The sequence below is a fragment of the Alcanivorax sp. genome (assembly GCF_002733835.1).
Classification (GTDB): domain Bacteria; phylum Pseudomonadota; class Gammaproteobacteria; order Pseudomonadales; family Alcanivoracaceae; genus Alcanivorax.
Genome location: NZ_NVWY01000038.1, coordinates 1 through 47,814 on the forward strand (window position 1 = coordinate 1; position 47,814 = coordinate 47,814).

Consider the following 47,814-nt stretch of genomic DNA (forward strand, 5'->3'; position numbering starts at 1 on the left):
CGGACCTGCTGGAAGCGGCGGGTATTGCACTGGATCTGAACCCGGCGCAGATTGGTAAGTGTGTCGATACTGTGGGTGTGGGTTTCATGTTCGCCCCGAATCACCACAAGGCCATGAAATATGCGGTGGGGCCGCGTAAGGAACTGGGCATGCGTACCCTGTTCAATATTCTTGGCCCGATGACCAACCCGGCTGGCGTGCAGCGCCTGGTGATGGGCGTGTTTTCGGAAAAGCTCTGTCGTCCCCTGGCAGAAGTCATGGGCCGCTTGGGTGGCGAACACATCATGGTGGTGCACAGCAAGGATGGGCTGGATGAAATCAGCCTGGCCGCGCGCACCCATGTGGCGGAATTCAAGGACGGTGAAGTGCAGGAGTACGACCTGACACCAGAAGACCTGGGACTGGAATCCGATTCCCTGGTGGGCCTGGACGTGACGGACCCGGCGGCGTCGCTGGCGCTGATCAAGGACGCCTTCGGCAAGCGCACCACGGAAGCGGCCAACAAGGCAGCAGACATGATTGCCTTGAACGCCGGTGCCGCCATTTATGTCAGCGGTGTTACCCGGACTCACAAAGAAGGGGTACGCATGGCCGAAGACCTGATCCACAATGGAGAAGCCGCAGAGCGTATGCGTGAGCTGGCTCAGTTCAGCACAGCCCTCAAGGTTGGCGACGAATCAGCATAAGGAGCGAGGTTATGAGCACAGGCACTATTCTCGACAAGATTATCGCCCGCAAGCAGGAAGAGATTGCCGTCGGCAAGAACAATTACACCTTGGGCGATCTGCAATCCATGGCAGAGAACCAACGCAAGGCGCGGGGCTTTATCGCCAGCCTGTTCGACAGGGTGAAAGACCATCAACCGGCGGTGATTGCTGAAATCAAGAAAGCCTCCCCCAGCAAGGGTGTGATCCGCGATGATTTCGACCCGGTGTCGATTGCCCGTAGCTACGAAGCCAACGGCGCAGCCTGTCTGTCGGTGCTCACCGACAAGGATTTCTTTCAAGGCGATGAGCATTACCTGCGTGCTGCCCGCAACGCGGTGGACCTGCCGGTGCTGCGCAAGGATTTCATGATCGACCCGTGGCAGATTTTCGAGTCCCGGGCCATGGGGGCGGATGCGGTGCTGCTGATTGCTGCGGCGCTGTCCGATGCCCAGATGAATGAGCTGTATCATGCTGCCCAGCGTGCTGGCTGCGACGTGCTGGTGGAAGTCCATACCGAAGAAGAGCTGCACCGGGCGGTGGCCTTGAACGCCGAGCTGATCGGTATCAATAACCGTAACCTGCACACCTTCGAAACCAGCCTGGACACTACCCTGACGCTGGCACAACAAGTGCCCGGTGATCGCATGGTGGTAACTGAAAGTGGTATTCACAGCAGCGCTGACGTGAAATTGATGCGCAAGAGCGGCATCCACAGTTTCCTGGTCGGCGAGGCTTTCATGCGTGCTGAAGATCCTGGCGCTGAACTAAAGACGTTGTTCTTCTGAGTGCAAAGGTGGCGATATTTGTAGGTCGGCTTAGCCGCGAAGCGGCGTAAGCCGACAAACTGCGGTGGGTTTGAAAGGCTGCATGTCGGATTACGCCTTTCAGGCTCTCTGTGCCCTTGGGTAAATTCGACCTGCACGGTGACTGAAAACCAAGAGGCCGCGCCCAATCGCTTGGGCGCGGCCTCTTTCTTTAATGAATCAGTGATCTCGTCCGCGACGCTGTCAACTGTCCACTATCAACTGTCAATTTTTACCGCGTCCCGTAAACCACCATGGTCTTGCCTTTCACGGATACGAGGCCCTGTTCTTCCAGGTTCTTGAGTACCCGGCCCACCATTTCCCGGGAGCAGCCGACAATGCGGCCGATTTCCTGGCGGGTAACCTTGATCTGCATGCCATCCGGGTGCGTCATGGCATCGGGTTGCTTGCACAGGTCCAGCAGGGTGCCTGCGACACGACCGGTCACATCCAGGAATGCCAGGTCCCCCACCTTGCGGGTGGTGGCGCGCAGGCGGCCAGCGATCTGGGCGGATACCGTGAACAGGATGTCGGCGTCTTCGCGGGCCAGCTGCCGGAATTTGGCATAGCTCACCTCCGCGACTTCGCACTCGCTCTTGGCTTTTACCCAGGCGGAGCGAGAGGGGTCGTTTTCAAACAGCCCCATTTCACCGAAGAAATCCCCTTCATTGAGATAAGCCATGATCATCTCGCGACCATCGTCGTCTTCGATCATGACCGTCACAGAGCCTTTCAGGATGTAGTACAGCGCATCCGATTCATCGCCGGCATAGATGATCGTGCTTTTCGCCGGGTATTTGCGGCGGTGGCAATGGGCCAGGAAGTGGTCCAGATTTGGAATAATTTTGTTGCCGTCAGTCATGGGCGCTCAGTCTTGAAGCCAGAAAAATGTCTTAGCCAATAAGCGTATGGATATTGCCTGTTTTTATGAGTTATGCCAAGGGAACTGGCTCTCACTCTCGATTTTCACAGGGCAGGCGGTAGCTAAACCCGGATTAAGTAACGGGTTTTCGGCCAAATACGCCGATTTTCCGGGGGAGGGCGAAGACGATAAAATATTCCCGCGCGAGGCCCTCTGAAAGGGGTGGCGCAGGGGCCATGCTATGGTACTCTGCGCCCCCTTTCAGGGTGGGCGCAATCAGGCGTTCGGCTTGCGTTTGAGATGGGATGGCAGACTAGGAGAGCACCATGAAGGCAGTGGTTACGTGGCAGGGTGAAGCCTGCTATGAAGCGGAGACTGAAAGTGGCCACAAAGTGCTGATGGATGGCCCGCCAGACCATGGTGGCCAGAACCGTGGTCCGCGCCCCATGGAAACCCTGTTGCTGGGTGTGGGCGGCTGCTCTTCCTTTGATGTGATCCATATTCTTAAAAAGTCCCGCCAGGACGTGACCGATTGCCGCTGTGAACTGACTGCAGAGCGGGCCGATGAGGTACCGGCGGTGTTTAGCAAGATCCACCTGCACTTTATTGTCAGCGGAAACAGCCTCAAGGAAGCCCATGTAAAACGGGCGGTTGAGCTGTCGGCAGAGAAATATTGTTCTGCCAGTATTATGCTGACACGCGGTGGTGTCGAGATCACCCATAGTTATACCATTGAAGGCTGAGGTGCCCGGCGGGCGCCTCGGTAACGCAATATGCCGGCCTGGCCGGTGATTCGCGGCGTCCTTCGGGATGTTGCAAACAAGGTAGCCGCAAGGGTTGCGGTGGTGTGTTTGTCTTAACGTGGCGATGAAACGCCCATGGGGTACGGCTGTGGTGAAAGATCCCAATCCCAAGATTACGGTTCATGGTTTCAACAACCTGACCAAATCCTTGAGCTTCAATATTTTCGATATTGCTTACGCGAAGACCGAGCAGCATCGTCAGGAATATATCGAATATATTGACGAGCTGTATAACGCGGAGCGTCTCACCGAGATTCTCACCAACGTGACCAAGATCATTGGCGCCAATATTCTCAATGTGGCCCGCCAGGATTACGATCCTCAGGGTGCCAGCGTCACCATGCTGATTGCCGAGCACGAAACCCCGCCGGATGGGTCCGACTGGGATGAAGAGGCGCCGGGTCCGCTGCCGGAGACGGTGGTCGCTCACCTGGACAAGAGTCACGTGACGGTGCACACCTACCCGGAATCCCATCCGGATAACGGTATTTCCACGTTCCGCGTGGATGTGGATGTTTCCACCTGCGGCGTGATTTCCCCGCTGCGCGCGTTGAACTACCTGATCCACAGTTTCGATTCCGATATCGTTACCGTGGACTATCGGGTGCGTGGCATGACCCGGGACCTGGATGGCACCAAGCATTTTATTGATCACGATATCAATTCCATCCAGAACTTCCTGACGGAAGACACCCAGAACGCCTATCAGATGATCGACGTGAACGTGTATCAGGAAAACATCTTCCACACGAAGATGTTGCTGAAGGATTTCGATATCGATAACTATCTGTTTGGTGCCGGCAGCGACGAGTTTGAGCAGGAAGAGCTGGATCAGATCGAAGAGCGTTTGCGCACGGAGATGCTGGAGATTTTCTACAGTCGCAACCTCGGTTAAACCCGCAGCACGCTTCACGCTGCATGCGACACGCAAAACAAAAAGGCCGCACCTTGGGTGCGGCCTTTTTGTTGTTGGCTACGAAGCCGCTGTAGGAGCACCACTCGAGGTGCGAAACGAGCGACAGCGAGGCGACCCTTTCAGGACTCGACAGATTTTTCTATCTGGAATGCCTGATCGTCCTTCGGCCGATTTCACGCTACGCGTGGTTCGCACCTCAAGATGTGCTCCTACAGGTGAAATTCTTGAAGCGTTGGTTAGGGAGCCTCTGAATAACTCCTTGCATGCTCAGTCTTTCAGGCTGGTTCGCAGTCTATACCCCATTCGGGGCACAGAGGGCGCGCTTTTGAAGGTGTCCCCTAACTGGGATCGAGATATGTCCATCCATCAAAAAAGTGCAACAACGAGTGCGGGCCAGCCTGAAAGACCCGAAGGGCGCGGCCTGGAGCGCCCATCTGCTACGCCTTGTCTCTTGGAAAGGGAGCCACCCTGACCATCGAGACAAGACACAACAGCTGCACGCTCCAGACCACGCTGAGTACGCAAGGAGTTATTCAGAGGCTCCCTAGATACGATAGGTGGTAAAGGTCATCACCTTGCTCATCAGCGTCATGGCGTGGCGTACGGGAAGAGGCAGGTCGGCGCCGCCGGCGTCTTTGGCGGTGACGGCATGTTTGAGCTCGTCGGTCTTCATCTGCTCAAGAATGGCCCGGGTGCGCAGGTCACTTTCCGGTATCTGATAGAGATGGGATTCCAGGTGTTTGACCACCTGATTTTCCGTTTCCGTGACAAAGCCCAGGCTCCAGCGGTCGCCAATTAGCCCGGCGGTGGCACCCACCGCATAGCTCATGGCATAGAACAGCGGATTAAGCTTGCTGGGCACGCCGCCCAGTTCCTGAATGCGCTCCTCACACCAGGCCAGGTGGTCCTCCTCTTCCCGGGCGGACTCTTCCATGGCGTGGCGAATATGCGGCAGGCTGGCGGTGCTTGCCTGGCCCTGATACAGCGCCTGGGCACACACTTCACCGGTATGGTTAATACGCATCAGCCCCAGCACATGGCGGCGCTTGTCGCTGGGCAGGGTACCGGCTTCGGGGGCATCGGGTGCCGGGGAGGCATGGGCAGGAGTTCGCTCCGCCTGGATGGTGCCCGGGGTAAGGGTACGCAGGGCGTTGTCAGCGCGGGCGAGCAGCTTGTCCAGGGGGGATAGTCGGCGTTCGGTCATGGTCTACGCATCAGGCAGCATGCAACAGGCTTGCACGCATGAAAGTTTAGGGAGTTCTAGTGTAGCCTAAGAGCGCTTCAATGGAAGCTGCTCGGCTTCTCCAAATATACTAACAAGGAAACTGTCGCCCCGCGTGAAGCCTGTTGCGTGAAGCCTGTTGCGTGCGGCGTGTTGCGTAGACCATGAGTGATCTTAACGACCTGAAAATGCTGCTCGAATCCCGCTATCCCATTGTGGTGATTGAAACCTGGGAGGAGTTGCGGGCGCTGGACCTGATACGCCGCCTGGGGATGCGGGAAGGGCGACCGGTATTCGGCTGGAATGCGGTGGACGGCCTGCGCCGGCTGGAGCTTGAAGACAGCCCCAGCCAGAAGCACACCATTGAGCCGGATGCCATGCTGGGGCAGATTCGCGGTACCAATGAGCCGGGGATCTATGCGTTGTGCGACCTGCATCCTTATCTGGATGGGGAGCCGAAGCATGTGCGCTTGCTCAAGGAAATCGCCCTGCACCACGAGCGCCTGCATCACACTCTGGTGTTGATCAGCCATGAGTTAACCATCCCGGCAGAACTACGCCGTTATTGCACCCGTTTCAGTTTGTCCATGCCCGATGAAAAACAGCTGGAACATATCGTTCAGGATGAGGCGCGTCGTTTCAAGAAAGAGCGGGGCGAACGGGTGCGCGCGGACCGGGCATCGCTGGACCGGCTGGTGCGTAACCTGCGTGGTTTGAGTGTGGAAGATGCCCGCAAGCTGGCCCGTGGGGCGATTATCCACGATGGCGCCATCACCGAGGCGGACCTGCCGGAAGTGAACAAGGCCAAGTTTGCGTTGATGGAAATGGACGGCGTGCTGAGCTACGAATACGACACTGACAGCTTCGCTAATGTGGGCGGGTTGCAGGGGCTGAAAGACTGGCTGGGCAAGCGTGAAAGTGCCTTCCATGGCAATCAGGGTGAAGGTATCGACTCGCCCCGTGGGGTGATGCTGGTGGGCGTGCAGGGCGGCGGTAAAAGCCTGGCGGCCAAATCGGTGGCCGGGCTTTGGGGGCTGCCGTTGCTGCGCCTGGATATGGGCGCTATCTACAACAAATTCTTCGGGGAATCCGAGCGCAATGTGCGCGAGGCGTTGGCCATGGCGGAAACCATGTCGCCCTGTGTGCTGTGGATCGATGAAATCGAGAAAGGGATTGCGGTGGGTGATAACGATGGCGGCACCTCCCGCCGGGTGCTTGGCACCTTGTTGACCTGGATGGCGGAAAACCGCAGTCAGGTGTTTATGGTCGCCACCGCCAACGATATTGAACGGCTGCCCCCGGAGTTGATCCGCAAGGGGCGTCTGGACGAGATCTTCTTTGTGGATTTGCCGTCCAGTGAGGTCCGGGAAGTGATCTTCCGAATCCATCTGCAAAAGCGCGGACAAACCGTATCAGCGTTTGATCTGGCTCGCCTGGCGGAGCACAGCGATGGCTTTACCGGCGCTGAGATCGAGCAGGCGGTGGTGGCCGGGTTGTATAGCGCCGGGGCCGGGGATCAGCCACTGGATCAGGCCTTGCTGGAGGCCGAGCTGGAAGCGACCGTACCGCTGTCGGTGACCATGGCGGAATCGCTGGCGCGGCTACGACAATGGTGCCAGGGGCGGGCGGTCAGTGCCGGCGCGTAACTGCGGCTTGGCGGTTTGCCCCTGTGCTTGATCAGGCGTGCCTTCTTAGTCGGGCATTTCGTCGTTGCTTAACCATGAGTCCGCATCGGTGCTGTCGGGTTGGGTAAACCGAACCAGTGTCTCTCGTAATACATTCAATTCCACGGGTTTGGGCAGGTGGGCGTTCATGCCGGCTGCCAGGCTGCGGTCTTTGTGCTCACGCAGGATATGGGCCGTCAGGGCCACAATGGGCACCGCTGGCAGGCCCTGTTTTTGCTCCTGTGCCCGGATCATCCGGGTGGCTTCAAAGCCATCCATTTCCGGCATTTCGCAATCCATCAGGATCAGGTCGTAGCGCGTGCTGCTGGCCAGCTCCAGCGCTTCCTTGCCGTTGGAAGCGATATCCGCTTTCAGGCCCAGTTTGCCCAGCATACCGCGAATCACCTTCTGGCTCAGGTAATGATCTTCCGCCACCAGCAGTTTCAGGCCGGGGTCTGGCTGGTGTTGTGGTTGGCTGTGTTCTGACACCGACGGATGCCCCAGGCCTAATTCTTCTGCCAGCGCCTGGCGCAGCCGCGGTGCGGAGACCGGCTTGGACAGCACACGGTGAATGCCCACATTGCGGGCCTGGGTCGCCGTGGGGGCATTGTTGATGCCGGTGAGCATGACGAGCACGGTGGGATGCACGATGACCGGGTCTTCATGGATGCGGGCAGCCAGTTGCATGCCGTCCATGCCGGGCATGTGGTGATCCAGGACAACGATATCGTAAGGCTCGTTGATGTTGGCCTGGGTGCGCAGGGACGCAAGAGCCTCGCGTGGGTCCTGGCAGGCGGTGACGCGCATGCCCCACGAGAGGGCGTGGTGACGCAGTACCCGGGTCACGGTGCTGGAGTCGTCCACCACCAACAGGCTGCGTCCGGAGAGCGCGGTTGTATCCACGCTGGTGCTTGGCGGGGGGGCATCCTCGGCAGGCAGTGGCACCACGAACCAGTAATGTACATCCTTGTGATCCTGCAATGTCCCCATGCGTCCGCCCAGGGCTTCCACCAGTTGTTCGGCAATGGCCAGGCTCAGGTGGCTGCTTTCATTCTGTTTCTGGTTGTCTCGCAAACGCTTGAGGGTTTCCTCATTCATGGCGCTGCCGGTGAAACCAAAACGAACGCGGTCGGCCTGCCCGGTGGGTTCCATGGAAACGTCCACCACCATTTCGCCGGGGAGGCCATGGCGAATCAGGGCGCCCGTCAGGTTGGTAAGAATCTGACGCAGGCGGCCGGCATCGCCGACCACCCGGCCCGGCACATTGGTGTGCACATGGGTGATCAGTTCTATCTGCTTTTCTTCCGCCCGTTCCTTGAACAGATCCACGGCTTCCATGACCAGGTCATGAATATCCAGTGCGCTGTGGTTGATGTCGGTGCCGCGGGTGGAGAGCTGCGAGTGCTCCAGGACATCGTTGATGATGCGCAGCAGGTTGTCGCCGGCGTTCTGAATGGCGCCGACGCACTCGCGCTGGTTCGGGGTCAGCGGGGTGTCAGCGAGGATTTCTGCCATGCCGAGGATGCCGCTGAGCGGGGTGCGTACATCATGGCCAATCCGTGACAGGGTTTCCCGACGCGTGGCATCCACGGTTTCCGCCACGGCCTGTGAGCGTTTTTGTTCGATATGCAGAAGTGCTTGATGGCGGTGGCTGACCCGCAAGCCGATGCCCAGAGTGACTGCCTCCAGCATGGTGGTTGCCAGTAGCCACTGGGGCAGTTCTGCGCTGGTTTGCAGGATGCCCAGATAGGCCAGACAAACCAGCAGGGCAGGCCCGCTGACCAGAAGCGTAGTCAGGAAAAACAGTCCGCCGCCATTCAGCTCCCGGTGCCAGCTGGTGTAGCCCAGAATCAGCAAAATGAATGCGGCCAGGCTGACGATGGCGAAGCTGGCACTGGCGGCCAGGGCGACGGGGAGCACGAGGATCAGGGGAATAAAGGCCAGTGAGCCCCATTTCAGTCCCACCATGATGCGGTGCAGAAGCGGGGCCTTGACGGAAAGATCAAAAAAGGAGCGCGCGACGCCGGTGGCGGAAAACAGCGCGATCATCATCATCACGAACAGGGTGCGGGGCTGAACGGTACTGTTCTCTGTCAGCGACTGGGGAAGAAAACCGGCCAGAACCAGACTGATGACCAGAATGGAGAGAATAAAGCCGCAATGGTAAAAGTAGGTTCTCCCACCCCGCATGGCGCCGGCGATCAGGTTGTAGATGGCGAGAATCAGCAGGGCGCCGGCGAGCAGCATGTACACGGCGTTGGTGTGGCTTTGTTGTGCCACCTGGGCGTTGATGTCGTTCAGGGTCAGGCCGTAGGTGAGGTAGCCCTGGGGCTGGAGTCGCAGGTAGATCAGCTGTGGTTCGCCGGTGGGCAGGTGTAGCCGGTAGCTGGCCTCCCGGCCGGGTATCCGTTGCTCCTGGCTCGCCTGGGTGTAATGGCCATCTGCGCCGGGCAAAAACACGCGGGCATTGGGGTTGCCTGTGACAACCAGTGCGTAGTCCTGTTGATTGCTCAGTTCGTTTTGCAGGGCGACGCGCACCCACCAATAACCGTCGCGAATCCCTAGCCGTTCGATATAGCGTGTGGCGGGCTGGAAGTGCTCGGTAATGGGGGGCTGGCTGATAGTGCGAATATCCGCGCCGCCGGAGGCATCACGGTAATATTCCGAATAGATGGTGATGCGTGCCTGGTCAGGCTGGCTATGGACGACAAAGGGCGGGGGCGCGTCTGCGAAGACTGCATTGGCGCTGGCGCACAGGGCCAGCACCAGGAGAAAGAATAGAGAGTCAGGCTTGTTTAGCCTCAGCATGGGATTCTTCTTTTGCATCCGTCGGTTTTCCCCGGTCAAGCACATAGGCGTTCAAACCCGCTTCGGAGAGGATATAGGCTCCAAGCTCGCTACGTCGACCATCACCGCATACCACGTAGAAAAAATCCTTCTCGAGATTTTGTACTTCGCGGCGTAATTCATTGAGTGGCAGGTTGCGGGCACCGGGGGTGCGGTCATGGCGGAATTCCATGGGCAGGCGTACATCCACCAGGATGCAGGCGGTGTCGGCTTCCAGCACCATCGTGTCCAGCTCATCTTCCGTGACGTGGCGAATCACGGAGTCCTGCAGGATTGCCTGAAAATCGTTTTTACCCAGACACATCAATACCCCGTCGCTGGTCATGGTGATGGTGGCATTGCGTGGGCTGTCGCTGATCAGGGCGTCTTCACCAAAGAAGCGGCCGGCGGAGAGGGCGGCCAGAGTTTCCTGCTTGGCTCCCCTGGTGCGGGTGACCATGGCTTTCCCCTGTTTGATCACGAACAGGGTGTCGCCGTCTTCGCCTTCGGTGACAATGGTTTCGCCGAGCTGGACTTCGCGTTCTTCGAATTTCACGAACAGGCTGTGAATCATGGCCGGGGGCACTGCGGAGAACAGTTCCGAGGAAAGCAGCGCGTCCATCCAGTCCCGCTCATTTTCATCGTCGTCTTCGTCAAGCATGGACTCGGCGGCCTGGGTCCAGGTCATCAGCAGGTCCAGCTTGTTGCGGTCGATGGCGTAGAGCGTGGTGGCTTCGGCGGTGATGGCGTTGATGGTGTGTTCGGCGTAGTTGTCGATGGCCAGGTAGTTTTCATCGTCGTCAGCGGTGAAGTGGCGCACCTGAAAACTGGCATCGGTGAGATCCAGCGAACCTTCGATCAGGAAGTAGGCCTTGTCGCTGCTCTGGCCGCGCTTGAACAGGAGTCGACCGGGGCCGATCTTGATGACTTCGATCTGGCCCTGGATTTCATTGCGATGGGATTCACTGAGGCAGTCAAAAGGAATGAAATCCTCAAGACGTGAAATATCCGCCGTTTGATTCGACATGGCAACCCCCGAAGGTGTGTTGGTAGGCGAGCCGGGTCCGGCTCACCTTTAATTCTTAGTTGCCTGTACTTTATGCTTTTTCGCGGGCCACTGCACGGTAGCCGATGTCGGAACGGTATTGGGCGTCGCGCCATGTGATCTGCTTCACACCCTCATAGGCGTTGGCCTGGGCGTCGCCCACGGTGTCGCCGACGCCGGTGACGCACAGGACCCGGCCACCACTGGTGACCACCTGGCCGTCTTTTTCGGCGGTGCCCGCGTGGAAGACTTTCACCGTATCGGAATCGGCCTGATCAAGCCCGTCGATCACGTCACCCTTGTTGTAGCTGTCCGGGTAGCCGCCAGCGGCCATGACCACACCGAGGGTGGGGCGCGGGTCCCACTGGATGTCGGTCTGGTCCAGTTTGCCGTCCAGTGCCGCCAGGCACAGGGCGGCCAGATCGGACTGCAGGCGCATCATGATCGGCTGGGTTTCCGGATCACCAAAGCGGCAGTTGTATTCGATCACCTTGGGGGCACCATCCGGGTTGATCATCAGTCCGGCGTACAGAAAGCCGGTGTAGGGCATGCCTTCAGATGCCATGCCTTCCACGGTGGGGGTGATCACCTCGTCCATGATGCGCTGGTACACCGCATCGGTGACCACCGGGGCCGGGGAGTAGGCGCCCATGCCGCCGGTGTTGGGGCCGGTGTCGCCGTCGCCGACGCGCTTGTGGTCCTGGCTGGTGGCCATGGGCAACACGTTCTTGCCGTCCACCATGACGATAAAGCTGGCTTCTTCGCCTTCCAGGAATTCTTCAACAACCACCCGATGGCCGGCGTCGCCAAACTTGTTGCCATCCAGCATGTCGCGTACCGCGTCTTCCGCTTCCTGCAGGGTCATGGCGACGATCACGCCTTTGCCCGCAGCCAGGCCGTCGGCCTTGATCACGATGGGGGCACCCTGCTCACGGACGTAAGCCAGCGCTTCGTCCATGTCGGTGAAGTTGCCGTAGGCCGCGGTCGGGATCTTCTGGCGCGCCAGGAAGTCCTTGGTGAAAGCCTTGGAGCCTTCCAGCTGGGCAGCCGCCTTGCTGGGGCCAAAGCACTTCAGACCGTTCTCCTGGAAGGTGTCTACCAGGCCTTCCACCAGTGGGGCTTCCGGGCCGACGATGGTCAGGTCGATGCCGTTGTCCTGGGCAAAGGCCTGCAGGGCTGGCTGATCCAGTACATCAATGGCCACGTTTTCCAGCTTGGCTTCGCGGGCGGTACCGGCATTGCCCGGCGCCACAAACACTTTTTCTACCTGCTCAGCCTGAGCCACTTTCCAGGCCAGCGCATGCTCGCGGCCACCGCCGCCAATGATCAAAACTTTCATTGAGGTTACTGCCTCTTCTGACGTTGTCTCAATGGGAGAGGGGCCAGACGTCGGACGTCGGACGCTAACCCGATTCTGTCGTCAGACGTCCGACCTCAGACGTCCGACGTCTTAATGCCTGAAATGACGCATGCCGGTGAAGACCATGGCCATGCCGGCTTCGTCGGCGGCTTTGATGACTTCTTCGTCGCGGATCGAGCCGCCGGGCTGGATCACGCAGCTGATGCCCACCTTGGCGGCATTGTCGATACCGTCGCGGAACGGGAAGAAGGCATCGGATGCCATCACCGAACCTTCTACCTGCAGGCCAGCGTGCTCAGCCTTGATGGCGGCGATGCGCGCGGAGTTGACGCGGCTCATCTGGCCGGCGCCCACGCCAACGGTCTGGCGATTCTTGGCGTAGACAATGGCGTTGGATTTCACGAACTTGGCCACTTTCCAGGCAAAGATCAGATCGTGCATCTCGGCTTCAGTAGGGGCGCGCTTGGTGACCACTTTCAGGTCGCCTTCGGTGATCATGCCGATGTCGCGATCCTGCACCAGCAGGCCGCCATTGACGCGCTTGTAGTCCAGGCCGCCTTCGGTCGGGCCTTCGATTTCGCCACACACCAGCACCCGCACGTTTTTCTTGGCGGCGGTGATGGCCAGGGCTTCGTCAGTGGCGCTTGGGGCGATGATCACTTCCACGAACTGACGGTCGACAATGGCCTGGGCGGTGGCCGCATCCAGCTCACGGTTGAAGGCGATGATGCCGCCAAAGGCGGACTCGGTGTCGGTGGCAAACGCCAGATCGTAGGCCTTGCCGATGCCGTCCAGACTCACCGCCACACCGCAGGGGTTGGCGTGCTTGACGATCACACAGGCGGGCTTGGTGAAGCCTTTTACGCACTCCAGTGCGGCGTCGGTGTCGGCGATGTTGTTATAGCTCAGTTCCTTGCCCTGCAACTGCTTCGCGGTGGCGATAGAGGCCGGTGCCGGGTTGCGCTCGGTGTAGAAGGCCGCTTTCTGGTGCGGGTTCTCGCCGTAGCGCATGTTCTGGGTTTTTTCGAAGTTCAGGTTGATGGTGCGCGGGAAGTCGTCATTGTTTTCACCGACTTTCTTGCCGAAGTAGTTGGCAATGGCGCTGTCGTAGGCTGCGGTGTGTTCGAACGCCTTGATGGCCAGGTCGAAACGCAGGGTGTCGGACAGGGCGCCATTGTTGGCGGCCATGTCGTCGAGCACGCGCTGATAGTCGCTGGCATTGGTGACGATGCCCACGCTGGCGTTGTTCTTGGCGGCAGAACGCACCATGGTCGGGCCGCCGATATCGATGTTCTCGATGGCATCGATCAGGGAGCAATCCGGGTTGGCCACGGTGGCTTCGAATGGGTACAGGTTGACCACCACCAGATCAATGCGGCTGATGCCGTTGTCGGCCATGACCTGTTCGTCCTGGCCACGACGGCCAAGGATGCCGCCGTGCACTTTCGGGTGCAGGGTCTTCACCCGGCCGGCCATCATTTCCGGGAAACCGGTGTAGTCGGAGACTTCGCGCACGGCGATGCCTTCGTCCTGCAGCTTCTTGTAGGTGCCGCCGGTGGAAAGAATTTCCACGCCTTGCTCGGCCAGGGCCTTTGCAAATTCGACGATACCAGTCTTGTCGGAAACACTGATCAGTGCACGTTCAACGGCTTTGCTCATAAGTCACCTTTGGTGACGCTTGCACGCGGCACGCGATATGCTGGCACGCTAGGCGTGGTAGCGGTTTTGCGTGTTGCATGAAGCGTGTTGCATGTTGCGAGAAATCGGGTTGTCCAGAAACAAAAAAAGGGCAGTAGTGCCTACTGCCCTGATTTATAGCAGCCTGTTTTTACAACAGGCCGTACTGCTTGAGTTTCTTGCGCAGGGTACCGCGGTTCAGGCCCAGCAGCTCGGCGGCTTTGGTCTGGTTACCACGGGTGTACTCGAGCACTTTCTCAAGCAGGGGGATTTCCATTTCAGCCAGTACCATCGGGTAGAGCTCGCTCACGGCTTCGCCGTCCAGCTGGTTGAAATAATCGTTTAACGAACGTCGCACACAATTGCGCAAGGTATCGTGGGTTTCACTGCGCGCAATAGTAAGATGCGGCTGCTTTCGTGCTTCAGCGGTGTTCATTTCAGTAAGTGTCCGTGCAGCGGCTGTGTTAACTGAAGAAAGGGTCATGCGGCCAGGGCTCCGTTTTTCTTCCGGGCAGACACCTCGCCATAACGACCGAAACGAACCCGGTCGGTAGTGGCGCTGATCTGTTGGAAAAACTGCTCGATTGCCACGCATTGGTCGGTGGCATTTTCCAGTGTGTTAAACCCGCGCCGGAAGTCTTCCCCATCGGGCAGGTTCTGTGTGTACCAGCCCAAGTGCTTGCGTGCGATACGCACCCCCATGAACTCACCATAAAAATGATGCAGTTCGGACAGGTGCTGCTGCACGCAGTCATGGACTTCCGTTACTAACGGCGCTGCGGGCAGCGAGCCGTGCTCGAGGTAATACAGGGTGTCCCGGAAGATCCACGGGTTACCCTGAGCAGCGCGGCCGATCATGATACCACCGGCGCCGGTGGATTCCAGTACCCGTTTAGCTTTTTCCGGGCTATCCACGTCTCCATTAGCCATTACCGGAATATTCACCGCGTCCACCACCTGTTTGATGGTGGTGTATTCGGCCTCTCCGTTGAACTTGTCGGCGCGGGTGCGCCCGTGGATGGCGAGGGCCTGGATACCGGCGGCTTCGGCAATGCGGGCAATGGCGAGGGCATTGCGCTGATCGCGGTCGGGACCGGTACGGATTTTCAGGGTGACGGGGACGTCCACCGCATTGACCACCGCATCCAGGATGCGGCTGACCAGATCCGGGTCGGCCAGCAGGGCGGAGCCTGCGGCGCGCTTGCACACTTTTTTCGCCGGGCAGCCCATATTGATATCAATGATCTGGGCGCCGTGGTCCACGTTGGCGCGGGCCGCGTCTGCCAGCATGGTCGGCTCGCCGCCGGCAATCTGGACAGAGATGGGGCCCGGTTCGCCGCGGTGATCCAACCGTTGGCGAGACTTTCGAGAGTTCCACAGACGGGTGTCCGAGGTCACCATTTCCGACACCAGCAGGCCGGCTCCCAGGTCCCTGCACAAATGCCGGAAAGGGCGATCCGTGACGCCGGCCATGGGGGCCAGAATCAGGGAATTGGGCAGGTTGTAGGGTCCGATCTGCATGGCGCCGGCTTGGGGTGTCTAAAAGGGGAGACAATGATAGAGATCGACGGCCCGGGATGAAAGGGCAGCCTGCCATGAGCTGACGGGCTGCCGATGGATTGCTGTTGTGCGGCTGGATGCGGTTAGCGCTGACTGATCTGGTCGCGGGGCTGCGGGGCCGGAAGCAGGCGCAGGTTGTAGTTCACCGCCTTGTCACCCGGGTCCACGATTTCCAGAGAAATATGCAGCGGGGTGCGCGTGGGCATGGTTTCCATGCCGAGCAGATCCCCTTGCAGGTATTCCTGTGGGGTGAAGCGCCGGCTGGCAACGGGGCCGCCATTGAGAGCGCTGAAGCTCAGTTCCAGTTCCGGGAAGGGCTGGGGGTAATTGGCTTCATTGAACAGGATGGCGTCCACAATCAGGGCGTTGGCGTAATCCGGATGGCTGCGTACCACCAGGTTGGCGCCGCGCAGCTGGGTGATGTCTGAGCGGCTGGGCAATTGGCAGCCAAGTACATCACAGGCTTGCTGGTACATTGGGCGCCATTGCGGGCTACGGGCCAGGTCATCGAAGTTGAAGAAGGCGTATTGGCCGATCAGCACAACCAGAGCGATGACTGACAGAGACGTCCACTTGGCAAGGCCGCCCCAGTCCCGGCGCTGGCGGAAATGGTTGTCACGTTCGCGCACGGGCTTGCCGATGGGAACGGGTTCCTCGTAAAGATCGTCGCCAAACAGGTCCAGCCCACCGAACAGGCTGTCATCGTCGTCTTCGGGCTCTGCCGGTCGGGTTTGTTTCGGTGGTGGTGGGGCTGTTTTGCGCGCAGCTGGCTGCTCAGGGGCAGGGTTGTTGACGGGAGCGGACGTGGTTGTTTCGCCAGGGCTGGTCTCGGCGGGTTCATCGTCTTCCAGTTCCTGCAGCAAGGCCTCGGCCCAGGACTCGTCGGCATTTTCATGGTGGCTGGCCCGGCCGGCGCCATGCATGTCAGCGAAGTCTTCGCCTAATCCGCCGGCGGGGTCGTCCGCATCCAGGTTCATGAACGAGTCGCTTAACTCCATGCCCTGAATGCTCAGGCCATCAGCGTCGGTGCCGTCATCGTCGCCAAATTTCTGCTCGTCCCCGGAAGAGTCTGCGTCACTGTGGGTGCCGTCCAGCGCGCCGGCCCAGCGATCCTGCGGGGCGGCTTGCTGCGGTGCCGGGGGATCAACCAGGTAATCATTGGCCTGGAAGATCTGCAGGCAGGAGCCACACCGTACCGCACCGCGTGCCTGTTTCAGGTGTTCATCGGTAATTTTGAACTGGGCTGCACAGTGGGGGCAGCGGGTCTTGTATTGGGTGGCCATGGCTTTCGCCTGAATTGTTATTGGTAATGAATCGCAACACGCTGCACGCAACAGGCTATCACGCAGCCCGGGAATGGCGATGGTGTGCAGGCAAGTATGTTTTACAGAAAAAACGGGACAGGCCGCAAGGACCTGTCACTCAGTTTTCCCTGAATCTGTGGATTCAGGTGACGCGGCGCACCCCGTCAATGCGCACCCAGTCACCCTGTTGGGTGGTGGGGGTCAGATCAAACCAGGGGGCATAGGCGGCGCGGACCGATTCCGCCTGTTCTGCTAAAATGCCGGACAGGGCCAGTGTGCCGCCGGGGCGGCAGTAGCCGGCCAGCAGCTCGGACAGCTCTACCAGCGGGGCGGCCAGGATGTTGGCGACCAGTACGTCGCACTGGTAATCCGCAGGCATCTGCTCCGGCAGGTACAGGGCGAGCGAGTCTGCCACGCCATTATTACGGGCATTGTCTTCGCTGGCGATCAGCGCCTGGGGGTCGATATCCGTGCCGGTGGTCTCACCGGCACCGAGTAGCAGCGCGGCGATGGCCAGTACCCCGGAGCCGCAGCCGAAATCGAGCACGGTTTTGCCGTGCAGGTCGGCGCCGTCCAGCCATTGCAGGCACAGCGAGGTGGTCTCGTGGGTGCCGGTGCCGAAGGCAAGGCCCGGGTCCAGCTTCAGGTTGACGGCTTGCGGGTCTGGCGCCTCGCTCCAGCTGGGAATGATCCACAGTTGCTCACCAAATTGCATGGGCGAGAAGTCATCCATCCAGGCCCGCTCCCAGGTCTGGTCTTCCAGGGTTTCGTGGTGGCTGGCTTCGGCTGTCAGCCCCTGGGCTGTGAGAGCGGCAAGTATCAGCTCGGGAGTCTGGTCCTTTTCAAACAGCGCACTGACCACGGTGTTTTGCCACAACGGGCGGGTGCCCGGTGGCGGTTCGAATACGGGCTGGTCGGCGCCGTCGGTGAGGGTCACGGCCACGGCGCCGAGGTTTTCCAGGGCAGCCTGAAAGGCATCGGCGTGTTGTTCGGTGGTGGCAAGGTGGAGCTGAAGCCAGGCCATGGACACTCCTGCAAGGCGTTGTGATGTACGGGTGGAAAGTGGCCGCAGTCTAGCGGATTCTGCTGCCCTGCGCTGCCTGTCGTTACGCCGGCCGGTTCGCTGGTGCGGTGATTTTTGCCGTTGCCGGGCCAGAAAAACAAAGGCCGCGCCGGGTTAGCGGGCGCGGCCTTTGTTGTGGCGCAGAGGAAAGAGCAGGCGCTTATTGATCGCCCAGCTTTTTCTCCAGGTGGTGAATATCCACTCCGCCTTCAATGAACGCCTTGTCCTTGAAGATTTTGTCGCGGTGCAGAGCGATATTGGTCTTGATGCCTTCTACCACGATTTCGTCCAGTGCGTTTTTCATGCGCGCAAAGGCGATGTCGCGGCTTTCCCCCCAGGTGATCAGCTTGCCGATCAGGGAATCGTAATAGGGGGGGACGGTGTAGCCACTGTAGATATGGGAGTCCACCCGCACGCCGTTGCCGCCAGGCGCATGGAAGTAGGATATTTTCCCCGGGCAAGGAGTGAAGCGGACTGGATCTTCCGCGTTCACGCGTACTTCGATGGCATGGCCCTGGAACTGCACGTCGGCTTGCTGCAGCGCCAGCCCTTCACCGCCGGCAATGCGCAGCTGCTCCTTGACGATATCCACCCCGGTGACCATTTCGGTCACCGGATGCTCTACCTGAACCCGGGTGTTCATCTCGATGAAGTAGAAGCGCTCGTCTTCATAGAGGAATTCGAACGTGCCGGCGCCCCGGTAGTTGATGGTTTTGCAGGCATCCACGCAGCGCTGGGCCACTTCGTCTTTCAGGTGCTGCGGGATGTCGGGGGCCGGGGCTTCTTCCACCACTTTCTGATGGCGGCGTTGCAGTGAGCAATCGCGGTCACCCAGATGAATGGCATGGCCAGCCCCGTCAGCCAGCACCTGCACTTCCACATGCCGCGGTTTCTGCAGGAATTTTTCCATGTAGACGGTGGCATCGCCGAAAGCATTCTTGGCTTCGGAGCGGGTCAGGGTGATGGCGTTGAGCAGATGTTTGGCTTCATCTACTACGCGCATGCCACGGCCACCACCGCCGGCGGCGGCTTTGATTATCACCGGATAACCAATCTGTTCGGCCATCGCCAGTGAGGCATCGTCATCGTCACCGATGGGGCCGTCAGACCCGGGTACGGTGGGGACGCCGGCTTCTTTCATGGCCTCGATGGCCGCAACCTTGTTGCCCATCAGGCGGATGGTGTCTGCTTTGGGGCCGATAAAGGTGAAGCCGGAGCGCTCCACACTTTCGGCAAAATCCGCATTTTCCGCCAGGAAACCATAACCGGGGTGAATGCCATCGGCATCGGTGACTTCCGCTGCGCTGATCAGGGCAGGAATATTGAGGTATGAATCGGTGGACGACGCGGGGCCAATACACACCGCCTCGTCGGCCAGACGCACGTGCATCAGGTCCCGGTCCGGTTTGGAGTAAACCGCTACGGTGCGAATGCCCAGTTCTTTACAAGCGCGAAGAATACGCAGAGCAATCTCGCCGCGGTTGGCAATGACTACCTTTTCCAGCATGGGAGGCCTCCGTTAAACGATGGAGAACAGAGGCTGGTCGAATTCAACCGGCTCGCCGTCTTCTACCAGAATGGCATCCAGCGTGCCGGACTTGTCGGCCTCGATCTGGTTCATCATCTTCATGGCTTCCACGATGCACAGCACATCGCCGGCCTGGACTTTTTGGCCCACTTCGGCAAAGGACGCCGCACCCGGCGACGGGGAGCGATAGAAGGTGCCGACCATGGGGGAGCGTACCAGATGGCCGCTGGGGGTGTTGTCCGCTGCAGCCGGTGCGTCGGCGGCAGGTGCTGGAGCTGCTGCTGGTGCAGGCGCCGCTGCTGCCGCTTGCGGCGCGGCATAATAGTGGGCTGGCGCTGCAGGGTGACGAGAGCCGCGGCTGATGCGTACAGACTCTTCCCCTTCACAGATCTCCAGCTCTTCAATGCCGGATTCTTCGAGCAGCTCAATCAGTTTCTTGATTTTGCGAATATCCATGTTCAGTCATCCAGTTGTTCGAGAGCAGCGGTTAGCGCCAACGCATACCCGGTGGCGCCCAGGCCGCAGATAACGCCCTTGGCAATATCGGAAAAATAGGAGTGGTGGCGAAAGGCTTCCCGGGCATGCACGTTGGACAGGTGCACTTCAATAAAGGGAATGTTCACCGCCAACAAGGCGTCACGCAGTGCCACGCTGGTATGGGTGAACGCCGCCGGGTTGATAATGATGAAGTCGATTCCCTCGGTGCGGGCATCGTGTACGCGCTCGACCAGCTCGTATTCCGCGTTGCTTTGCAGATGCTGCAGGTGATGGCCGGCCGTGCTGGCCTGTTCCTGCAGTTGCTGGTTGATGTCCGCCAGGGTGGCATGGCCATACTTGTCCGGCTCGCGGGTGCCAAGCAGGTTCAGGTTTGGGCCATGTAAGACCAGAATGGAAGCCAAAACGGGTCCCCTTGCGAATTTGTCGTTATTTGCAGTGATCGTGCTGGAAAAATCCGGATTAGTCCGGGCTTTCTTGCACAAATGCAATATTAGGGGCAAACCATGACAGAAAAAAGGGCTTTACAACATTCGTTACAAGTTACCGGAAGATTGCGTGATATCGGTACCATTTCATGGGGTTTGTATAGGCGGTATGCCTTGGGCTATATAACGAGGCGGCTGAGAGAGCCTGCTTGCTAGCAAGCTCCCTCAGCCTGTTGTGACGGGTAAAGGTGGCTGGATAGGGGGGCGTTACAACGTCGGCATGACCCGCTTGTTCAAATGCTCAATGAAGCGTTCCGGACCCATCTCGCCCAGCACCCGGGAGTCGGGGATTTCGGCGCTGGCGGGAGTGAAGAAGACCAGGGCAGGCAGGCCGAGGATATTGTATTGCTCCATGATCGCCTGGCTGTCGGCATTGATCTCGGTAATGTCCACCCGGTACAGGTCGAAGCCGCCCATGGCGTTGAGTACATCGGGGTGGCTAAGGGTGGTTTCTTCCAGCACCTTGCAGGCCACACACCATTCAGCGAAGAAGTCCACCAGCACCGGTTTACCGGCCTGGCGGGATGCGGACAGTGCCTGCTCCAGCGAGGTCTTGCCAACGATGGTTTGCCAGGGGCCGTGGTCGTTCGCGGTTGCCGCATTGCTGGAGGCGGCACTGCCTGCCACCGGGGTTGCTGGCTGGGTCATGTGTGCCAGCGGCTGCAGTGGATCCTTGCCGCCGCTTAACGCCCCGACAATCATTACCGCGCCATACAGGGCCAGCACCAGGGCCAGGCCGCGCTTGAGGCGGGCAAGGCCTTCCCCGGCCGGCTCCAGTGCCCCGAGCTGCACGCCATAGACGGCCAGCAACAGGCCGTAGAGGCCCAGGGTGATAGTGTCACTGATGATGCGGTCCAACAGCCAGATGGCCACGCCCAGCATGACCACGCCGAAGAACCGTTTGATCTCTTCCATCCACATGCCGGCACGGGGCAGCAGGCTGCCGCCGCCGGTGCCGAAGATGATCAGCGGCAGGCCCATACCGATGGACAGGGCAAACAGGGAGGCGGCACCGGTGGCCGCATCACCGCTGGCGGCCACGTAGATCAGGGCGCCGGCCAGGATGGGGGTGACGCAGGGGGAGACCACCAGGGCCGAGATTGTCCCCATGATGGCGGCGCCGATCAGGCTGCCGCGGGCTTCCTGCCCCGGTTGCTGAAGCTTGTTGCGCAGCGCGGCCGGCAGCTGGAGTTCATATAGCCCGAACATGGACAGGGCCAACACCACAAAGACCACTACGGAGGTGAGGATCGCCGCCGGTTGCTGGAGCAAGAACTGCAGGTTGAGTCCGGCGCCGAACATTGCCACCAGCAGGCCGGCCAGCGTATAGGGGACCGCCATGCCCAGCACATAGCTGACACTCAGGGTGAAGCCGCGGGCGGCACTGGGCTCTTTCTCTCCGGCAATGATGCCGGACAGGATCGGTACCATGGGAAAAACGCACGGGGTAAAGGCCAGGAGCAGGCCGCCCACAAAAAACAGGCCGATGATCAGGCCAAGGGGCTGGTCTTTCATCCACTGATTGAAGGCGTTGGCATCTTCGGACTGCAGCGTGTCGAGGAAGCCTGGGCCAGCGCTGGAGTCAGACGCCGCTGCTGGCGGAGCGGCCACCGGCTTTTTTGTCGGTTGGGGGTTGGCGAACTCGATGATTTTTTTGGTGGGCGGGTAGCACAGGGTGTCTTCAATGCAGCCCTGGTAGCGCACTTCCAGTTCCGTATCCACCAGCGGCACGCTATTAAGGGGAAGTGCCAGATCCAGGCGGTGGAAGTACACCTGGACGTCGCCGAAGATTTCGTCGGTTTTGGCTTTGCCGGCGGGGAGCGTCAGTTCAGCAAAATCGTTGATCACATTGCCGTTGGTGTCGCGCAGTGTGAATCCAAAGCGGTGCTGATAAAGATACACCTCGTCGATCAGCTCGAAATTCAGCAGCAGTTGCTGGTTATCCCAGTCCGCATCGGCCACCAACTGGATGGCTTCATCCACGGTAGGCAGGCGCTCTTCTTCGCCGAACAGGTTGTTGGCACTGGCCCAGGACAGTGGGGCCAGTAAAACGATGGCGACCAGGAAACGCTGCCAGCACTGCTTCATTCGATACTCCTCTCCGGTGCCGTATGCGCCAGATTGCGTGACGCTTGGATGTAAAAACAGGCACTTAGTTTCATTCGGTAACTTTAAGGCTATGTTAACCGGCGCGGGATCAGCGCTGGTGTGGAGCGCTTTTTGCCTGTCACTTTCAGGGTGAATCGCTGGCTCGAAAGCGCTGCCCTCTGGCAACGGAGCTACTGCGATCCTGTTCGCTGGCGCAGTTTAACCAAAAAGCCCATGGCTGTAGACCAGCAGTGGCGTCACTGATGTGGATAGAGTTTGCGTGTTTGCCGGGCAGGGCCAAGGGGGCGGGGTATCAATGGCAGGATTGAGAGCGTGGATGGCGTGGATGGCGTGGCGGTTGTGGATTGTAGGTGGTGTTTTGTCGCTCTATGGTGGAACCTTGCCAATATGAGGGACAGTCGCGAACCCGCCCGGAAGGTAATTGCCTGCAGCTTGAGCGGGTGGTGAGCTATAGTGGTGAGCGGAGTTGCGGCTTGAAGGATCCTGGGAGTGGTCATGAGTAACGATAAGTTTAGTGAAAAGATGGGGGACGCCATGCTGGACCCTCGTAATAATCGAATCTGGAAAGGTTTGTTCTGGTTGCTTGGTTTGCTGTTGTTGGTTGAGGTGCTGCTGGGCTGGTACTGGAGCCAGGAGCCCGAGTTGCGTGAGGTAACGGCGAAAGAGGATGCCGTGCGGGGGGAAACTACCGCGCGGGAACTGATTTTTGTTGCCGATACCCTGCTGTCCAAGCCCGGTGGTTACCTCAGTAATGATGTGCTTCCGCACCGTCTGTGGCTGGATAACATGCCTGCCTGGGAATATGGCGTATTGGTGCAGGTGCGCGATTTCAGCCGGGTATTACGCCGGGACATGAGCCGCTCCCAATCGCAAAGCCAGGAAGATAAAGACCTGGCTATTGCCGAACCGCAGTTCAATTTCGATGCGCAAAGCTGGGCCATGCCGGCCACGGAAAGCGAATACCGCCGGGGCATCAAGGCATTGCAGCGTTATGTGGATCGGCTGACGGATGCCAATGAGAACGACGGCAAGTTCTACGCCCGGGCCGATAACCTGAACTATTGGCTGAACGAGGTGCAGAACCGGTTGGGATCCCTGAGCCTGAAGCTGAGCCAAAGCGTTGGGCGCAGCCAGCTGAACGTAGACAAGGATGGCACCATTGTGGCGGCCAAGCCGGAGAGCGACGAAGACTTCGTCAAAACCCCCTGGCTGAAAATTGATGATGCCTTCTACGAAGCCCGTGGTGCCACCTGGGCCCTGACCCAGCTGATGCGTGCTGCTGAGGTGGATTTTGCGGATGTGCTTCGCAAGAAGAACGCCACCATCAGTTTCCGGCAGATGGTTCGCGAGCTTGAAGCGACCCAGGAAACGGTGTGGAGCCCCTTGATTCTGAACGGCGACGGTTTCGGTATGCTGGCAAACCATTCCCTGGTCATGGCCAATTATGTGTCACGGGCCAATGCCGCGCTGATTGACTTGCGGAAATTGCTGCAGGAAGGATGAGTAGAGGCAGTTGACAGTTGATAGTGGACAGTTGACAGCGTCGCGTTAAAGCGTCGGTGTTATCTTGAAATGTAAGAGGCCGCGCCCAAAGGTTGGGCGCGGCCTCTTTGCTTTAATGAAATCCAAATGTCGCTCGCGCAACTGTCAACTACCTTGCTACGCCGCGTTCTTCTCCTTCGGGGCCGGCAGGCTTTTACGCCATTCTTCGATCAACGCGCTGTTGTCGTCATCCCAGGGATGGAAGCCGGGTTTCAGGTAGCTGAACCAGGCAGGGATGATGCTGCTGATCACGCCTCGGTAGCCAAACCCTTTCCACAGCCCTTTGGCCAGGGTGAGGGGTTTACGGTGCACATTGTCGCGCTTGAGCATCTGCCAGGTGAAGTAGCTGGAGAAACCGATCAGGTAGGCGGTGCTGGAAAGGAACAGGCGCTGGCGCTCCAGGTAGTTGCCGTTCACGTCCTTGTACAGGTCGTAGGCTACGGCCTTGTGCTCGGTTTCCTCAATGGCGTGCCAGACCCACAGATCGCGCACCGCCGGGTCCATCTTTTTCATCAGGTCCGGGCGACGCAGAATGGCGTCGGCCAGAATGGCAGTGAAGTGCTCCAGGCCGGCAGTCGCCGCCAGCTGCTGGCGTTTGCTCATGTACTTGCGGGCACCGGCCAGCAACTTGTTGGTGACCCCCAGGGCGTGCGCAACAATGTCGTCATATTTGCCGTCGGCAATCAGATCATTGAAGGCCTGGTGTTCCAGGGAATGCATGGCTTCCTGGCCAATAAAGCCGGAAATATCCTTTTGACGATCCTTGTCCTCCACCTGGTCGCGCAGGGCGCGCACAGAATCCACGAAGAAACGCTCGCCGTCCGGGAAGGTCAGCGACAGGATATTCAGCAGATGGGTCAGCACAGGGTCGTTATCAAACCAGTAATCATCATGTTTGATGCCATCGAAGGAAAACCCCATGCGGCGGGGTACGATGGGCACAACCGGTGCCTTATGTTTTTTTGTCAGCGGCAATTTCATGTTGGCTCCTGGCGCAAATGCCATTGGTGACATTGTTCAATGACAACTACTATGCAGGCAGAGATAACCAAGTTCTTGTCGTGGAGGGCCAACAAATGGTGAGTTCGGGCCGCACCTGGGGAAATGCCGGGGTGCCGGGCATCTATGTGGTGCTGTTGTACGACCTGTTGGTGGCCTTGAAGCTGGATGCGCCGACTCTGCTGGTGGGGTTGGGGGTGAGTCGGGATGAGCTGCTGGCGGTGGATCGCCGGGTCTCCATGTCCCTGGCCCAGACAGTGGCCGAGCGCGGGGTCGAAATGGTGGGCGATCGTGGTCTGGGGTTTCGCTATGCCCGGGCCATGAGCATTACCCTGCATGGCCCGGTGGGGCTGCTGGCCTTGTCCAGCGCCAGCGCTCAGGATGCCCTCGATGCAGCCTGCCGGTTTCTCGGCTTGCGCGCCCCGTTTCTGGAAATTCACCAAGCTCGCCATGCGGAGCAGGCCCATCTTCAATTACGCAGCACCCGTCCGTTAGGGGTGGCCCATGATTTTATTATCGAGGCCATGCTGGTGGGGCTGGTGTTCATGATCGAACAGCTGTTGGAGAGTTTGCCGGAGGGGTTGGAGATTCACCGTCGCGGCCCCGCGCCGGCCTGGCTGGCGGCGCTGCGGGACGATGTGGGGGTGCCGGTGCGGTTTGATCAGTCGGAAGACGCGCTGGTGTTTCCCTTGTCTGCCCTGGAGGCCCGGCCGCGTTTGGCGGACCCGCAGGTGGCAGCGATTGCCCGCGAGCAGTGCGAGATGGAGTTCCGTCAGTGGCGCACGGATGAGGACGGGGTCATGGCTGAACGCATTCGCAGTGCCCTCCAGGATCATATGGCACCTCTGCCTGCTCTGGAAAACATGGCCGATCGGCTGTCTGTTTCCCCGCGTACGTTGAAACGCCACCTGCAACAGGCCGGGCTCAGTTATCGCCAGCTCCAGGATGAAGAGCGTTACCGGCAAGCGAAGCGTTTATTGGTGAAGCCGGGCAGTAGTGTCAGTGAGGCAGCGTATACGCTGGGTTATAACGATGTGGCAAATTTCTCCAAGGCGTTTAAACGGTGGAGTGGTGGGGTTACGCCGAAAGGTTACCGCGACGGATGCTGAAGGGTGCCCTTTTTTGTATGCCGTTCGTCAGTTGGTGAGGGTGAGGCGGCTTGTAGTGGCACTTTATGTTCATCTTTAACTTACTGATATGAAAAGGCTATTTTCTGTTGCGATGTGACTTTGTTCATGGATTAGTCATTGAGACAGATTTGTGTATTTGACTCATTCGTAAGATCTTTGTATTTTTCTCCTTGTGACTGATTGGTCACACATAAAAACAAGGAAGAAAAGAGTGTTGCAGTCCTGGCACTTAAAACGACATTAACCAGAGACTCTTTCCCTCCACATAGCCATTCCAGCTAGCGCCGTGTCGCGCTTGGAGGATCAGCCATGCCACAGCCATTCAAAGGCGCCTGGACGCCTGTCATCTGGACTTATCGCTTTCTTCTCACACTGTTAATCCTGGTTGTCATGCCGCCTCTTTCTGCTGCTGATGATTTGCTGGACAGCAAGCATGGAGGTTCGGCCCAGTGGGATTTTTGTTACGGCAAACCGGACAGTGCGTTGTTACCCGAAGACCCCCGAACCTTGGTGCAAGCCGGCATCAGCGATGGCAAGGCGGTGCACTTCAATGCTTACTGGAAAGAATGCCACCTGAACCCGGAGTTGGTGAAAGAAGAAGGTCACCCGCAAACGTGTGGTGGCTTGCGTGATCGCTTCTATCATGGTGAAGGATTGTTGGAGACCGGTGGCCCGCAGGTGGGGGCCTTGTTTGCCGGGCAAGATCCGACACTGCCGGAGGCAGCGTTCGGGATTTCTACTTTCAACGCCCAGCAATTCAATCAGGTGTGGCGAATCTGGGGCGGTTTTCTCTTCCGTCCGGACAACTTTGATGAACTGGTGGCAGAGCGCTATGGTTCTGGCTTTGGCGAAGGCCGAAACCCGTACCCGCTTCCCGGCGAAGACCCGAACCGTACCAATGGTGGCTCGGGTAAGTTGCCGGAAATGCTGACCCAGATGCGTAATCCGGATGGCTCCTGGAGCGGTCGTATCGGGGTGACCTGCCATGCTTGCCACAGTGGTGTGGCAGGCTCAAAAGAAGGTACTGGGCCGGGGATGATCTATGGTGGTGGCAGCAGTCTGGCGGATCTTGATCTGCTGTTGAGGGATATGTTGCCGCTGGGTTATCCCGCCTCACTGGCGACTTTCGCTAACCTGAACCGGAGCCGCGGTACCAACAATGCCAGTGATATCAATCTGGCGTTCTTATTCCCGGATGAAGAGCCGCTTACTCCGGGCGAAGTGATCGGGGTACTTAATTCCGGCTCCACCGCAGATATGGATACCCCGGCCTGGTGGAATATGGGACACCGCCCTGCGAAATTTGTGGATGGGGTTTTCTCCATGGATGCAGGCCGGGTAGATATGGTGTTTTACACCCCGTTCTTTGGTTTGTTTGGTGCCATCGGTGGCCCTGTGAGTGAGCGTGGCCAAGATTGGATGCGTGCCCATGGCCCAGCTATCAACACGTGGGTGGAAGGACTGAAGTCGCCCGAGTATCCCTACCCGGTGGATGAATCTCTGGCCCGAGAAGGGGCGGAGTTATTCCATACTCTGGATATGTGGGCACAGGACCGTAACAATGCTGTGCCACGGCCGGAGGGTAACGGCTCCTGTGCCAGTTGCCATGGCGCCTACGCCAAACGCTATGCGCAAGACCCGGATTTCCTCGCTACCCCTGCGCTGGAAGGCATGGCCGGTTATATCGTACCCATGGATATTATCGGCACCGACCCGGTGCGCCTGGAGACCAACAACGAAGCGGTGCAACTGGCGGGTGCCAAGAATTTCTTCGGTTACCCGGCAACACGAGGTACGGATCAGGATTGCGGCCCCCAGAACCAGGCACATTTGCGGGGTGACCGTGAGCCTGGTTATCTGGCTCCGCCGCTGTATGGTGTGTGGGCATCCGCGCCGTATTTTCATAACGGCTCGGTGCCGAATGTTTGGGAGGTGCTTGATCCGGCTGAGCGCAAACCATTATGGCGTCGTAAGTCCACACCGGCCCGCTGGGACCAGAAAGGACGCGTGGTAATGGGTTATGACACCAACATGGATCGTGCCTATGACCAGAATCGATTGGGCTGGAAGTACGATACCATCACGTGCGAGCGGCGCACTTGGTGGAACCCCACGGTGGCGCCGTATATCAACTGCACACCAGGGGATGAATATGAAGACCCTCTGTTCCAGCAGCTGGCCTCGACTCTTTACTCAAACGTGATTCTGGCCTGGAACATCCTCAATCCGCCAACCCTGACCCGCGCGCAAATGGAAGATCGCAAGATCTTTAATACGCACATGCATGGCAAGGGGAATGAAGGGCATGCGTTCAATGATGTACTGACCGATCATGAGCGGCGTGCCTTGATTGAGTACCTGAAAACCTTATAAGTACGGTTTATCGCCGTAGGGGAAACACCTGCGCGACAGGTCGTATAAAAGTCAAAAAAGCCGCAGCCCCTTACAGGGATGCGGCCTTTTTGGGGTTGCCGACGAAGGGCGTCGTCGGCGTCGCAGCGCTTACTTGGCGTTCTCGTAAGCTTCGACAGATTTGATGATCTCGGCTTTGGCCGCTTCGGCGCCGTCCCAGCCATCAACTTTCACCCACTTGCCTGCTTCCAGCTCTTTGTAGTGCTCGAAGAAGTGCTTGATCTGGGCGAGCAGCAGCTCGGGCAGATCGTTGATGTCTTTCACGTTGTCGTAGATCTTGGTCAGCTTGGTGTGCGGTACCGCAACCAGCTTGGCATCTTTACCGGCTTCGTCGGTCATGTTCAGGATGCCGACCGGGCGACAGCGAATCACGGAACCGGGAACCACCGGGTAGGGGGTGACAACCAGCACGTCCAGCGGGTCGCCGTCTTCGGACAGGGTGTTTGGGATGTAGCCGTAGTTGGCCGGATAGAACATGGGGGTTGCCATGAAGCGGTCTACGAATACGGCGTTGCTGTCTTTGTCGATCTCGTACTTGATCGGGTCAGCGTTGGCCGGAATCTCGATGGCCACGTAGATGTCTTCGGGGAGGTCTTTCCCGGCGGGAACCTTAGCAAAATCCATGGTCTGTCCTTCTCAACAGGGTTGGTGGTGGGCGCGGATTATAGCAATGGCAGCGGGCTGCGGCTAATCGCCGAAGGTCGAACCGGCCTATGGAATAGGAATATCCTTATTCCACAGGCGGTCTGGGGGAGGGTGGTGGGCAAATCGGTGCTTATTGGGCTGATTTCCAGCCCGGGTAATCCCCTTGCAGTAGCTTCACGTTCTTGAAACCGGCATTTTCCAGCACGGTGGCAGCGGCACTGGCGCGGCGACCAGACTGGCAATACAGCACAATATCTTCCTTGCGATACTGCTCCATCATGTCCAGGTGGTGTTCCATCTGCTTGGCGGGCACCATGATGGCGCCTGGAATATGCCCGGCCAGATATTCGTCTTCATCGCGCACATCGATAATGATGGGGGCTTTGCCGTCCTGCATTTGCTGCTTCAGTTCGCTCACCGAGAGGCTGTCAGCGGCCCATAGTGGCGCCGAGAGCACGTTCAATAGGGCAAAGATTGAAACAATCAGATAACGCTTCATGGTTGAGACTCCTGTCGATTTTCCCATTCCTGCAGTTCCTCCCAGAGTTTTTCCGCGTCGCGTACCATGCTGGCGATGGAGGGTTTGGCTGCGGGATTGGAAAAACTGGCTGCGAGAGCGCGGCTGGCACACTCATAAACAAACGCTTTTTGGCTCATTTCGGCAAGGGTTTTGTTCACGGTTTCTCCCTGTTTTTCTTTTTGTTGACGTTAGCACTGCCTGGTTAGTGAGGATAGCCCGGTGCGGGACAGCGTGTGCACCGGTGACATTTTCGCTGTAGCCGTCACAATATCGCCATTGCCGGAATGATCCGTGCCCTCGTTTAGCTTGTCTCCAGGAGTCTGCAGCCATGAGTGTCCACGAAATCCATCACCCGTTGGTAAAACACAAACTCGGCCTGCTGCGCCAGAAAAACCTGAGTACGCGCAGTTTCCGCCAGCTCACCGCGGAAGTGGGCAGCCTGCTGACCTATGAAGCCACCAGCGACCTGGTGCTGGAGGATTATCAGGTGGATACCTGGATGGGCAAGGCGCCGGCCCAGCGCATCAGAGGCAAGAAAATCACCGTGGTGCCGATTCTGCGGGCCGGACTGGGGATGCTGGATGGCGTGCTGGAACTGATCCCCAGTGCCAAGGTCAGCGTGGTGGGTGTGTACCGGGATGAGGCAACCCTGGAGCCGGTGGCCTATTTCGAGAAGCTGGCCCACGATATCGACGAGCGCATGGCGCTGGTGATCGACCCGATGCTGGCGACTGGTGGCTCCATGCTGGCCTGTATCGATATGCTGAAAAAAGCCGGCTGTACCCAGATTCGTGCCCTGGTACTTGTGGCAGCCCCGGAGGGTATTCGCAAGGTCCAGGAGGCGCACCCGGATGTCTCCCTTTACACCGCTTCGGTGGATCAGGGGCTGAACGAGGACGGTTACATCATGCCGGGCCTGGGCGATGCCGGAGACAAGATATTCGGAACCAAGTAACTGGCACTTCCCTGATTATTGCCAACAGGAGCACCCCATGAGCCAGGCTGGCGGATTCTGGAACTGGAAGATTATTCTCATCGGCGCGCAGATGCTGTTTGTGGCTTTCGGGGCCATGGTGCTGATGCCGTTACTGACCGGGCTGGACCCCAGTGTGGCGCTGTTTACCGCGGGGCTGGGCACATTGTTGTTCCAGTGGATTACCCGCCGCTCAATTCCTGTTTTTCTGGCGTCCTCGTTTGTCTTTGTGGCGCCCATTTCCCATGGGGTGCAGCAGTGGGGCGTGCCGGCCACCATGGGCGCGTTGTTCTGTACCGCTGTGGTCTATGTGATTCTGGGGGCCTTGGTGAAGTGGCGCGGGCCGGGTTTTCTGCATCGCCTGATGCCGCCGGTGGTTACCGGCCCTATCATCATGGTGATAGGGCTTAGCCTGGCGCCCACGGCGGTGAACTTCGCCATGGGCATGTCCGGTAATGGCGAGATGCAGATGTTCCCTTACGGGGATGCCCTGCTGGTTTCCATGGTGTCGCTGCTGACTACCATGCTGGTGGCCACGCTGGGACATGGCCTGTTTCGGTTGCTGCCGATCCTGTGTGGCGTGGTGGCGGGTTACCTCACCGCGCTGGCCATGGGGATGGTGGATTTTTCCGGGGTGAATCAGGCGGGCTGGCTGTCAGTGCCGACCTTTATTGCGCCCACGTTTTACTGGCCCGCCATCCTGTTCATGGTGCCGGTGGCGTTGGCGCCTGCCATTGAGCATGTGGGTGATGTGCTGGCCATCAGTAATGTCACGGGCAAGGACTACATTCGCAAACCCGGCCTGCATCGCACGCTCACTGGAGATGGTGTGGCGAGCATGGCGGCGGCCCTGTTTGGCGGCCCGCCGAATACCACCTATTCGGAAGTCACCGGCGCGGTGATGCTCACCCGGGTGTTCAATCCGGTGGTCATGACCTGGACGGCTATTTTCGCCATCCTGCTGGCGTTTATCGGCAAGTTCGGCCTGCTGCTGCAAAGTATTCCCACGCCGGTGATGGGCGGCATTCTGATTCTCATGTTCGGGTCGATTGCCAGTGTGGGCATGAACACCCTGATCAAGGCGCAGGTGGATCTGCACGCCCAACGCAACCTGGTGATTGTGGCGGTTACGCTGATTTTCGGTATCGGTGGCATGGTCATGGGCAACGGTGACTTTACCTTGCAGGGCATCAGTCTGTGTGGCCTGGTGGCGGTGTTTTTGAATCAGGTCTTGCCCCATGCTCCGCCCGTCACGGACGATCTGCATGAAGAGCAGGAATACGTGGAGGACTTGCTGGAGCACGCCCGTAAAAACGGGCGTGATGACCGTTCCTAGACATTTTCCTTCGCGTCACCGGGTGCGGTGACAGACAATTGCCATGACACCCCGAAGCAGTCCTGCACCCAGCCGAACCAGGGGCTGAAGTCATAGCTGTCCAGGGGCATCAGCACGGTGCCGCCGTCTGCCAGTTTTGCAAAGGTGTCGGCTACTGCCTGTTTGTCCTTCAGGGCAAGACACAGCGAGGTCGATGGGGTGAAATCAAAGTCGTGGGGCACAGGGCTGTCAAAACAGTGTATCCGCACGTTGCCGATACGGCACCAGGCGGTTTTCACCTGGCCGTTTTCACCCATCTCGTCCGGGCCGTAGAGCGTTCGGCTCAGCAGCTCTAACGGAGCGATAGCGCTGTCGTAGAGATCGAGGGCCACGTTGGCCCGGCCCTGAAACATCAGTTGCACGGTTAGCGTGTCAGTCATGCGGGGCCTCGCTTTCCTGCAAAACGCGCTGATAGTGCGTTTCCCATTGTGTGTGTGTTGGCCAGAAGGACGAGCGGGGTTGGCCGTTCAGCTCTTCGGCCAGAATGCCCAGATGGGTGTGCCAGCCGCTGGCGACACTGATGCGGGTGTTTTCGTCAGCGGGCAAGCGGTGGTGGGTAAGCCGTAAATGAACCTGGTCGCCCTGCGCGCTCAAGAAAAAGGTGACTTCGCCTTCATTGTCACCCCAGGTATGGGCCAGCACATGGGGTGGCTCAAAGCGGGTAATGATGCCAGTCAGCGTGGCTCCACCTTCAATGGATTTGTACTTGTCCGGGGCCGGCTGGATATCCTCTGACAAATCCTGATGACGGAAATGAATCACCACTGCGCCACCCACAAACTCGCCCAGGGTGCCGCCACCCAGCCAGCGAGCGCGTTTGTCCGGGTCGGTCAGGTAGGCCCATACGCGCTCAATGGGGCCGGGCAGGGTGCGTTCTATCGTCAGGGTCGTAGCGTCGTCGAATCGTACATCGGTTTCCATCACAAACCTCCTGTCAGTCTCCGTCCTTGAGCGCCTGTTCCAGCGCGTCCAGTTTGTCGTTCCAGAACACCCGATAGCGTTGTAGCCAGGCGTCTGCCTCCGCCATGGGGGCGGCGTTGAGTCGGCAATGGTGCCTTCGGCCCTGCACCTCCCGGATAAGCAGCCCGGCCTTCTCCAGCACTTTGACGTGCTTGGAGGCGCCAGCAAATGACATGGCGAAAGGCTCTGCCAGTTCGCCCACGTTGCAAGGGCCCTGTTCCAGTTGTTGCAGCATGGCCCGCCGGGTGGGGTCGGCAAGAGCAGCAAAAACAGCATCCAGATGTTGATCGTTTTGTTTAACCATAAGGTTGAATTTATAGGTGCGGGAATGAATGTTCAACCATTTTGTTTAATGATGGCCGGGTTCCCGACAGGCGGTGCGTCCGGTGAGTTGCTGCATGACGCCGTTGGCGGTCAGCGTCAGGTAGCCCATGGGAATATCGAGAGCGGTGAGTCGCCGGGCCGTCCAGCTGTTACAGGTATTGCCGAGCCAGAAGGTACCGTGCGCAGGAAAGAAACGGCTGTCGCCATACAGCCCGGGGGCAGCTTCGATGGGGGTGCCGTTATCGTCCAGCACAAAGTCGTTGGCGATTGCCTGTTGCAGCGCTGCCAGTTGCATCCTGCTGACGCACAGCGGCTGAATGTCCCCGTGGGGGAGCGTTTCGGGGTGCCGGTGAAGTGCGGCCACATGCAGCACGCTGTTCGTTGGCCACAACATGGCGCGGACCAGTCGCCAGGTGCTGTTGTCCTGGCGGTAGAAGGCATCATCACCCCAACCCATTTCATAGTAAGCGGGTTTCGAAAAATAGGCAGGGAGAAACCGCAGTGCAGGATCGAGCTGCTCCGCAGGGAAGGCAATACCGGTATGCCAGCGATGGCGTACTACCAGTACGGTTACCTTGCTGTCATCGGCCGGGCTGTCGCCCGGTAACGACAGCAGCCCCGCAAGCATCACTACAGCAAAACGCATCATGGCCCCAGTGTAGCCGGTGATCTGATGGCAATCATGTGCAAGCGGCGCGCGATCTTGTAACGTCAATAAACCCGGCAAAGCCGGGTTCGGCACGGTCAATACTTGCCCGCGGCAAGACCGGACTGGAATTAACCGATACCCACGGGCCATTCAGGGAGAGAAGATAATGGACAGATCGAAAACCCGATTTGCATTCACGGTACCCGCGTTAACCGCGTTAGTGGTTGGCTCACTTTCAGCTCCTGTGGCGGCCTCTTCCCGTTGCGATGGCCTGGTCGGCTGTGAGCGGAAGTTCTGTGAGATTGAAACGCAGATAGATTACGCCGAGAAGCAGGCCAATGCAGATAAGGTCGCCGGGTTGAAAAAAGCCCTTTCCGAAGCCCGGGACCATTGCACGGATGACTCCCTGCGCCAGGAATTAAAAGACGATATTGAAGAATCGCGAAGTGATCTTCTGGACTATCAGGAAGATCTGGACGAGGCCCGGGCTGATGGTGACGAGGAAAAAGTCGCCAAGTACCAGAAAAAAATAGCGGACGAGATAGCAGAGCTGGAGGCCTTGCAGAAGGCCTTGTCCGAATTTTGAGTGATCGCGTGCCAGGGCCCCGCCATTTGTGAAGGCGGGGCTTTTCTGGTTAATTGGCTTATGAAAAAAGTGGCGCTTGTGGGCGGTCTTGCGTCTCGCCGCCACGGGAAGGGAAGCCAATAAAACCGGAGGGATCATGTTGAAACGCATTATGGCGATGGTATTCGCCTGGGGGATATCTGCCACGGCCAGTGCCAACACTTGCCACTATGATTTTACTGCCGAACGGGGAGAAGCCTACTCACTTGACCACATTGTGGCTTTTGTCACCGATGAAATCCGGCCGCGGCTGGGCAATGACAATACCATCCTGGATATCCATATTACCGAGCGTTGCCCGGGCAAGCAGCCAGTGGTAAACACCCTCGGCATGAACACCAAAAATCTCTACTTGCTCACCATCAACAAACTGCCGTTGCCGGACCATATCGTTCGCTACAACAATCGCTTGCCTCTGACGCTTAACAACGCCAATTTCGAGCACACCCTCAGTTTGATCGCTGACCAGGATTTCCTGAAATTTTACGCCGAGGGGGTAACCCGGAGTTACCGGGATGTGGAGGAGGAAATTCAGCAACAGAAGATTATTAAAATGCTGGCGTTCGTGTTCGCGGAGGCCCCGCGTTTTGAAAGTGCCGAAGTCGCTTTGAACAAAACCATGGCGGGGAATTGTTCCATCCGCTGGCATGATTTTGACTTCGCGTTACATAACTGGAGCAATATGTCCCGGTTTGTGATTGAGACGGAAACAGTGGGCAAGCAGCAGTATCGCGGAGGGGGTGCGGATCAGTTGCTTGCGCCTGTGACGGTGAAGCAGGAGGCCGCTTTTTTGAAAGCCATCAAGGCGGGGGAAGACTACCGGTTTAGCCATAATGCGGTGTTCGGGCAGTATGACTATGAGTGTTGATGGGCTGATGGCCGAGCATGAAAAAAATAGTCATCAGGCTGTCGAAACCGTAAGGGGCCAATCGATTAGATCATGAAGGCACATTGTGCCAGGACCCCCTAATGACTAATCAAGGAGACAGCGCCATGACTCGAATGATCTTTGTGAACCTGCCCGTGGCGGATTTGACGGTAGCCATGAACTTTTACTCTGCACTGGGGTTTGAGAACAACCCGCAATTCACTGACGAGACGGCTGCCTGCATGGTGTGGAGCGAAGCGATCCATGTGATGCTGCTGACCCACGACAAGTGGCGGACCTTTACGGACCGGCCGATTCCACCTTCCTCTTCCAGTGAAGTGATGCTGGCGCTTTCCTTTGATAGTCGTGATGCGGTGGATGCGGTGAATGCGGCCGCTGCGGAGAACGGTGGCACTGCCGATATCAACCCGGTTCAGGATCTGGGGTTTATGTATAACCGCAACCTGGCGGACCCGGACGGGCATGTATGGGAAATGATGTGGATGGACATGGCGGCGATGGAGGGCTAGTGCTGGCTCCCCGATTCCTGTCCGAGCTACGAAGCCCCTCTGTAGGAGTTCCCTTCCAGGGGACGAACCCGAGCCCAGGCGAGGGAAACGGGGTAGGTTTACCTCATGCCTTCATTCAGTTTGTTGAAACCTGAAGTCCCTGACCGACCTTCGATCGATTCCGTGCTTCGCACGGTTCGCCCCCTGGAAGGGAACTCCTACAGGGGGGAGTGTGGTTGAAGGCGTGAATCTGGAGTAAAATAAAAACGCCCCGCGATGCGGGGCGTTTTTCGTTTCGGGGTGTGGCTTAGGTGTGGCTTACACCTCGAAGGCGTCGTTCAGCTTCTTGGCCACCGGGGCCAGTTTCAGCTTGGCGAACTGCGGCAGGCCGTTTTTGAAAGGCGGGTAGGACTCGCCACCAATCAGCGGCTCCAGGTAGGCGCGGCCGGCAGGGGTGATGCCGAAGCCATCCTTGCTGATGTACTTGCGCGGCATTTTCTTTTCCACGTTGGCGACTTTCTTCAGTGGGGCTTCGCCGATGGTCCAGCTGTACTTTTTGGTGTCCTTGCGAACCACGGTGGGCATGACCGCATTCTTGCCGGCCACGGCGAATTCCACCGCGGCACGGCCCACGGCGTAGGCCTGCTCCACGTCGGTGGCGGAGGCAATGTGGCGTGCTGCCCGCTGCAGGTAGTCGCTCACCGCCCAGTGGTATTTGTAGCCCAGTTTGTCTTTCACCATCTGTGCAATGACCGGCGCCACGCCGCCCAGCTGCTTGTGGCCGAAGGCGTCGGTGTTGCCGGCGTCGGCCAGGAAGGTGCCGTCTTCGTAACGGGCGCCTTCGGAGACCACGATCACGCAGTAACCGGCTTTCTTGACGGTGGCGTCCACCTTCTTCATGAAGGCGGCCTTGTCGAAAGCAATTTCCGGGAACAGGATCAGGTGCGGCGCATCATCGGCGTCTTCCTTGGCCAGGCCGGCGGATGCGGCAATCCAGCCCGCGTGGCGGCCCATGACTTCCATCACGAACACCTTGGTGGAGGTGGCGCACATGCTGGCCACGTCCAGGGCGGCTTCGCGGCAGCTCACTGCGGTGTATTTGGCTACGGAGCCGAAACCCGGGCTCACGTCGGTGAAGGGCAGGTCGTTGTCCACGGTCTTGGGTACGTGGATGGCCTGAATCGGGTAACCCATCTTCTCCGACAGCTGGGAGACTTTCAGGCAGGTGTCGGCGGAGTCGCCACCACCGTTGTAGAAGAAGTAGCCGATGTTGTGTGCCTTGAAGACTTCGATCAGGCGCTCGTATTCGCGCTGGGAGGTCTTCAGGTCTTTCAGTTTGTAGCGGCAGGAGCCGAAGGCGCCGCCGGGGGTGTGCTTGAGCGCTTCAATGGCGCTTTTGCTTTCTTTGCTGGTATCGATCAGCTCTTCAGTGAGTGCGCCGATGATGCCGTTTCGGCCGGCGTAGACCTTGCCGATGACATCCTTGTTTTCCCGGGCGGCTTCGATAACGCCGGCGGCGGAAGCATTGATGACAGCGGTGACACCGCCGGACTGAGCGTAGAAAGCATTTTTACGCGCCATGTGAGACCCCTTGATTCAATTTGCGTGCATTCTAGCGAAGCAGGCCATGAAACACACCCGCAGTTGTCGGACGAAAAAGACAAGCCAGGCGCTTCCAGCTGCGAGACGCGGGATGGGTAGGTGCCTGCCTGGTGCGCTGTGCCCGCGATACTAAGAGGGAGGAGGGGAGTAACGGCAGTGGTTTTATGTTTTCTAGTAGCTGGAAGCTGGCATCTAGTAGCTGTTTCTCCCCGGCTCTGAAAGAATAGCGGCCCGGAGGATCCATGACTGTATTGATGACCCTGTTTTGGCGGTTGGCCATATTTCGTGCCAGCCCGGAGAATGCCCCGTATTCTCCATCGTTGCTGGCGCTGGTGCTGGCCGGCTGGTTTGTGTTGCAGCTACTGGTGGGCAGCCTGCAGACCGCATTGCCCATTGGCGTGTTGGTGAGCAGCCAGTTGCTGTCGTTGGCGGTGGTGCTGGCGGGCACAGGCCTGTTGCTATCGTTCAAGGGGCTGCAGGGGCGCTGGTTGCAGACCGCTCTGTCGTTGGTGGGGGTGGATGTGATTCTGACCCTCATGAGCCTGCCGTTGCTGGCAGTGAATACCAGCATGGAGCAGTCGCTGAGTGCTATCGAGTTGCTGTATCTGGTGCTGGTGAGCTGGCAGTTGGCGGCGCAGAGTTTTATCTACCATCGCTCCCTGAATGTGGGGCCCTTCCTTGGGCTCGGGGTGGCCATGACGTTGCTGGTAGCCAGTTATGCGGGTGTGGTGCTGTTGTTGCCTGAGGTGGTGACGGGCCCAGGCTGAGTGGCAGTCGGCATCTGATCCAGTGATCCGGGCAGTACTGGCAAAACAGCGAATGAGGGAGCGCAACAACCTTTCCTTCTCTCATCCTGCCCGCCGGTTATGTAGGCGCTGTCGGATAGTCGGGCCATTCTGCCGCGTTGCTGATTAATTGAGGCGATCCAGTGCGGCGGCACGTTGCTGCTCGCTGGCGTTAAAGAGGCGAGCTCGCAGGGCATCCAGCTGTTCTTTTTTGTCGTCGCTGCTCAGGGCGGCGTGATTGATCTGGTCTCGCTGCTGCGTGTAATTCTGATAACGGTGTCGCCAGGCCTGACGCTCTGCCTCCAGTGCCTGCAGACGCAGGGCGGCGGCATCGCCGAATTGCTGCTGCCGGAATGCATACAGCTCCTCGGCACTGGCTCCCTCTTGTTTCATCGACTGTTCCCGGGCCGGAAGGTGCTGCAGGTCATACTGCTGCTGGTATTGCTTTGCCAGCGCCTGTGGAAGGGTGCTGCGAAGGGCTCTCAGGGCTGCCGTCTTTTCCTCATCGGAACGGTCTGAGGTCATGATGTCGTGCCGCTCCAGGCTGAACCGGTCGTAGCGATCTTCGTCGGCGAACAGGGTATTGGCGGTATCGGCGCCGAAGGTCTCTTGGCGTAGTTGTTGACGCATTTGCAGTTTACGGCGGATGTCGTCATCGCCATTACCGGAATAATGGGCGGCGTAATCGCCGCTGGCGAATGCGGTGCGGTAATGGTGATAGCGGTCAAGCAGGTCAAGCAGGTCAGCAGCGGCGATGGCGCCGGCGTTTTGTCGTGCCCATTGCTCCATCAGTTTACGGATTGTCGCGTCCGGCATTTCTCCACTCAGGGAAAGAAAGTAATCCATGATCGCCTTGCTGCTGCTGTTTGCGATCAGGTGACCCTGTGAGTCGGTCATGAGTTTGCCGGGAACCTGTGTGCCCGATAAGGAGGTATTGGCCAGTACGTCGGAGAACGCCGGTTTGGCAATGCCGGGTGACTCGGTGGCCGGCCTGTGGGTGTGGCTGGCCTGCGCATCGGGTTGATGTTGTGCCGGTTGAGCATGCTGGGGTACAGGAATACGTTTGAGCCCCCAGAATACCCCGGTGGCCAATACAAAGACGGTGGCCAGAAGTGCAAGTGTGCGTGTCATGGTCTTGTCTCGATCCGGATTGCCCCGCAGGAAAGCCGGTCCCTGCGGGGAGGGTTGCGTTACAGGCCAGCGTTTTTCAGGCGGTTGGCCTGATTGCGGTATAACGTTTTCGGGTCGGTTTCCCAGCCCATCAGGCCGAACAGCTGGCGGATGGCATCCGCGTGGTTGTGGCGGTAGTTGTGGCGAATGGGTTTGCCCAGGTACATGCCGCACAGGGGCAATACACCGTCATGCTTGACGCCGGAAGGGAAGGCAAACTGGGTGACGGTGACCAGCAGGCTGTCGAAGGGGTCGAACAGGTTGGTGTGCACGCCGGTACCGCCCCAGGACCAGTAGCGCACACCATTGACGGAATGCTGGCCGCTGGTGCCACAGGCAGAGCTGGGCATGGCCTGGGGGTAGCGTTGATTGAACGCGGCCATGCCTGCGGTGGTGGAATCGGCGAGTACTGCCGTGGCGGACTGGTCATTGGCATTGGGGCCGCCGGATGCCATTTCCCACAGGGCGCCAAACCCCCCGGCGATCATGTCGGCGAGCCCTTCCGATACGCTGCCTTCAGGCAGTACTCCACGAATGATATCGGCAACCCGGGTACCGCGGTTCTCACCGTGCACGGAGGTAACCGACGCCACCAGATCCGGGCGCACTGCTGCCACATAGCGGGCGGTGGGGGCGCCCTGTGAGTGAGCGATCAGGTTGGCTTTTTGCGCCCCGGTGACGGCCAGGTAGTTTTCGATCTGGGTAATCAGTTCTTCACCACGGTATTCATTGCTTTGCAGGGCACTGACGTTGCTTTCGTACACATCCGCACCGTAGTCGCGCATGTCATCGGCGATACCGTAGAAATAATCGATACCGGCAATGTCATCGAACGCGATGATGCCACCCACCAGAACGATGGGGTAGCGGGTGTCGGCGTAGCGTGTGTCTTTTCCGAACCAGGACCAGGCATGGGCCTGGCTGGTGCTTAATATCAGAACGGTGGCCATGATCAGGCCACGGGCGATGATCGACATGTTTGTTCTCCTGTTTATTAGAATGCAGCCGGCGCCATGGCTGCTGGTTTTGTTTGTCGACGACTGGACTATAGGAAGGTTTGGTGATACTGACTTGTAGGAATGGGGCGTGGTCGAATCGGGTTTTTGGCGCACTGTGACGGGATTCACAGGCACTACTGATTCGATGCAGTAAGTCTGCAAAGACTGTTTTTCAGTCGAGAAAAAATATGGAAGACAAGAATAATAATCTGAATGAACAAGCCGACGTGCCACCTTCCACGTTGTATCTGTGGCGTTTGAGAACGCTCTATGTGGGCTATCTCGGCAGCCGTATTACTTTTTCAGCCGGGGCGCATACCCTGTTGTTTGGCCTGGAAGATGACGTGTTGCTTGACGTAAGCGGAGAGAGATTTCGTGCTCGAACGCTGTTGTTGCCTGCCGGTGTCTCGTTTACCGCTGATCCGCAGGGAAAGCAGATTGCCTGTTGTTTTCTGGATCCGCTGGGCCGGGATTATTTGTTTCATCAGCGTTTGATGCAATGGCGCGAGCCCGGCTTTTACTCTGATTCTTCGCTGCAGGGCAGGCAGCTGTCGGTACTGAAGCAGGCATATCGCGATAGCCTGGATGCCGATGAAGTGTATGGGCAGTTAGCAGATCTGCTTTTCCCCGCAGCCAGTACCGAGGTAGAAGGGTTCAGGCCGGATGCCCGCATTGCCCGCATTATCGAGCTGATCCGTTCGGACCCGGCACAGAATTATTCCAATGAGGATCTTGCCAGCCAGGTGGGGTTGTCAGGGGCGCGTCTGCAGCGCGTGTTCAAGGATGCCACCGGGATCCCTATCCGCCGCTACCGCCTGTGGCACCGCTTGTTTGTGACCTCGACGATGATGTCCATGGGCAGTTCGCTCACGGATGCGGCGCTGACGGCGGGGTTTTCCGATTCGTCCCATTTGTCCCATGTATTTCAGAATATGCTGGGCATGTCCCCTTCCGCCATGCTCGGCCATTCGCGCAGGAACCGGGTGCTGGTCGGGGCGGGAGAGCCTGGCGAGCAGGCTTGAGGTGAATTCCGCTGCGCAGCCTCTTCACCTTGTAGCCCCTTGCCGTTATGGTGCAGGGAATCTTAATGTTGGCAGTTCCTTCCCATGCATATTCATATTCTTGGTATTTGCGGCACTTTCATGGGGTCGCTGGCGCAGCTGGTAAAGGCCCAGGGGCATCACGTCACCGGCAGCGACCTGAACGTCTACCCGCCCATGAGTGATCAGCTGGAAGCGGCCGGTATTACCCTGACCCAGGGATATGACCCTGCCCAGCTGGAGCCTGCGCCGGATCTGGTGGTGGTCGGCAATGCGCTGAGTCGTGGCAACCCGGCAGTGGAAGCGGTGCTGGATCGCGGTTTGCCGTATACCTCCGGGGCACAGTTACTCGAAGAGGTGGTGCTTCCCGGCCGTTGGGTGATGGCGGTGTCCGGCACCCACGGCAAGACCACCACCAGTTCCATGCTGGCCTGGATTTTGGAATACGCGGGCTTAAATCCCGGTTACCTGATCGGCGGTGTGCCAGGTAATTTTGGTGTGTCTGCCCGGCTGGGCGAGACGCCTTTTTTTGTGGTGGAGGCGGACGAGTACGACACGGCATTTTTCGATAAGCGCAGCAAGTTTGTGCACTACCGCCCCCGTACCGTGATCCTCAATAATCTGGAATTTGATCACGCGGATATCTTTGCGGATCTGGCGGCAATCCAGACCCAGTTCCATCATCTGATTCGCACCGTGCCTTCCTCCGGGCGGTTGATTCTGCCTAACGGTGAAACAGCACTGGAAGAGACGCTGGATCAGGGATGCTGGAGTGAAGTGGAGCGTTTCGGCGAAGACCAAGCGCTGGGCTATCGTCTGGATCAGGACGACGGCTCGGTCTTTACCGTGCTGGAAAACGGCGAGCCAGTGGCACAGGTGCGTTGGGATCAGACTGGCCGTCACAGTGTGAACAATGGCATGGCCGCGTTACTGGCCGCCCGCCATGTGGGCGTGGCCCTGGCCGATGGCGCCGCAGCGTTATCGGAATTTGTGGGTGTGAAGCGGCGCATGGAGCTACGCGGCGAGGTGAGCGGTGTGCGGGTGTACGACGACTTTGCCCACCATCCCACGGCCATTGCCACGACCCTGGATGGCCTGCGACGCAAGGTAGGCGACGGCAAGATTCTCGCCATTATCGAACCTCGCTCCAACACCATGCGGCTGGGAAATCACAAGGCGGCGTTGGCTGGCAGCACCGTCTGCGCCGATGAGGTAATCTGGTATCAGCCACCGGGCCTGGACTGGTCGCTGGATTCGGTGCTCAGCGAGTCGCCAGTGCCCGCATCGGTCAGTGAATCGCTGGATGAGATTGTGGCCAAAGTAGTGAGCCACAAAGGTGAGCCGTTGAATGTGGTGGTGATGAGCAACGGCGGGTTTGGCGGCATTCACCAGAAACTGCTGGATGCGTTGGCTGAATAAACGCTGCACGCTTCACGCCACAAGCGGCAATGCGTTGTAGCGTGAAGCGTGCGGCGTGATGCGGTTTCAAGGAGGTTGCCATGTTCTGGTCTGTACTCTGGGCTTCGGTCCATTACCTCAGCATTCTGATGTTGTTTGCTTGCCTGTATGGCGAGCTGTTGCTGTGGCGGACGGGGATCAATGAGCGCAATGTGCGCACGTTATTGTGGTTGGATATCGGCTACGGCTTGTCGGCGTTGGTGGTATTGATCAGCGGCCTGGCCCGGGCGGGCTGGACGGAAAAAGGCTGGAACTTCTATCTGGCGAACCCCTGGTTCCATGGCAAGGTCACGCTGTTTGTGTTGATCGCCTTGCTAAGCCTGTATCCCACCAAGGTGCTGCTGGGCTGGCGAAAATCGGTGAAAGCCGGCCACGTACCGGAAATCGATGACAAGCTGCAACGCAACCTGCGCGGTGTGCTGGTGGCGGAAATTCATTTGGTCATTCTGATGCCGATTCTGGCGGCGATGATGGCCAGAGGCGTCGGGATGGGCTCATGACTCAACGCATTACGCTTGCCTTTACGGGCGCTTCCGGAGCGCCATATGGCCTGAGACTGCTGCAGTGTCTGCTGGATGCGGACTGCGAGGTTTTTGTGCTGCTGTCCAAGGCCGCACGTGTGGTGATTGGTACGGAAACCGAACTGAAGCTTCCTGCAGGTACTGGCCAGGCTGAGCAGGCCTTGCGTGAGTGGGTAAAGACCGACAAGGGACGGCTGGTCGTCTGCGGGCTGGAACAATGGACCGCGCCGGTTGCCTCCGGCAGTGGTGCCCCCGCGGCCATGGTGGTGTGCCCCTGTTCCACCGGAACCCTGTCTGCCATTGCCACGGGCGCCAGTGATAACCTGATTGAGCGCGCTGCGGATGTGGCGATCAAGGAAGGGCGCAAGTTGATTCTGGTGCCCCGCGAATCGCCTTTTTCTGCGATTCATCTGGAAAATATGCTCAAACTTTCCCGCCTCGGTGTCACCATCATGCCCGCCGCGCCGGGTTTCTATCACCAGCCACAAAGCGTGGACGATCTGGTGGATTTCATGGTGGCCCGGTTACTCGATCATCTTGGTGTGGAGCAGACCCTGGTGAAACGCTGGGGAGAATAACCCCGGCCTGGCTACGACGCGACTGTAGGAGTACCTCTCGAGGTGCGAACCTTGCGAAGCAAGGAAATCACCCGCAGGGCGATCGGGGAGATCAGTGCTCGACTGCGCCGGAAAGAAGGGTCGATATCGTTGATTTCTCTCGCCTCGCTGTCGCTCGGTTCGCGCCACAAGCGGCGTTATTCGCTTCGCTCACCCTTCGGGCCGCACGGAACGACGTGCGTTACTCCGCTACGCTCCGTTCTATAATAGCCCCAACTCACTGCACTAACAGATGCCCCACCAAACCCAGGGCAAATCCGGCAACAGCGCCTTGTGACGGCGCCCAGGACCGCTTCAGTGGAACTTGCGGGGCGATGTCCTGGAAAATCAGGTAGAGAATGCCGCCGCTGGCAAACAGCATAATGCCGCCCAGTATGACTGGCATGTTTACCAATACCGCAAAGCCCAGCCAGGCGCTGACAGGCCCAAGAAGGGATAGCCCGGCAAAGGCGAGAATGATCTTGCCCGGGGCAAGCCCGCCGCTATCACGTATTTCACGGTAGGCGTTGAACCCTTCCGGCAGATTCTGCATGCCAATCAGGAACGCCAGCAGAAAGGCCTGGCCGCCTCCCACTGCCAGCGCGGCGCCCAGTGCGATAGCTTCGGGAACAAAATCGAGAAGCATGGCCAGCAATTGCGACATGGCGCCCCCTTTGGCGGCGAGCGCGCGATCGATCAGCATGAACACCACGCCGCCGCCGACAAACATCAGGGTGGCGGAGAACGGGGTGTGATGTTTTGCCCCTTCCGGCACCAGCACCAGCGCCACGGCAGCCAGCAGGGCGCCACCGCCAAAGGCAATCACGGTATGGCGAACTTCCTGGCGTAGCCAGTCACGGGCGATATGTTGTTTGACGGCAATCAGTGCGCCGACGGCCATGCTCAGGCCGGCGGCCAGGCTGAGCAGTAATGCCAGAGTTAATGGGCTCACAGACCTTCCTTGGTAGTCCGGTAGAAAACGCGAAGGGGCAGAACCGGAACGGATGCCGTTCCGCCAGCGGTTTAACGTTATTGAATTAAACAGTAATGACTGGCGGGGAGGGGATCAACTGTGGCGGTGCAGGGCACCGCTCTGTTCAGCTGTTGCTCAGGTCGTAGTCTACCGGGGCGATGACCTTCACCGGAACGCTGCCGCTATCCAGTTCCTTGGGAGGGGCATCAAAGCGCAGACGTGCAACCAGTTCCCTGGTGGCGCGATCGAGAATGCGGCTACCGGAGCTTTCGGTGATTTCAACCTGCTCAGCGCGGCCGGAGGCATTGATCACGAAGGACACTTTTACGGTTCCTTGCTGGCGGCGCATCTTGGCCCGGTGCGGATACTGCTTGTTGTAATCAATCGTGTCGCGCACCTTGGCCAGGTACTTGTTGAGCGCATTTTCCGTGTCACCGGATTGATGCACCCCTTTGCCGGGGTCGCCTGCCATGCCTTTGGCGCCCTGGGTCAAAGGTTGTGCTGAAACCTCTTCTTCGGCGTTATTGTCCTCGGTTTCCGCTGGCGTGGTTTCGGCCACTTGCGGCTCGGGGACGGGCTCTGGTTTGGGTTCCGGTTTCGGTTTTGGCTTCGCTACCGGTTTGGGCTTGGGTTTGGGCTTCGGCTTCGGCTTCGGCTTTGGCTTTGGCTGCGGCGCAGGCTGGGCCTTGGGCTGTGGCGCTGGCGCGGCGGGTTTCGGAGCCGGTGGTGCCGACAGGTTGATGGCAATTTCGCTCACGCCGGGCTTGGCCGGGCGGCCACCAGCCAGGGTCATGGCCCCGACGGTGACCAGCACACTGACGTGGACCAGAATAGAGATAACCCAAGCGGAAAAATTGCGGGGCTTCATGGTGCCTCCTGGCTACTGCTGTCTGGCGCGGCATCGCTCTGGGTGACCAGGCGAACCTGCTCCACACCCAAGCCTTGCAGGGTTTCCAAACGTTCGCGCAAGGCTTGCATGGATATTCCTGCGTCGGCCAGCAGGCGGACTTCCGCTTCTTCCGGATTGTCGCCAAGCAGGGCCAGTAATGCCTCTTCGCTTAACGGCTCGGCGCTGTCTTCGGCAAACCATTGCCCATCGTTCTGCATCACAAGCAGCAGCTTGTCCCGGGCTTCCTCGCCGTTGGCGGTCTGGCTCATGGGGGCTTCTACCGCCACGGTGGGGCGCTTGGCCAATTGCCCGGCCAGCATGAAGAAGATCAACAACAGGAAGACCACATTGATCAGTGGCAGTACCGGCTCCAGTGGCGGTCTGCGTGATGAAGTTTCCATGATCATCATGGCAACAGCTCCAGTTGGACATCGCGAACGCCGGCGGCCTTCATGGCATCCACGGCGGTCAGTGCCTGTTGCAGGGTGGCGTCCGGATTCACCGTGACCCACACCTTGCTCTTGCTGGTGTCCAGGCGGTCTGCCACGGCGGCCGGGGTAAAGCTGACGCCGTTGAGCGTCAGCATACCGCTGGCCTGCACTTCAATCACCAGCCAGTGTTCATCCGGCTGCTCGGTGCTGTCTGCAGGCTGCACATTCACGGGCAAGTCATGGTATTGCCCGAAACGGGTGGCAAGCATAAAGAACACCAGCAGGATGAACACCACATCAATCAGGGGTGTCAGGCTGATAAAGGGCGTGCGATGACGCTCCGGTTCAATATGCATGCGACACCGACGGGTCGCGATCCTCTTCCAGAGGTTCGGGAGCCGTGTGGTTGTTGCGCAGTACTTTCAGGCGAGACAAGCGGTCCTGCATCTTTTCGCGGCATTGCTCGATGCTGCGGTCGGCCCAGTGGAATGCGGCCAGAGTCGGGATCGCCACGGTGAGGCCGGCGGCGGTGGTCAGCAGGGCTTCCCAGATACCGCCGGAAAGAATCGAGGGATCCACCTGTGAGCCAGCGGTTTCCAGTGCCTGGAAAGCGCCGATCATGCCGAATACGGTACCCAGCAGGCCCAGCAACGGGGCGATGGCGCTGATCACTTCCAGCACCCGCAGGCCGCCGCGCAGTTCATCCAGGCCGCTGCGCGCCAGGCGCAGGCTTTCTTCTTGCCAGGCGGCTTCGTCCAGATTACGGTTCTGCCAGCACTGCCACAGAACCCGGTCGATGGGGCTGTTGAGCTTGCCCGGCTCGCCGGGCTGTTTGCCCTGACGCAGCGCGTTGAGCAGCTGGTCCGCCTGGCGGCTGTTGCCGGGGCGGATACGGGCAAATTGCAGGATCTTGGAAATCAGCGTGGCCAGGGCAATAACGGACAGCAGGGCGAGGACCCACATGGTGGCGCCGCCACTGACAAACCATTCCGGCAAGTGCAGGGAAATTGGGGGCATGGAAAACTCCAGCTATGGGCAAATGATCAGGTGCCCGGTCTTGGGTACACAAAGGCTTATGTAGTCTACCGCGTAATAATGGAAGCCCGATGACAGGAAATCACAGGGTGGCGCGCGGCAATTACATAAGCGTCAAGGGTTGAATAGGGTTCGCAATACTAAGAGTTTTACCTTCTTAATGCAAGTCATTCCTATTTGGGATGTATTCACAGGTAGCGGCAAAATGCCGCAGGTAAAAGGGCTGAGAGGGGAGCGGGCACGAAAAAGGCGCCGAAGCCACTGCTGTCCCACAGTTGGCAGCCTCATAAAGCGAACCTCATTTGAGGTTCGCTTTTTTTGTGCCTGTCAGGCTCAGGATGAAGGATGTCTTT

48 protein-coding genes are annotated in these 47,814 nt (G+C 58.8%); 18 read left to right on the plus strand and 30 right to left on the minus strand.

Annotated elements, in window-relative coordinates:
• Positions 1-686, plus strand: a 686-nt coding sequence (gene trpD / locus COA55_RS13870; RefSeq protein ID WP_290502633.1) for an anthranilate phosphoribosyltransferase, incomplete at its 5' end; no start/stop codon positions are given.
• An 11-nt stretch (positions 687-697) separates the two neighbouring features.
• Positions 698-1,492 carry an indole-3-glycerol phosphate synthase TrpC gene (gene trpC, locus COA55_RS13875; protein ID WP_290502634.1) on the plus strand — a complete coding sequence of 265 codons (795 nt, stop codon included), beginning with the start codon at positions 698-700 and terminating at the stop codon, positions 1,490-1,492.
• 250 nt (positions 1,493-1,742) lie between these two features.
• Here trpC and crp read toward each other — a convergent pair whose 3' ends face one another.
• Positions 1,743-2,372: a cAMP-activated global transcriptional regulator CRP gene (gene crp, locus COA55_RS13880; protein ID WP_007151459.1), complete on the minus strand. Its 630-nt coding sequence runs from the start codon at positions 2,370-2,372 to the stop codon at positions 1,743-1,745.
• Between the two features lie 326 nt (positions 2,373-2,698).
• Here crp and COA55_RS13885 point away from each other — a divergent pair, with 326 nt between their 5' ends.
• A complete protein-coding gene (locus tag COA55_RS13885; RefSeq protein WP_290502635.1) occupies positions 2,699-3,115 on the plus strand; it encodes an OsmC family protein in 417 nt (138 codons plus the stop codon).
• Between the two features lie 124 nt (positions 3,116-3,239).
• A complete protein-coding gene (gene speD / locus COA55_RS13890) occupies positions 3,240-4,070 on the plus strand; it encodes an adenosylmethionine decarboxylase (RefSeq protein ID WP_007149942.1) in 831 nt (276 codons plus the stop codon).
• 565 nt (positions 4,071-4,635) lie between these two features.
• On the opposite strand, the gene coq7 is transcribed toward speD, so the two are convergent.
• On the minus strand, positions 4,636-5,295 hold the full coding sequence (gene coq7 / locus COA55_RS13895) for a 2-polyprenyl-3-methyl-6-methoxy-1,4-benzoquinone monooxygenase (RefSeq protein ID WP_290502636.1): 660 nt from the start codon (positions 5,293-5,295) through the stop codon (positions 4,636-4,638).
• A gap of 182 nt (positions 5,296-5,477) precedes the next feature.
• Here coq7 and COA55_RS13900 point away from each other — a divergent pair, with 182 nt between their 5' ends.
• Entirely contained in the window at positions 5,478-6,959 is a 1,482-nt protein-coding gene (locus COA55_RS13900) for an AAA family ATPase (protein WP_063518524.1), read from the plus strand.
• A 45-nt stretch (positions 6,960-7,004) separates the two neighbouring features.
• Here the strand turns inward: COA55_RS13900 and COA55_RS13905 are convergent, their stop codons facing one another.
• The 12 genes from COA55_RS13905 to dsbD all read right to left on the minus strand — a co-directional run bounded on the left by COA55_RS13905 (position 7,005) and on the right by dsbD (position 22,411).
• On the minus strand, positions 7,005-9,803 hold the full coding sequence (locus COA55_RS13905; RefSeq protein ID WP_290502637.1) for a hybrid sensor histidine kinase/response regulator: 2,799 nt from the start codon (positions 9,801-9,803) through the stop codon (positions 7,005-7,007).
• Entirely contained in the window at positions 9,763-10,830 is a 1,068-nt protein-coding gene (locus tag COA55_RS13910) for a cyclic nucleotide-binding domain-containing protein (protein ID WP_290502638.1), read from the minus strand. Before COA55_RS13910 ends, COA55_RS13905 begins: the two co-directional genes overlap by 41 nt.
• A gap of 70 nt (positions 10,831-10,900) precedes the next feature.
• A complete protein-coding gene (purD, locus tag COA55_RS13915; RefSeq protein ID WP_290502639.1) occupies positions 10,901-12,187 on the minus strand; it encodes a phosphoribosylamine--glycine ligase in 1,287 nt (428 codons plus the stop codon).
• A 111-nt stretch (positions 12,188-12,298) separates the two neighbouring features.
• Complete coding sequence (purH, locus tag COA55_RS13920) at positions 12,299-13,867, minus strand: bifunctional phosphoribosylaminoimidazolecarboxamide formyltransferase/IMP cyclohydrolase (RefSeq protein WP_290502640.1); 1,569 nt, start codon at positions 13,865-13,867, stop codon at positions 12,299-12,301.
• Positions 13,868-14,036: 169 nt separating this feature from the next.
• Positions 14,037-14,321, minus strand: a complete 285-nt coding sequence (gene fis, locus COA55_RS13925) for a DNA-binding transcriptional regulator Fis (protein ID WP_007148571.1) — start codon at positions 14,319-14,321, stop codon at positions 14,037-14,039.
• A gap of 44 nt (positions 14,322-14,365) precedes the next feature.
• Positions 14,366-15,406 (minus strand): tRNA dihydrouridine synthase DusB, encoded by a 1,041-nt coding sequence (gene dusB / locus COA55_RS13930; RefSeq protein WP_290502641.1) that lies wholly within the window; start codon positions 15,404-15,406, stop codon positions 14,366-14,368.
• Positions 15,407-15,528: 122 nt separating this feature from the next.
• Positions 15,529-16,728, minus strand: a complete 1,200-nt coding sequence (locus COA55_RS13935; RefSeq protein WP_290502642.1) for a DUF3426 domain-containing protein — start codon at positions 16,726-16,728, stop codon at positions 15,529-15,531.
• A gap of 163 nt (positions 16,729-16,891) precedes the next feature.
• Entirely contained in the window at positions 16,892-17,773 is an 882-nt protein-coding gene (gene prmA, locus COA55_RS13940) for a 50S ribosomal protein L11 methyltransferase (RefSeq protein WP_290502643.1), read from the minus strand.
• A gap of 199 nt (positions 17,774-17,972) precedes the next feature.
• Positions 17,973-19,319 (minus strand): acetyl-CoA carboxylase biotin carboxylase subunit, encoded by a 1,347-nt coding sequence (gene accC, locus COA55_RS13945; protein ID WP_290502644.1) that lies wholly within the window; start codon positions 19,317-19,319, stop codon positions 17,973-17,975.
• A gap of 12 nt (positions 19,320-19,331) precedes the next feature.
• Positions 19,332-19,796, minus strand: coding sequence for an acetyl-CoA carboxylase biotin carboxyl carrier protein (gene accB / locus COA55_RS13950; RefSeq protein ID WP_063538541.1), 465 nt, complete (start codon positions 19,794-19,796; stop codon positions 19,332-19,334).
• 2 nt (positions 19,797-19,798) lie between these two features.
• Positions 19,799-20,239 (minus strand): type II 3-dehydroquinate dehydratase, encoded by a 441-nt coding sequence (gene aroQ, locus COA55_RS13955; protein ID WP_063520760.1) that lies wholly within the window; start codon positions 20,237-20,239, stop codon positions 19,799-19,801.
• Between the two features lie 291 nt (positions 20,240-20,530).
• Positions 20,531-22,411: a protein-disulfide reductase DsbD gene (gene dsbD / locus COA55_RS13960; protein WP_063538539.1), complete on the minus strand. Its 1,881-nt coding sequence runs from the start codon at positions 22,409-22,411 to the stop codon at positions 20,531-20,533.
• 516 nt (positions 22,412-22,927) lie between these two features.
• Here dsbD and COA55_RS13965 point away from each other — a divergent pair.
• Positions 22,928-23,935 (plus strand): DUF2333 family protein, encoded by a 1,008-nt coding sequence (locus COA55_RS13965; RefSeq protein ID WP_063521012.1) that lies wholly within the window; start codon positions 22,928-22,930, stop codon positions 23,933-23,935.
• A 156-nt stretch (positions 23,936-24,091) separates the two neighbouring features.
• Here the strand turns inward: COA55_RS13965 and COA55_RS13970 are convergent, their stop codons facing one another.
• Complete coding sequence (locus COA55_RS13970; RefSeq protein ID WP_290502645.1) at positions 24,092-24,955, minus strand: metal-dependent hydrolase; 864 nt, start codon at positions 24,953-24,955, stop codon at positions 24,092-24,094.
• A gap of 95 nt (positions 24,956-25,050) precedes the next feature.
• Between COA55_RS13970 and COA55_RS13975 the strand changes: the two genes are divergently transcribed.
• Positions 25,051-26,082, plus strand: coding sequence for an AraC family transcriptional regulator (locus COA55_RS13975; protein ID WP_290502646.1), 1,032 nt, complete (start codon positions 25,051-25,053; stop codon positions 26,080-26,082).
• Positions 26,083-26,412: 330 nt separating this feature from the next.
• The gene (locus tag COA55_RS13980; protein WP_290502647.1) at positions 26,413-28,476 is read left to right on the plus strand and encodes a hypothetical protein; all 2,064 of its coding nucleotides are present in this window, start codon (positions 26,413-26,415) and stop codon (positions 28,474-28,476) included.
• Between the two features lie 129 nt (positions 28,477-28,605).
• Here COA55_RS13980 and ppa read toward each other — a convergent pair whose 3' ends face one another.
• From ppa to COA55_RS13995, 3 genes are all read right to left on the minus strand, one after another.
• A complete protein-coding gene (gene ppa, locus COA55_RS13985; RefSeq protein ID WP_007149355.1) occupies positions 28,606-29,139 on the minus strand; it encodes an inorganic diphosphatase in 534 nt (177 codons plus the stop codon).
• 151 nt (positions 29,140-29,290) lie between these two features.
• Positions 29,291-29,659 carry a rhodanese-like domain-containing protein gene (locus tag COA55_RS13990; RefSeq protein WP_063538629.1) on the minus strand — a complete coding sequence of 123 codons (369 nt, stop codon included), beginning with the start codon at positions 29,657-29,659 and terminating at the stop codon, positions 29,291-29,293.
• A complete protein-coding gene (locus COA55_RS13995) occupies positions 29,656-29,838 on the minus strand; it encodes a hypothetical protein (protein ID WP_063537662.1) in 183 nt (60 codons plus the stop codon). Before COA55_RS13995 ends, COA55_RS13990 begins: the two co-directional genes overlap by 4 nt.
• A gap of 170 nt (positions 29,839-30,008) precedes the next feature.
• Between COA55_RS13995 and upp the strand changes: the two genes are divergently transcribed.
• Positions 30,009-30,635, plus strand: coding sequence for a uracil phosphoribosyltransferase (gene upp / locus COA55_RS14000; protein WP_290502648.1), 627 nt, complete (start codon positions 30,009-30,011; stop codon positions 30,633-30,635).
• 37 nt (positions 30,636-30,672) lie between these two features.
• Positions 30,673-31,989: a uracil-xanthine permease family protein gene (locus tag COA55_RS14005; RefSeq protein WP_290502649.1), complete on the plus strand. Its 1,317-nt coding sequence runs from the start codon at positions 30,673-30,675 to the stop codon at positions 31,987-31,989.
• Here COA55_RS14005 and COA55_RS14010 read toward each other — a convergent pair.
• From COA55_RS14010 to COA55_RS14025, 4 genes are read right to left on the minus strand one after another with little or no spacing between them, the layout of a single operon-like run.
• Positions 31,986-32,408, minus strand: coding sequence for a VOC family protein (locus COA55_RS14010; protein ID WP_290502650.1), 423 nt, complete (start codon positions 32,406-32,408; stop codon positions 31,986-31,988). The genes COA55_RS14005 and COA55_RS14010 overlap by 4 nt on opposite strands.
• The gene (locus COA55_RS14015; RefSeq protein ID WP_063520341.1) at positions 32,401-32,949 is read right to left on the minus strand and encodes an SRPBCC family protein; all 549 of its coding nucleotides are present in this window, start codon (positions 32,947-32,949) and stop codon (positions 32,401-32,403) included. The genes COA55_RS14010 and COA55_RS14015 overlap by 8 nt, the downstream gene beginning before the upstream one ends.
• Positions 32,950-32,962: 13 nt before the next feature.
• On the minus strand, positions 32,963-33,292 hold the full coding sequence (locus COA55_RS14020) for a metalloregulator ArsR/SmtB family transcription factor (RefSeq protein ID WP_063520348.1): 330 nt from the start codon (positions 33,290-33,292) through the stop codon (positions 32,963-32,965).
• A gap of 45 nt (positions 33,293-33,337) precedes the next feature.
• The gene (locus COA55_RS14025) at positions 33,338-33,961 is read right to left on the minus strand and encodes a DUF2459 domain-containing protein (RefSeq protein ID WP_290502651.1); all 624 of its coding nucleotides are present in this window, start codon (positions 33,959-33,961) and stop codon (positions 33,338-33,340) included.
• A 166-nt stretch (positions 33,962-34,127) separates the two neighbouring features.
• Between COA55_RS14025 and COA55_RS14030 the strand changes: the two genes are divergently transcribed.
• The 3 genes from COA55_RS14030 (at position 34,128) to COA55_RS14040 (ending at position 35,984) form a co-directional block, all read left to right on the plus strand.
• Positions 34,128-34,547, plus strand: a complete 420-nt coding sequence (locus COA55_RS14030) for a DUF1090 domain-containing protein (RefSeq protein WP_290502652.1) — start codon at positions 34,128-34,130, stop codon at positions 34,545-34,547.
• Positions 34,548-34,683: 136 nt separating this feature from the next.
• Positions 34,684-35,454 carry a hypothetical protein gene (locus tag COA55_RS14035; protein ID WP_290502653.1) on the plus strand — a complete coding sequence of 257 codons (771 nt, stop codon included), beginning with the start codon at positions 34,684-34,686 and terminating at the stop codon, positions 35,452-35,454.
• Between the two features lie 125 nt (positions 35,455-35,579).
• Positions 35,580-35,984: a VOC family protein gene (locus tag COA55_RS14040; RefSeq protein ID WP_290502654.1), complete on the plus strand. Its 405-nt coding sequence runs from the start codon at positions 35,580-35,582 to the stop codon at positions 35,982-35,984.
• A 297-nt stretch (positions 35,985-36,281) separates the two neighbouring features.
• Here the strand turns inward: COA55_RS14040 and COA55_RS14045 are convergent, their stop codons facing one another.
• Positions 36,282-37,544, minus strand: a complete 1,263-nt coding sequence (locus COA55_RS14045; protein WP_290502655.1) for a 6-phosphofructokinase — start codon at positions 37,542-37,544, stop codon at positions 36,282-36,284.
• 263 nt (positions 37,545-37,807) lie between these two features.
• Here COA55_RS14045 and COA55_RS14050 point away from each other — a divergent pair, with 263 nt between their 5' ends.
• Positions 37,808-38,332 (plus strand): hypothetical protein, encoded by a 525-nt coding sequence (locus COA55_RS14050; RefSeq protein ID WP_290502656.1) that lies wholly within the window; start codon positions 37,808-37,810, stop codon positions 38,330-38,332.
• 144 nt (positions 38,333-38,476) lie between these two features.
• Here COA55_RS14050 and COA55_RS14055 read toward each other — a convergent pair whose 3' ends face one another.
• The gene (locus COA55_RS14055; protein ID WP_290502657.1) at positions 38,477-39,481 is read right to left on the minus strand and encodes a lipase secretion chaperone; all 1,005 of its coding nucleotides are present in this window, start codon (positions 39,479-39,481) and stop codon (positions 38,477-38,479) included.
• Positions 39,482-39,540: 59 nt separating this feature from the next.
• Positions 39,541-40,497: a triacylglycerol lipase gene (locus COA55_RS14060; protein WP_290502658.1), complete on the minus strand. Its 957-nt coding sequence runs from the start codon at positions 40,495-40,497 to the stop codon at positions 39,541-39,543.
• 209 nt (positions 40,498-40,706) lie between these two features.
• Here COA55_RS14060 and COA55_RS14065 point away from each other — a divergent pair, with 209 nt between their 5' ends.
• The 4 genes from COA55_RS14065 (at position 40,707) to COA55_RS14080 (ending at position 44,115) form a co-directional block, all read left to right on the plus strand.
• Positions 40,707-41,540, plus strand: a complete 834-nt coding sequence (locus COA55_RS14065) for an AraC family transcriptional regulator (RefSeq protein WP_290502659.1) — start codon at positions 40,707-40,709, stop codon at positions 41,538-41,540.
• An 84-nt stretch (positions 41,541-41,624) separates the two neighbouring features.
• Positions 41,625-42,977, plus strand: coding sequence for a UDP-N-acetylmuramate:L-alanyl-gamma-D-glutamyl-meso-diaminopimelate ligase (gene mpl / locus COA55_RS14070; RefSeq protein ID WP_290502660.1), 1,353 nt, complete (start codon positions 41,625-41,627; stop codon positions 42,975-42,977).
• 80 nt (positions 42,978-43,057) lie between these two features.
• Positions 43,058-43,516, plus strand: a complete 459-nt coding sequence (locus COA55_RS14075) for a DUF2214 family protein (protein ID WP_063519374.1) — start codon at positions 43,058-43,060, stop codon at positions 43,514-43,516.
• On the plus strand, positions 43,513-44,115 hold the full coding sequence (locus COA55_RS14080) for a flavin prenyltransferase UbiX (RefSeq protein WP_290502661.1): 603 nt from the start codon (positions 43,513-43,515) through the stop codon (positions 44,113-44,115). The genes COA55_RS14075 and COA55_RS14080 overlap by 4 nt, the downstream gene beginning before the upstream one ends.
• A gap of 256 nt (positions 44,116-44,371) precedes the next feature.
• Here COA55_RS14080 and COA55_RS14085 read toward each other — a convergent pair whose 3' ends face one another.
• The 5 genes from COA55_RS14085 to COA55_RS14105 all read right to left on the minus strand — a co-directional run bounded on the left by COA55_RS14085 (position 44,372) and on the right by COA55_RS14105 (position 47,443).
• Positions 44,372-45,085, minus strand: a complete 714-nt coding sequence (locus COA55_RS14085; RefSeq protein WP_082872277.1) for a divalent cation transporter — start codon at positions 45,083-45,085, stop codon at positions 44,372-44,374.
• Between the two features lie 145 nt (positions 45,086-45,230).
• Positions 45,231-45,974 (minus strand): energy transducer TonB, encoded by a 744-nt coding sequence (locus COA55_RS14090; RefSeq protein ID WP_290502662.1) that lies wholly within the window; start codon positions 45,972-45,974, stop codon positions 45,231-45,233.
• Entirely contained in the window at positions 45,971-46,405 is a 435-nt protein-coding gene (locus COA55_RS14095; protein ID WP_290502663.1) for a biopolymer transporter ExbD, read from the minus strand. The genes COA55_RS14090 and COA55_RS14095 overlap by 4 nt, the downstream gene beginning before the upstream one ends.
• On the minus strand, positions 46,402-46,782 hold the full coding sequence (locus COA55_RS14100; protein ID WP_290502664.1) for a biopolymer transporter ExbD: 381 nt from the start codon (positions 46,780-46,782) through the stop codon (positions 46,402-46,404). Before COA55_RS14100 ends, COA55_RS14095 begins: the two co-directional genes overlap by 4 nt.
• On the minus strand, positions 46,772-47,443 hold the full coding sequence (locus COA55_RS14105; protein ID WP_063519379.1) for a MotA/TolQ/ExbB proton channel family protein: 672 nt from the start codon (positions 47,441-47,443) through the stop codon (positions 46,772-46,774). Before COA55_RS14105 ends, COA55_RS14100 begins: the two co-directional genes overlap by 11 nt.
• Between the last annotated feature and the right edge of the window lie 371 nt (positions 47,444-47,814).

Bases quoted from the DNA above. Each gene is read 5' to 3' on its own strand.
- upp (WP_290502648.1), top strand. From the start codon at position 30,009: ATGAGTGTCCACGAAATCCATCACCCGTTGGTAAAACACAAACTCGGC.
- trpC (WP_290502634.1), top strand. From the start codon at position 698: ATGAGCACAGGCACTATTCTCGACAAGATTATCGCCCGCAAGCAGGAA.
- fis (WP_007148571.1), bottom strand. From the start codon at position 14,321: ATGAACACCGCTGAAGCACGAAAGCAGCCGCATCTTACTATTGCGCGC.
- COA55_RS14050 (WP_290502656.1), top strand. From the start codon at position 37,808: ATGACTGTATTGATGACCCTGTTTTGGCGGTTGGCCATATTTCGTGCC.
- ppa (WP_007149355.1), bottom strand. From the start codon at position 29,139: ATGGATTTTGCTAAGGTTCCCGCCGGGAAAGACCTCCCCGAAGACATC.
- COA55_RS13905 (WP_290502637.1), bottom strand. From the start codon at position 9,803: ATGCAAAAGAAGAATCCCATGCTGAGGCTAAACAAGCCTGACTCTCTA.
- accB (WP_063538541.1), bottom strand. From the start codon at position 19,796: ATGGATATTCGCAAAATCAAGAAACTGATTGAGCTGCTCGAAGAATCC.
- COA55_RS13935 (WP_290502642.1), bottom strand. From the start codon at position 16,728: ATGGCCACCCAATACAAGACCCGCTGCCCCCACTGTGCAGCCCAGTTC.
- COA55_RS14060 (WP_290502658.1), bottom strand. From the start codon at position 40,497: ATGTCGATCATCGCCCGTGGCCTGATCATGGCCACCGTTCTGATATTA.
- COA55_RS13970 (WP_290502645.1), bottom strand. From the start codon at position 24,955: ATGAAATTGCCGCTGACAAAAAAACATAAGGCACCGGTTGTGCCCATC.
- COA55_RS14015 (WP_063520341.1), bottom strand. From the start codon at position 32,949: ATGGAAACCGATGTACGATTCGACGACGCTACGACCCTGACGATAGAA.
- COA55_RS13910 (WP_290502638.1), bottom strand. From the start codon at position 10,830: ATGTCGAATCAAACGGCGGATATTTCACGTCTTGAGGATTTCATTCCT.
- COA55_RS13980 (WP_290502647.1), top strand. From the start codon at position 26,413: ATGCCACAGCCATTCAAAGGCGCCTGGACGCCTGTCATCTGGACTTAT.
- COA55_RS14035 (WP_290502653.1), top strand. From the start codon at position 34,684: ATGTTGAAACGCATTATGGCGATGGTATTCGCCTGGGGGATATCTGCC.
- purH (WP_290502640.1), bottom strand. From the start codon at position 13,867: ATGAGCAAAGCCGTTGAACGTGCACTGATCAGTGTTTCCGACAAGACT.
- COA55_RS14065 (WP_290502659.1), top strand. From the start codon at position 40,707: ATGGAAGACAAGAATAATAATCTGAATGAACAAGCCGACGTGCCACCT.
- dusB (WP_290502641.1), bottom strand. From the start codon at position 15,406: ATGCAGATCGGACCCTACAACCTGCCCAATTCCCTGATTCTGGCCCCC.
- COA55_RS13965 (WP_063521012.1), top strand. From the start codon at position 22,928: ATGAGTAACGATAAGTTTAGTGAAAAGATGGGGGACGCCATGCTGGAC.
- COA55_RS14055 (WP_290502657.1), bottom strand. From the start codon at position 39,481: ATGACACGCACACTTGCACTTCTGGCCACCGTCTTTGTATTGGCCACC.
- COA55_RS14105 (WP_063519379.1), bottom strand. From the start codon at position 47,443: ATGCCCCCAATTTCCCTGCACTTGCCGGAATGGTTTGTCAGTGGCGGC.
- purD (WP_290502639.1), bottom strand. From the start codon at position 12,187: ATGAAAGTTTTGATCATTGGCGGCGGTGGCCGCGAGCATGCGCTGGCC.
- dsbD (WP_063538539.1), bottom strand. From the start codon at position 22,411: ATGAAGCAGTGCTGGCAGCGTTTCCTGGTCGCCATCGTTTTACTGGCC.
- COA55_RS14010 (WP_290502650.1), bottom strand. From the start codon at position 32,408: ATGACTGACACGCTAACCGTGCAACTGATGTTTCAGGGCCGGGCCAAC.
- COA55_RS14045 (WP_290502655.1), bottom strand. From the start codon at position 37,544: ATGGCGCGTAAAAATGCTTTCTACGCTCAGTCCGGCGGTGTCACCGCT.
- COA55_RS14075 (WP_063519374.1), top strand. From the start codon at position 43,058: ATGTTCTGGTCTGTACTCTGGGCTTCGGTCCATTACCTCAGCATTCTG.
- COA55_RS14080 (WP_290502661.1), top strand. From the start codon at position 43,513: ATGACTCAACGCATTACGCTTGCCTTTACGGGCGCTTCCGGAGCGCCA.
- COA55_RS14005 (WP_290502649.1), top strand. From the start codon at position 30,673: ATGAGCCAGGCTGGCGGATTCTGGAACTGGAAGATTATTCTCATCGGC.
- COA55_RS13990 (WP_063538629.1), bottom strand. From the start codon at position 29,659: ATGAAGCGTTATCTGATTGTTTCAATCTTTGCCCTATTGAACGTGCTC.
- COA55_RS14100 (WP_290502664.1), bottom strand. From the start codon at position 46,782: ATGCATATTGAACCGGAGCGTCATCGCACGCCCTTTATCAGCCTGACA.
- COA55_RS13885 (WP_290502635.1), top strand. From the start codon at position 2,699: ATGAAGGCAGTGGTTACGTGGCAGGGTGAAGCCTGCTATGAAGCGGAG.
- COA55_RS14020 (WP_063520348.1), bottom strand. From the start codon at position 33,292: ATGGTTAAACAAAACGATCAACATCTGGATGCTGTTTTTGCTGCTCTT.
- accC (WP_290502644.1), bottom strand. From the start codon at position 19,319: ATGCTGGAAAAGGTAGTCATTGCCAACCGCGGCGAGATTGCTCTGCGT.
- mpl (WP_290502660.1), top strand. From the start codon at position 41,625: ATGCATATTCATATTCTTGGTATTTGCGGCACTTTCATGGGGTCGCTG.
- crp (WP_007151459.1), bottom strand. From the start codon at position 2,372: ATGACTGACGGCAACAAAATTATTCCAAATCTGGACCACTTCCTGGCC.
- COA55_RS14025 (WP_290502651.1), bottom strand. From the start codon at position 33,961: ATGATGCGTTTTGCTGTAGTGATGCTTGCGGGGCTGCTGTCGTTACCG.
- prmA (WP_290502643.1), bottom strand. From the start codon at position 17,773: ATGGCCTGGCTTCAGCTCCACCTTGCCACCACCGAACAACACGCCGAT.
- speD (WP_007149942.1), top strand. From the start codon at position 3,240: ATGAAACGCCCATGGGGTACGGCTGTGGTGAAAGATCCCAATCCCAAG.
- COA55_RS13975 (WP_290502646.1), top strand. From the start codon at position 25,051: ATGGTGAGTTCGGGCCGCACCTGGGGAAATGCCGGGGTGCCGGGCATC.
- COA55_RS13900 (WP_063518524.1), top strand. From the start codon at position 5,478: ATGAGTGATCTTAACGACCTGAAAATGCTGCTCGAATCCCGCTATCCC.
- COA55_RS14030 (WP_290502652.1), top strand. From the start codon at position 34,128: ATGGACAGATCGAAAACCCGATTTGCATTCACGGTACCCGCGTTAACC.
- COA55_RS14090 (WP_290502662.1), bottom strand. From the start codon at position 45,974: ATGAAGCCCCGCAATTTTTCCGCTTGGGTTATCTCTATTCTGGTCCAC.
- COA55_RS14095 (WP_290502663.1), bottom strand. From the start codon at position 46,405: ATGATGATCATGGAAACTTCATCACGCAGACCGCCACTGGAGCCGGTA.
- COA55_RS14040 (WP_290502654.1), top strand. From the start codon at position 35,580: ATGACTCGAATGATCTTTGTGAACCTGCCCGTGGCGGATTTGACGGTA.
- coq7 (WP_290502636.1), bottom strand. From the start codon at position 5,295: ATGACCGAACGCCGACTATCCCCCCTGGACAAGCTGCTCGCCCGCGCT.